This is a genomic window from Kribbella sp. NPDC056861 (genome assembly GCF_040687575.1).
Classification (GTDB): domain Bacteria; phylum Actinomycetota; class Actinomycetes; order Propionibacteriales; family Kribbellaceae; genus Kribbella.
In genome coordinates this window covers 409,210-466,239 of the sequence record NZ_JBFBNQ010000005.1, presented here as the reverse complement: position 1 = coordinate 466,239, position 57,030 = coordinate 409,210, and the positions used below count along the sequence as shown (strand labels likewise).

54 protein-coding genes (1 of these 54 only partly in view) are annotated in these 57,030 nt (G+C 68.9%); 37 read left to right on the top strand and 17 right to left on the bottom strand.

Annotated features, from left to right (window positions below; all coding sequences use genetic code 11):
* Both aroQ and fxlM read left to right on the top strand, forming a co-directional pair.
* Positions 1-419 carry the 3' portion of a type II 3-dehydroquinate dehydratase gene (aroQ, locus tag AB0P21_RS26430; RefSeq protein ID WP_363699872.1) on the top strand. It extends 28 nt beyond the left edge of the window, so 419 of the gene's 447 nt are visible here — the last part of the coding sequence; the start codon falls outside the window, past its left edge; the stop codon is at positions 417-419.
* 21 nt (positions 420-440) lie between these two features.
* A complete protein-coding gene (gene fxlM, locus AB0P21_RS26425) occupies positions 441-1,664 on the top strand; it encodes a methyltransferase, FxLD system (RefSeq protein ID WP_363699871.1) in 1,224 nt (407 codons plus the stop codon).
* On the opposite strand, the gene AB0P21_RS26420 is transcribed toward fxlM, so the two are convergent.
* On the bottom strand, positions 1,648-2,595 hold the full coding sequence (locus AB0P21_RS26420) for a hypothetical protein (protein ID WP_363699870.1): 948 nt from the start codon (positions 2,593-2,595) through the stop codon (positions 1,648-1,650). The two genes, fxlM and AB0P21_RS26420, sit on opposite strands and share 17 nt — an antisense overlap.
* A gap of 162 nt (positions 2,596-2,757) precedes the next feature.
* Here AB0P21_RS26420 and efp point away from each other — a divergent pair, with 162 nt between their 5' ends.
* Together efp and nusB are read left to right on the top strand one after the other, a co-directional pair.
* Positions 2,758-3,321 carry an elongation factor P gene (gene efp, locus AB0P21_RS26415; protein ID WP_363699869.1) on the top strand — a complete coding sequence of 188 codons (564 nt, stop codon included), beginning with the start codon at positions 2,758-2,760 and terminating at the stop codon, positions 3,319-3,321.
* A 25-nt stretch (positions 3,322-3,346) separates the two neighbouring features.
* Positions 3,347-3,757 (top strand): transcription antitermination factor NusB, encoded by a 411-nt coding sequence (gene nusB / locus AB0P21_RS26410; RefSeq protein WP_363699868.1) that lies wholly within the window; start codon positions 3,347-3,349, stop codon positions 3,755-3,757.
* A 268-nt stretch (positions 3,758-4,025) separates the two neighbouring features.
* Here nusB and AB0P21_RS26405 read toward each other — a convergent pair whose 3' ends face one another.
* Entirely contained in the window at positions 4,026-4,538 is a 513-nt protein-coding gene (locus AB0P21_RS26405) for a transcriptional regulator (protein ID WP_026163359.1), read from the bottom strand.
* A 229-nt stretch (positions 4,539-4,767) separates the two neighbouring features.
* Between AB0P21_RS26405 and pyrR the strand changes: the two genes are divergently transcribed.
* The 18 genes from pyrR to AB0P21_RS26315 all read left to right on the top strand — a co-directional run bounded on the left by pyrR (position 4,768) and on the right by AB0P21_RS26315 (position 26,193).
* Entirely contained in the window at positions 4,768-5,352 is a 585-nt protein-coding gene (gene pyrR, locus AB0P21_RS26400; protein ID WP_363699867.1) for a bifunctional pyr operon transcriptional regulator/uracil phosphoribosyltransferase PyrR, read from the top strand.
* On the top strand, positions 5,349-6,296 hold the full coding sequence (locus AB0P21_RS26395; RefSeq protein ID WP_363699866.1) for an aspartate carbamoyltransferase catalytic subunit: 948 nt from the start codon (positions 5,349-5,351) through the stop codon (positions 6,294-6,296). The genes pyrR and AB0P21_RS26395 overlap by 4 nt, the downstream gene beginning before the upstream one ends.
* Complete coding sequence (locus tag AB0P21_RS26390; protein WP_363699865.1) at positions 6,293-7,585, top strand: dihydroorotase; 1,293 nt, start codon at positions 6,293-6,295, stop codon at positions 7,583-7,585. The genes AB0P21_RS26395 and AB0P21_RS26390 overlap by 4 nt, the downstream gene beginning before the upstream one ends.
* Positions 7,582-8,070, top strand: a complete 489-nt coding sequence (locus AB0P21_RS26385; protein WP_363699864.1) for a hypothetical protein — start codon at positions 7,582-7,584, stop codon at positions 8,068-8,070. Before AB0P21_RS26390 ends, AB0P21_RS26385 begins: the two co-directional genes overlap by 4 nt.
* Positions 8,067-9,224: a glutamine-hydrolyzing carbamoyl-phosphate synthase small subunit gene (gene carA, locus AB0P21_RS26380; protein WP_363699863.1), complete on the top strand. Its 1,158-nt coding sequence runs from the start codon at positions 8,067-8,069 to the stop codon at positions 9,222-9,224. The genes AB0P21_RS26385 and carA overlap by 4 nt, the downstream gene beginning before the upstream one ends.
* On the top strand, positions 9,224-12,598 hold the full coding sequence (gene carB / locus AB0P21_RS26375) for a carbamoyl-phosphate synthase large subunit (RefSeq protein WP_363699862.1): 3,375 nt from the start codon (positions 9,224-9,226) through the stop codon (positions 12,596-12,598). Before carA ends, carB begins: the two co-directional genes overlap by 1 nt.
* The gene (locus AB0P21_RS26370; protein WP_363699861.1) at positions 12,598-13,650 is read left to right on the top strand and encodes a quinone-dependent dihydroorotate dehydrogenase; all 1,053 of its coding nucleotides are present in this window, start codon (positions 12,598-12,600) and stop codon (positions 13,648-13,650) included. Before carB ends, AB0P21_RS26370 begins: the two co-directional genes overlap by 1 nt.
* A gap of 17 nt (positions 13,651-13,667) precedes the next feature.
* Positions 13,668-14,504, top strand: coding sequence for an orotidine-5'-phosphate decarboxylase (pyrF, locus tag AB0P21_RS26365; RefSeq protein ID WP_363699860.1), 837 nt, complete (start codon positions 13,668-13,670; stop codon positions 14,502-14,504).
* A 171-nt stretch (positions 14,505-14,675) separates the two neighbouring features.
* The gene (locus tag AB0P21_RS26360) at positions 14,676-15,026 is read left to right on the top strand and encodes a hypothetical protein (RefSeq protein WP_363699859.1); all 351 of its coding nucleotides are present in this window, start codon (positions 14,676-14,678) and stop codon (positions 15,024-15,026) included.
* A gap of 82 nt (positions 15,027-15,108) precedes the next feature.
* Entirely contained in the window at positions 15,109-15,483 is a 375-nt protein-coding gene (locus AB0P21_RS26355) for a hypothetical protein (protein ID WP_363700227.1), read from the top strand.
* A gap of 167 nt (positions 15,484-15,650) precedes the next feature.
* A complete protein-coding gene (locus AB0P21_RS26350) occupies positions 15,651-18,656 on the top strand; it encodes a polysaccharide deacetylase family protein (RefSeq protein WP_363699858.1) in 3,006 nt (1,001 codons plus the stop codon).
* 186 nt (positions 18,657-18,842) lie between these two features.
* Positions 18,843-19,157, top strand: a complete 315-nt coding sequence (gene mihF / locus AB0P21_RS26345; protein ID WP_026163363.1) for an integration host factor, actinobacterial type — start codon at positions 18,843-18,845, stop codon at positions 19,155-19,157.
* Positions 19,158-19,291: 134 nt separating this feature from the next.
* The gene (gmk, locus tag AB0P21_RS26340) at positions 19,292-19,909 is read left to right on the top strand and encodes a guanylate kinase (protein ID WP_363700226.1); all 618 of its coding nucleotides are present in this window, start codon (positions 19,292-19,294) and stop codon (positions 19,907-19,909) included.
* A gap of 4 nt (positions 19,910-19,913) precedes the next feature.
* Entirely contained in the window at positions 19,914-20,219 is a 306-nt protein-coding gene (gene rpoZ, locus AB0P21_RS26335) for a DNA-directed RNA polymerase subunit omega (protein WP_164593232.1), read from the top strand.
* Positions 20,220-20,231: 12 nt separating this feature from the next.
* On the top strand, positions 20,232-21,476 hold the full coding sequence (coaBC, locus tag AB0P21_RS26330; RefSeq protein WP_363699857.1) for a bifunctional phosphopantothenoylcysteine decarboxylase/phosphopantothenate--cysteine ligase CoaBC: 1,245 nt from the start codon (positions 20,232-20,234) through the stop codon (positions 21,474-21,476).
* A gap of 37 nt (positions 21,477-21,513) precedes the next feature.
* Positions 21,514-22,650 (top strand): winged helix DNA-binding domain-containing protein, encoded by a 1,137-nt coding sequence (locus tag AB0P21_RS26325; RefSeq protein WP_363699856.1) that lies wholly within the window; start codon positions 21,514-21,516, stop codon positions 22,648-22,650.
* Between the two features lie 236 nt (positions 22,651-22,886).
* Positions 22,887-24,080: a methionine adenosyltransferase gene (gene metK, locus AB0P21_RS26320; RefSeq protein ID WP_363699855.1), complete on the top strand. Its 1,194-nt coding sequence runs from the start codon at positions 22,887-22,889 to the stop codon at positions 24,078-24,080.
* Positions 24,081-24,153: 73 nt separating this feature from the next.
* Complete coding sequence (locus AB0P21_RS26315) at positions 24,154-26,193, top strand: primosomal protein N' (protein ID WP_363699854.1); 2,040 nt, start codon at positions 24,154-24,156, stop codon at positions 26,191-26,193.
* Between the two features lies 1 nt (position 26,194).
* On the opposite strand, the gene AB0P21_RS26310 is transcribed toward AB0P21_RS26315, so the two are convergent.
* Complete coding sequence (locus AB0P21_RS26310) at positions 26,195-27,184, bottom strand: helix-turn-helix domain-containing protein (protein WP_363699853.1); 990 nt, start codon at positions 27,182-27,184, stop codon at positions 26,195-26,197.
* Positions 27,185-27,278: 94 nt separating this feature from the next.
* On the opposite strand from AB0P21_RS26310, the gene AB0P21_RS26305 reads away from it, so the two are divergent.
* Both AB0P21_RS26305 and AB0P21_RS26300 read left to right on the top strand, forming a co-directional pair.
* The gene (locus AB0P21_RS26305; RefSeq protein ID WP_363699852.1) at positions 27,279-28,487 is read left to right on the top strand and encodes an MFS transporter; all 1,209 of its coding nucleotides are present in this window, start codon (positions 27,279-27,281) and stop codon (positions 28,485-28,487) included.
* A 10-nt stretch (positions 28,488-28,497) separates the two neighbouring features.
* Positions 28,498-29,115: an HAD family phosphatase gene (locus AB0P21_RS26300; RefSeq protein WP_363699851.1), complete on the top strand. Its 618-nt coding sequence runs from the start codon at positions 28,498-28,500 to the stop codon at positions 29,113-29,115.
* Here AB0P21_RS26300 and AB0P21_RS26295 read toward each other — a convergent pair.
* Positions 29,112-30,284 carry a hypothetical protein gene (locus AB0P21_RS26295; protein ID WP_363699850.1) on the bottom strand — a complete coding sequence of 391 codons (1,173 nt, stop codon included), beginning with the start codon at positions 30,282-30,284 and terminating at the stop codon, positions 29,112-29,114. The genes AB0P21_RS26300 and AB0P21_RS26295 overlap by 4 nt on opposite strands.
* Before the next feature lie 4 nt (positions 30,285-30,288).
* A complete protein-coding gene (locus AB0P21_RS26290; RefSeq protein WP_363699849.1) occupies positions 30,289-31,755 on the bottom strand; it encodes a hypothetical protein in 1,467 nt (488 codons plus the stop codon).
* Positions 31,756-31,940: 185 nt separating this feature from the next.
* On the opposite strand from AB0P21_RS26290, the gene def reads away from it, so the two are divergent.
* From def to AB0P21_RS26270, 4 genes are read left to right on the top strand one after another with little or no spacing between them, the layout of a single operon-like run.
* Positions 31,941-32,489 (top strand): peptide deformylase, encoded by a 549-nt coding sequence (def, locus tag AB0P21_RS26285; protein ID WP_363699848.1) that lies wholly within the window; start codon positions 31,941-31,943, stop codon positions 32,487-32,489.
* Positions 32,486-33,427, top strand: coding sequence for a methionyl-tRNA formyltransferase (gene fmt, locus AB0P21_RS26280; RefSeq protein ID WP_363699847.1), 942 nt, complete (start codon positions 32,486-32,488; stop codon positions 33,425-33,427). The genes def and fmt overlap by 4 nt, the downstream gene beginning before the upstream one ends.
* Positions 33,424-34,809 carry a transcription antitermination factor NusB gene (locus AB0P21_RS26275; RefSeq protein ID WP_363699846.1) on the top strand — a complete coding sequence of 462 codons (1,386 nt, stop codon included), beginning with the start codon at positions 33,424-33,426 and terminating at the stop codon, positions 34,807-34,809. Before fmt ends, AB0P21_RS26275 begins: the two co-directional genes overlap by 4 nt.
* Before the next feature lie 37 nt (positions 34,810-34,846).
* Positions 34,847-35,839, top strand: coding sequence for a DMT family transporter (locus AB0P21_RS26270; protein ID WP_363699845.1), 993 nt, complete (start codon positions 34,847-34,849; stop codon positions 35,837-35,839).
* On the opposite strand, the gene AB0P21_RS26265 is transcribed toward AB0P21_RS26270, so the two are convergent.
* Positions 35,836-36,492: a hemerythrin domain-containing protein gene (locus tag AB0P21_RS26265; protein WP_363699844.1), complete on the bottom strand. Its 657-nt coding sequence runs from the start codon at positions 36,490-36,492 to the stop codon at positions 35,836-35,838. The two genes, AB0P21_RS26270 and AB0P21_RS26265, sit on opposite strands and share 4 nt — an antisense overlap.
* 66 nt (positions 36,493-36,558) lie before the next feature.
* A complete protein-coding gene (locus AB0P21_RS26260) occupies positions 36,559-37,533 on the bottom strand; it encodes a DMT family transporter (protein WP_363699843.1) in 975 nt (324 codons plus the stop codon).
* 246 nt (positions 37,534-37,779) lie between these two features.
* On the opposite strand from AB0P21_RS26260, the gene AB0P21_RS26255 reads away from it, so the two are divergent.
* Genes AB0P21_RS26255 through AB0P21_RS26235 form a run of 5 tightly spaced genes read left to right on the top strand, consistent with a single transcriptional unit; the run spans position 37,780 to position 44,329 of the window.
* Positions 37,780-38,967 carry a cysteine desulfurase-like protein gene (locus AB0P21_RS26255; protein ID WP_363699842.1) on the top strand — a complete coding sequence of 396 codons (1,188 nt, stop codon included), beginning with the start codon at positions 37,780-37,782 and terminating at the stop codon, positions 38,965-38,967.
* 1 nt (position 38,968) lies between these two features.
* Positions 38,969-40,003: a hypothetical protein gene (locus AB0P21_RS26250; protein ID WP_363699841.1), complete on the top strand. Its 1,035-nt coding sequence runs from the start codon at positions 38,969-38,971 to the stop codon at positions 40,001-40,003.
* A gap of 38 nt (positions 40,004-40,041) precedes the next feature.
* Complete coding sequence (locus tag AB0P21_RS26245; RefSeq protein ID WP_363699840.1) at positions 40,042-41,706, top strand: hypothetical protein; 1,665 nt, start codon at positions 40,042-40,044, stop codon at positions 41,704-41,706.
* Between the two features lie 33 nt (positions 41,707-41,739).
* On the top strand, positions 41,740-43,041 hold the full coding sequence (locus tag AB0P21_RS26240; RefSeq protein WP_363699839.1) for an ROK family transcriptional regulator: 1,302 nt from the start codon (positions 41,740-41,742) through the stop codon (positions 43,039-43,041).
* Positions 43,042-43,048: 7 nt separating this feature from the next.
* Positions 43,049-44,329 (top strand): glycoside hydrolase family 125 protein, encoded by a 1,281-nt coding sequence (locus AB0P21_RS26235; protein WP_363699838.1) that lies wholly within the window; start codon positions 43,049-43,051, stop codon positions 44,327-44,329.
* Here AB0P21_RS26235 and AB0P21_RS26230 read toward each other — a convergent pair.
* The 5 genes from AB0P21_RS26230 to AB0P21_RS26210 form a co-directional block, all read right to left on the bottom strand.
* The gene (locus AB0P21_RS26230; RefSeq protein WP_363699837.1) at positions 44,322-45,167 is read right to left on the bottom strand and encodes an ABC transporter permease subunit; all 846 of its coding nucleotides are present in this window, start codon (positions 45,165-45,167) and stop codon (positions 44,322-44,324) included. The genes AB0P21_RS26235 and AB0P21_RS26230 overlap by 8 nt on opposite strands.
* Positions 45,157-46,077: an ABC transporter ATP-binding protein gene (locus AB0P21_RS26225; protein ID WP_363699836.1), complete on the bottom strand. Its 921-nt coding sequence runs from the start codon at positions 46,075-46,077 to the stop codon at positions 45,157-45,159. The genes AB0P21_RS26230 and AB0P21_RS26225 overlap by 11 nt, the downstream gene beginning before the upstream one ends.
* Positions 46,078-46,154: 77 nt before the next feature.
* Complete coding sequence (locus tag AB0P21_RS26220) at positions 46,155-46,820, bottom strand: response regulator transcription factor (protein WP_363699835.1); 666 nt, start codon at positions 46,818-46,820, stop codon at positions 46,155-46,157.
* 25 nt (positions 46,821-46,845) lie between these two features.
* Entirely contained in the window at positions 46,846-47,499 is a 654-nt protein-coding gene (locus AB0P21_RS26215) for a response regulator transcription factor (protein WP_363699834.1), read from the bottom strand.
* The gene (locus AB0P21_RS26210) at positions 47,496-48,662 is read right to left on the bottom strand and encodes a histidine kinase (protein ID WP_363699833.1); all 1,167 of its coding nucleotides are present in this window, start codon (positions 48,660-48,662) and stop codon (positions 47,496-47,498) included. Before AB0P21_RS26210 ends, AB0P21_RS26215 begins: the two co-directional genes overlap by 4 nt.
* A 129-nt stretch (positions 48,663-48,791) precedes the next feature.
* On the opposite strand from AB0P21_RS26210, the gene AB0P21_RS26205 reads away from it, so the two are divergent.
* Together AB0P21_RS26205 and AB0P21_RS26200 are read left to right on the top strand one after the other, a co-directional pair.
* Positions 48,792-49,178: a DUF6069 family protein gene (locus AB0P21_RS26205; RefSeq protein ID WP_363699832.1), complete on the top strand. Its 387-nt coding sequence runs from the start codon at positions 48,792-48,794 to the stop codon at positions 49,176-49,178.
* Positions 49,178-49,735: a class I SAM-dependent methyltransferase gene (locus AB0P21_RS26200; protein ID WP_363699831.1), complete on the top strand. Its 558-nt coding sequence runs from the start codon at positions 49,178-49,180 to the stop codon at positions 49,733-49,735. Before AB0P21_RS26205 ends, AB0P21_RS26200 begins: the two co-directional genes overlap by 1 nt.
* Here AB0P21_RS26200 and AB0P21_RS26195 read toward each other — a convergent pair.
* On the bottom strand, positions 49,732-50,514 hold the full coding sequence (locus tag AB0P21_RS26195) for an FCD domain-containing protein (protein WP_363699830.1): 783 nt from the start codon (positions 50,512-50,514) through the stop codon (positions 49,732-49,734). The two genes, AB0P21_RS26200 and AB0P21_RS26195, sit on opposite strands and share 4 nt — an antisense overlap.
* A gap of 80 nt (positions 50,515-50,594) precedes the next feature.
* On the opposite strand from AB0P21_RS26195, the gene AB0P21_RS26190 reads away from it, so the two are divergent.
* Positions 50,595-51,812 (top strand): alpha-hydroxy acid oxidase, encoded by a 1,218-nt coding sequence (locus AB0P21_RS26190; RefSeq protein WP_363699828.1) that lies wholly within the window; start codon positions 50,595-50,597, stop codon positions 51,810-51,812.
* Here AB0P21_RS26190 and AB0P21_RS26185 read toward each other — a convergent pair.
* The 3 genes from AB0P21_RS26185 to AB0P21_RS26175 all read right to left on the bottom strand — a co-directional run bounded on the left by AB0P21_RS26185 (position 51,809) and on the right by AB0P21_RS26175 (position 54,970).
* Positions 51,809-52,936 (bottom strand): sensor histidine kinase, encoded by a 1,128-nt coding sequence (locus AB0P21_RS26185; RefSeq protein ID WP_363699827.1) that lies wholly within the window; start codon positions 52,934-52,936, stop codon positions 51,809-51,811. The genes AB0P21_RS26190 and AB0P21_RS26185 overlap by 4 nt on opposite strands.
* A gap of 121 nt (positions 52,937-53,057) precedes the next feature.
* Complete coding sequence (locus tag AB0P21_RS26180; protein WP_363699826.1) at positions 53,058-53,696, bottom strand: pyridoxamine 5'-phosphate oxidase family protein; 639 nt, start codon at positions 53,694-53,696, stop codon at positions 53,058-53,060.
* On the bottom strand, positions 53,696-54,970 hold the full coding sequence (locus tag AB0P21_RS26175; RefSeq protein WP_363699825.1) for an MFS transporter: 1,275 nt from the start codon (positions 54,968-54,970) through the stop codon (positions 53,696-53,698). Before AB0P21_RS26175 ends, AB0P21_RS26180 begins: the two co-directional genes overlap by 1 nt.
* Positions 54,971-55,147: 177 nt before the next feature.
* On the opposite strand from AB0P21_RS26175, the gene AB0P21_RS26170 reads away from it, so the two are divergent.
* Positions 55,148-55,717, top strand: coding sequence for a hypothetical protein (locus AB0P21_RS26170; protein WP_363699824.1), 570 nt, complete (start codon positions 55,148-55,150; stop codon positions 55,715-55,717).
* 58 nt (positions 55,718-55,775) lie between these two features.
* Here AB0P21_RS26170 and AB0P21_RS26165 read toward each other — a convergent pair whose 3' ends face one another.
* A complete protein-coding gene (locus AB0P21_RS26165; RefSeq protein ID WP_363699823.1) occupies positions 55,776-55,901 on the bottom strand; it encodes a hypothetical protein in 126 nt (41 codons plus the stop codon).
* Positions 55,902-57,030: the final 1,129 nt, after the last annotated feature.

Genomic DNA, 57,030 nt, shown 5'->3' with positions numbered 1-57,030 from the left:
TGGTGCTGAACGGGCCGAATCTCGGCCGGCTCGGATCGCGGGAGCCCGACGTGTACGGCGCGACCACGTTCGCGGATCTGGTCGCCGACTGCGAGAAGACCGGCGCCGAGCTCGGCCTCGCGGTCGAGGTCCGGCAGACCGATGACGAGGCCGAGCTGGTCGGCTGGCTGCACGAGGCCGCCGACGCGAAGACGCCGGTGGTGCTCAACCCGGCGGCCTTCACGCACTACTCGTACGCGCTGCGCGACGCCTGCGCCCAGCGCACCGCGCCGCTGATCGAGATCCACATCAGCAACCCCGCGGCCCGCGAGGAGTTCCGGCACACCAGCGTGGTGGCCGCCGTCGCCACCGGCACCATCGCCGGCTTCGGCCTCGACTCGTACCGGCTGGCCCTGCGCGCTGTCACCACCCTGTCCTGACCCCGGCAGTAAACTCCGAAGATGGCGGATCATTCCGGCACCAGCGATTCGCCGTACGCCGGACTCCTGCGCGCGGCGCTGACCGACCTGCTGCTCACCCGGGGCGCGATCCAGGACCAACGGGTCGCCGATGCGTTCCGGACCGTCCCGCGGCATCTCTTCGTCCCGCAGGTTCCGGTGGAGCTCGCCTACACCGACGACGTCGTCCTGATGAAGCGTGACCAGTCGGGTGTCGCGATCAGCTCGGTCTCGCAGCCGACCGTCGTGGCGGTGATGCTGGAGCAGGCCGATATCCAGCCTGGCCATCGAGTGCTCGAGATCGGGTCGGGTGGCTACAACGCCGCCCTGCTGAGCGAGCTGGTCAGTCCGGCGGGCGCCGTCACCACGATCGACATCGACGAGGACGTCACGGCTCGTGCCTGGAGAGGCCTGGACGCCGCCGGGTATCCGAATGTCCGGGTGCAGCGTGCCGACGGCGAGTTCGGCTGGCCGGGCGGCGCTCCCTACGACCGCATCATCGTTACGGTCACCGCCTGGGACATCGCACCCGCGTGGCTGGAGCAGCTTGCGCCGGGTGGGCGCATCGTCGTACCGCTGCGGATGCGGTCGCAGACCCGGTCGACCGCCTTCGATCTGTGCGACGGGTTCTTGGAGAGCCGGTCGATGGCGGTTTGTGGATTCGTCGCCATGCAGGGCGCGGGAGCGGGGTACGAGCGGTCGGTGCCGCTGCGCGGCGAGCTGGTGAGCTTGACCTTCGACGAGGACCAGGGCGATCAGCCGGTACCGCCCGCGCGGGTGCTGGAGCAGAAGATCGCGACGGCCTGGTCCGGGGTGCTGATGAATCGCGAGGAGCCGCTGTGCGACCTCGACCTGTGGCTCGCCTCGACGCTGCCCGGGTTCTGCCTGTTGGTGGCTGAGCCGCGGGCGGTCAAGAAGAAGCTGGTCTCACCGGCGCCGCGATGGGGTGCCTCGGCGATCGCTTCTGACACCTCGCTGGGCTATCTCACTGCTCGTGCCGCGGCGGATCCGGACTTCGTCGAGCTCGGCGCCATCGCGCATGGTCCGGACGCGCCGCGCTTGGCTCGGTCGCTCGTCGATCAGGTGTGCAAGTGGGACCAGAAGCACCGAGGCGGCTCTGGTCCGCAACTACGGATCTACCCGGCCGACCTCCCGAAAGCCGAACTGCCAGTGGGCTTCCAGCTCAGGAAGCGCCACCACCAACTCGTGCTCAGCTGGCCGGAGTAGGCGGCCGGCCGCCGGCGTTGCGGACGGTCTGCCACAGCTCGTCGATGTCGGTGCGGTCCTCGGGTTCGGCCTTGTCGACCCAGCCGCTGGCCCAGACGTTCTCGTCACGATCCAGATCGAAGACCGACTCGGCGAACGCGGCGGAACCGACGTACCGGTTCTCGTCGTCGGTCGCATCGGAGCGCGAGCCGGCCGAGTCGGTGCTCGCGCCGGCCTTGCCGGCCGGGGCGACCAGACCGCGGGCGTACTCCTGGGCCTCGATGATGCCGAGATCCTGTTCGTCGCAGAGCAGCCGGATCGCCGACACCTCGTGTCCGGTCGACATCAGCTCGCGGATGCGGCGCTCCAGCGGGCTGTTGGCGGCCGGGAAGTTGTGCGCCGGCTGCCGGCCGTGCTGAGTCCGGTTGGCCTGCGGTGCGTACTGCGGCACCTGCGGCATCTGCTGAGCCTGCGGGTACTGCGGTGCCGGGTACTGCGGCGCCGCCTGGTACTGCGGCGCCCAGTTCGTCTGCTGCTGCGGCGCCTGCTGGTACTGCGGTGGCCAGTTGGTCGGCTGAGGTCCCTGCTGCTGTGGCGCCGGCTGGTACTGACCGGGCTGGGAGTAGCCGTTCTGCTGACCTGCCTGAAGCAGCGACTGCAGCAGCCCCGCCAGCTGCGCACTGCTCTGCGCCCGCCCGGACTGCCGGACCTGAGTCGGGGGAGCGGCCGGGAACGTCTGCCCCTGCAACTGCCCGGGCAACGGCTGACCCGAGGTCGGCTGAGTGAACTGCCCGAGCACCGGCGGCTGCAGACCACCCTGCTGGGCCTGCATCCGCTCCAGCAGCTTCTGCACCCGGGGGCTCAGGTTCGACGGATCGACCTTGGACTTGGCCGCTTTGCGGCCGAACCCGAAGATGACAAGGAAGACGGCGACGATGATGAAACCCGTCATCTGATACCTCCGGGGCGCGGTCGGGGAACTGCCTGGAGGCCAGCGTAGAGGGGCCGGAGACCAGGAATCGGGAGAACTGCCCGGGACCGCTACAATCTGGCGTACCGCTGATCACTTCTACCGTGACCTCTGTCCGGTCACTTTCCTAAGGGGATTTCCCGCGTGGCATCGACGAACGACCTCAAGAACGGCATGGTGCTCAACCTGGATGGGCAGCTGTGGTCTGTCGTCTGGTTCCAGCACCACAAGCCCGGCAAGGGCGGCGCCGTGATGCGCACCAAGCTGAAGAACGTGCTGAGCGGCAAGGTGGTCGACAAGACCTTCAACGCCGACGTCAAGGTCGAGGTGGCCAACGTCGACAAGCGCGACATGACGTACCTGTACAACGACGGCGGCTCCTACGTCTTCATGGACAGCGCCACCTACGAGCAGGTGAGCATCACCCCCGAGGTGGTCGGCGACGCCTCGCACTTCCTGCTCGAGAACCAGCAGGCCATCGTCGCGGTGCACGAAGAGCTGCCGCTGTACGTCGAGCTCCCGGCCTCGGTCGAGCTCACCGTGGAGTACACCGAGCCCGGCCTGCAGGGCGACCGCTCGACCGGTGGCACCAAGCCGGCCAAGCTGGAGACCGGCTACACGATCAACGTCCCGCTGTTCCTGACCACCGGTGAAAAGGTCAAGGTGGACACCCGGACCGGGGACTACCTCGGCCGCGTCACCTCCTGACACCCGAGAGTCTGGACAACAGAACATGTCTGCCCGCAGCAAGGCCCGCAAGCGCGCCCTGGACGTGCTCTACGAGTCGGAGCTCCGGGGGCTGCCCGTCGGTGGCACCCTGGCCGACCGGGTGGCCGACAACGACCCGCCGGTGAACGAGTTCACCGTGGCGCTGGTCGGAGGTGTCGCCGAGCACATCGAGGCGATCGACGAGCTGCTCAGCGCCCACTCGGTGGGCTGGACACTGGACCGGATGCCGGCCGTGGACCGCAACATCCTGCGGATCGGCGCCTACGAGCTGCTGTTCGACGAGCAGGTGCCTGACGTGGTGGCGGTCAGCGAGGCCGTCTCGATGGCGCGCGACCTGTCCACCGACGAGTCGCCGGCCTTCGTCAACGGGCTGCTGGCCCGGTTGCTGCAGCTCAAGCCCACCCTGGGCGTCTAGAGCTCCGCAGCGGCTGCTGTTCCTCGAAGTACGGCCTTGCTTGCCCAAAGGGCCCGGTACCGCCACGGTGCGGTGCCGGGCCTTCTCAGCGTCCCCGTTCGTCGGCTCGGGGGGAACGGCCCCGGCCTGGTACTGCGATAGTGCCTACTGAAAAAGCCGGTACTTCTTACTGTTGGCCCGTCTCCGTGTGGAGAGGCGGGCAGGCGGCCGTGGGCAAGCTGCTACGAGCCCAGACCGTCTTGTCACGCCGTCGCGAGTCGGACGCCGGTCAGGCGCCGGCTGCCTCGGACTCCTCGACGTCACCCTTCGCCTCCGGGTTGAGCACACCCCAGGAGATGAAACGCTCGGTCAGAGTCGTCGGCGACTCGTCGTAGATCACGGCCAGGGTGCGCATGTCGTCCTGACGGATCGACAGCACCTTGCCGTTGTAGTCCCCGCGCTGAGCCTGGATCGTGGCCGCGTACCGCGTCAGCGGCCCGGCCTCGCTCGCGTCGAGGTGCTGCAGGGCCTCCAGGTCCAGGATCAACCGGGGCGGAGCAGCAGCCGCTGCAGCCGCACTGGCGGATCCAGGAAGCAGCTCACGGATCGGCACGCCGTAGAAATCGGCGAGCTCCGCAAGCTTCTGGACGGTGACGGCCCGATCGCCACGCTCGTACGAGCCGACGACGACCGCCTTCCAGCGACCCTTGGACTTCTCTTCCACGCCGTGCAGCGACAGACCTTGCTGCTGGCGGATGGCGCGCAACTTGCCGCCCAGTGTCTTCGCGTATTCGCTAGGCACGCTGGTTCTTCCCTCCGACTTTTGGTCGTTACTCCGGTGGTTCGCTGGGTTGTTCAGCCGAACCTTTGTGGGGGCCCATTTGATCAAACCGCCCACGGTTACACAGAGTAACAATATTCTGGGCCGGAGGCCAGCGTCAAGACGGCGTGTCACTTCCGATACCATGTCAAGCGGTCCGAACGTCCTTTAAAGACCCGTCCAGAGAGGCGGGAAAGGAGGAACGGTAGCGATGAGCCCTGCCTCGGTACCCGAGCCTGCAGTCAAGGCCGTGCCCCGCACAGTGCTGGATGCTTCCGATATTTCCCGGGCACTGACCCGGATCGCGCACGAGATCCTCGAGCGCAACCGCGGTGCCGACCCGGTGGTCCTGCTCGGCATCCCCACCCGTGGCGTGGGTCTGGCGACCCGCATCTCGGAGCGGATCGCGGCGGTCGAAGGGCAGAGCGTGCCCACAGGGTCACTCGACGTGACGATGTACCGCGACGACATCGGCCTCAAACCGGCCCGCGCGCTGGAGCACACCGACATCCCGCCCGGCGGGATCGACGGCAAGGTGGTCGTCCTGATCGACGACGTGCTGTTCTCCGGCCGCACCATCCGGGCCGCGCTGGACGCGATCGGCGACATCGGCCGGCCGAAGGCGGTCCAGCTGGCCGTCCTGGTCGACCGCGGCCACCGCGAGCTGCCGATCCGCGCCGACTACGTCGGGAAGAACCTGCCCACCTCCCTGGTCGAGCGGGTCACCGTCCACCTGACCGAGTACGACGGCGCCGATGCGGTACTCATCGCCGACAAGACGGGAGCTTCGGCGTGAGGCATTTGCTGAGTGCAGGTGATCTGTCCAGGGACGAGGCGAACCTGATCCTCGACACCGCCGAGGAGATGCGCTCGCTGGCGGACCGGCCGATCAAGAAGCTGCCCGCGCTGCGCGGCCGCACGGTGGTCAACCTCTTCTTCGAGGACTCCACCCGGACCAGGATCTCCTTCGAGGCGGCCGCCAAGCGGCTCTCCGCCGACGTGATCAACTTCTCCGCCAAGGGCTCCAGCGTGAGCAAGGGCGAGAGTCTCAAGGACACCGCGCTGACCCTGCAGGCGATGGGCGCCGACGGGGTGGTCTGCCGGCACGGCTCGTCCGGCGCGCCGCACCTGCTGGCCACCTCGGGCTGGCTGAACGGTTCGGTGGTCAACGCCGGCGACGGCACCCACGAGCACCCCACCCAGGCGCTGCTGGACGCGTTCACCATGCGCCGCCACCTCGGTTCGCTCGACGGCCGCCGGATCACCATCGTCGGCGACGTGCTGCACAGCCGGGTGGCCCGGTCGAACGTGCTGCTGCTCTCGACACTCGGCGCCGAGGTCACCGTGGTCGCGCCGCCGACGCTGCTGCCGGTCGACATGACCAACTGGCCGTGCGCCACGTCGTACGACCTGGACGGCTCGCTGGCCAAGAGCGACGCGGTGATGATGCTGCGGGTCCAGCGCGAGCGGATGAACGACGCGTTCTTCCCCAGCGCCCGCGAGTACACCCGGCGCTACGGCCTGGACGTGCACCGGATGGCCCAGCTGCCCGACGAGGCGATCGTGCTGCACCCCGGCCCGATGAACCGCGGGATGGAGATCAGCGCCGAGGTCGCCGACTCGACCCGCTCGGTGATCGTCGAACAGGTCACGAACGGCGTGGCGATCCGGATGGCCGTGCTTTACCTGCTGCTCTCAGGCAGTACCGATACCAACCCGACAGAGGAGCCCAAGGCATGACCGCGTATGTGATCACCGGCGCAAGCATCATCGGTGGTGAGGTGGCGGACCTGCTGATCGACAACGGCGAGATCGTGGCCATTGGCAACGACGTACCGCGGCCGGAAGGCGTCGAGGTGATCGACGCGACCGGCCAGATCGCGCTCCCCGGCCTGGTCGACCTGCACACCCACCTGCGCGAGCCCGGCCGCGAGGACGCCGAGACGGTGCTGACCGGCACCCGCTCGGCCGCGCTGGGCGGCTTCACCGCCGTCTTCGCGATGGCCAACACCGACCCGGTGGCCGACACGGCCGGCGTCGTCGAGCAGGTCTGGCGGCTCGGCCGCGAGGGCGGGTACGCCGACGTCTACCCGATCGGCGCCGTCACGGTCGGCCGGCAGGGCACCCAGCTCGCCGAGCTCGGCGCGATGGCCGACTCGGCCGCCCGGGTCCGGGTCTTCTCCGACGACGGCGACTGTGTCTGGGACGCCGCGCTGATGCGCCGCGCGCTGGAGTACGTGAAGGCCTTCGGCGGCACGATCGCCCAGCACGCGCAGGAGCCGCGGCTGACCCAGGGCGCGCAGATGAACGAGGGAGCGCTCTCCGGCGTGCTCGGGCTGACCGGCTGGCCGAGTGTGGCCGAGGAGTCCATCATCGCCCGCGACATCCTGCTGAACGCGCACGTCGGCTCGAAGCTGCACATCTGCCACCTGTCCACCAAGGGCTCGGTCGAGATCGTCCGGGCGGCCAAGCGGCGCGGGCTCGAGGTCACCGCCGAGGTGACGCCGCACCACCTGCTGCTGACCGAGGACCTGGCGGCGTCGTACAACCCGGTCTACAAGGTGAACCCGCCGCTGCGCACCAAGGCCGACGTCGAGGCGGTCCGCGAGGGCCTGGCCGACGGCACCATCGACATCGTCGCCACCGACCACGCGCCGCACCCGGTCGAGGACAAGGACTGCGAGTGGAGCGCGGCGGCGTTCGGGATGACCGGGCTGGAGACCGCTCTCTCAGTGGTCCAGCACGCGATGATCGACACCAAGCTGCTGACCTGGGCCGATCTGGCCGACCGGATGAGCTACCGGCCGGCCGCGATCGGCCAGATCACCGAGCACGGGCAGCCGCTGACAGTCGGTGCGCCGGCCAACCTGGTCCTGGTCGACCCGGCGGCCGAGCGCACCGTCGTACCGGCCGAGACCGCTTCGCTGTCGCGGAACACGCCGTTCGTCGGGATGAAGCTGCCCGGCAAGGTGATGGCGACCTTCCTCCGCGGCGAGCCGACCGTGCTGGACGGGAAGCTCACCAAGTGAAAACTGTTCTCGGCATCGCCGGCACGCTGCTGATCATCGGCCTGGCGTGGTTCGGCATGTACCGCGGCTGGCGCAACCGCCAGTCCCGGCAGGCCGATCTCGCGCCGCTGCCGGCCGTGCCCGAGGGCAAGGCGTCGGGCATCGAAGGCGTGTACGTCGCGACCACCACCGCCGGCGACTGGATGGACCGGATCGCCGTGCACGAACTCGGAGTCCGCAGTACCGCGGACCTGGCCGTCAGTGAGGCCGGCCTGATCTTCCATCGGCAGGGCGCGGCGGACGTCTTCATCCCCGTCGACCACCTGACCGGCGTCCGGACCGACCGCGGTATCGCGGGCAAGGTCACCGCCGAGGCCTCCGGCCTGGTGGTGGTCACCTGGACCCACGACGGCCGGGAGCTGGACACCGGCTTCCGCCCGCGCCGCAAGGCCGACACCGCCCCGCTGACCGCATCCATCTCGACCCTGATCGGAGCCGAGCAATGAGCCAGGCTGCCCTGCAACCGACGCTGAACCACGCGCCGCAACCCGCGCTGCTGGTCCTCGAGGACGGCCGCGCCTTCGCCGGTACGTCGTACGGGGCGACCGGTGAGACCTTCGGCGAGGCGGTGTTCACCACCGGGATGACCGGTTACCAGGAGACGCTGACCGATCCGTCGTACCACCGCCAGATCGTCACCCAGACCGCGCCGCACATCGGCAACACCGGCGTCAACGACGAGGACGACGAGTCGTCGCGGATCTGGGTCGCCGGGTACGTCGTCCGCGATCCCGCCCGGGTCTCGTCGAACTGGCGGGCCACCCGCTCGCTCGACGAGCAGCTCAAGGGCCAGGGCATCGTCGGCATCTCCGGGATCGACACCCGCGCGCTGACCCGTCACCTGCGCGAGCTCGGCGCGATGCGGGCCGGGATCTCCACCGAGATCCTCGACCCCGAGGTGCTGCTACGGAAGGTGCTGGAGCAGCCCTCGATGGCCGGCGCCGACCTGGCCGAACAGGTCACCACGGCGGAGGCGTACGTCGTACCGGCCGAGGGGGAGAAGCGGTTCACCGTGGTCGCCCTCGACCTCGGGATCAAGACGATGACGCCGAAGCGGATGGCCGAGCGCGGTATCGAGGTGCACGTGCTGCCCGCCACCGCGACGCTCGACGAGGTGCTCGCGGTCGACCCCGACGGCATCTTCATGAGCAACGGCCCGGGCGACCCGGAGACCACCGAGCACCCGACCACGCTGCTGAAGGAACTGCTGCAGCGCGGCAAGCCGTACTTCGGGATCTGCTTCGGCAACCAGGTCTTCGGCCGCGCGCTGGGGCTGGGCACGTTCAAGCTGAAGTACGGCCACCGGGGGATCAACCAGCCGGTGCTGGACAAGGCCACCGGCAAGGTCGAGATCACCTCGCAGAACCACGGCTTCGCGGTCGACGCCCCGCTGGACGGGCCGATCGAGACGCCGTACGGCGTGGCCGAGGTGAGCCACGTGTCGCTCAACGACAATGTCGTCGAGGGACTCAAGCTGACCGGGAAGGACGGGAAGGCGCTGGCCTTTTCGGTCCAGTACCACCCGGAGGCCGCGGCGGGTCCACACGACTCCGCCTACTTGTTCGATCGTTTCGTAGCGCTGATGGAAGGTCGCAACTGATGCCCCGCCGTACGGATATCGACTCGGTGCTGGTGATCGGCTCCGGCCCGATCGTGATCGGTCAGGCCTGTGAGTTCGACTACTCCGGCACCCAGGCCTGCCGGGTGCTGAAGGAGGAGGGCTTCCGGGTCATCCTGGTGAACTCCAACCCGGCCACGATCATGACGGACCCGGAGTTCGCCGACGCGACCTACGTCGAGCCGATCACGCCGGAGTACGTCGAGAAGGTGATCGAGAAGGAGCGCCCGAACGTCCTGCTCGCCACCCTGGGCGGCCAGACCGCGCTGAACGCGGCGATCTCGCTGCACGAGAACGGCGTCCTGGAGAAGTACGGCGTCGAGCTGATCGGCGCCTCCGTGGACGCCATCCAGCGCGGTGAGAACCGGGAGTCGTTCAAGCAGATCGTCGAGAAGCTCGGCGCCTCCACCGCCACCTCGCGGATCTGCCACTCGATCGACGACGTGCTCGGCGCGGCCGACGAGCTGGGCTACCCGCTGGTCGTCCGGCCGTCCTTCACGATGGGCGGCGTCGGCTCCGGGATGGCGTACGACGAGGCCGACCTGCGCCGGATCGCCGGCGCCGGCCTGTCCGCCAGCCCGACCACCGAGGTGCTGATCGAGGAGTCGATCGTCGGCTGGAAGGAGTACGAGCTGGAGGTGATGCGCGACAAGGCCGACAACGTGGTGATCATCTGCTCGATCGAGAACGTCGACCCGATGGGCGTGCACACCGGCGACTCGGTCACCGTGGCACCGGCCATGACGCTGACCGACCGCGAGTACCAGACCATGCGGACCCTTGCCATCGGCATCATCCGCGAGGTCGGCGTGGACACCGGCGGCTGCAACATCCAGTTCGCGGTGAACCCGGCCGACGGCCGGCTGATCGTGATCGAGATGAACCCGCGGGTCTCCCGGTCGTCGGCGCTGGCCTCCAAGGCGACCGGCTTCCCGATCGCCAAGATCGCCGCCAAGGTGGCCATCGGCTACACCCTGGACGAGATCCCGAACGACATCACCCAGCAGACTCCGGCCAGCTTCGAGCCGACCCTGGACTACGTCGTGGTGAAGGTGCCGCGGTTCGCGTTCGAGAAGTTCCCGGCCGCCGACGCGACGCTGACCACGCACATGAAGAGCGTCGGCGAGGCGATGGCGATCGGCCGCAACTACACCGAGGCGCTGCAGAAGGCGCTCCGGTCGCTGGAGAAGCCGGAGGCCCGGTTCTCCTGGCTCGGCGCTCCGTCGACCGACCTGGAGTCGTTGCTGGAGGCAATCAAGACGCCGCACGACGGCCGGCTGCGGACCGTGATGGACGCGATCCGGGCCGGGGCGACGCCGGAGCAGATCTTCGACGCCACCAAGATCGACCCGTGGTTCGTCGACCAGCTGTACCTGATCCACGAGACCGCTCTCCAGGTCGCGGCCGCGCCGCGGCTCACCCCCGAGATCATCAAGCTGGCCAAGCGGCACGGGTTCTCCGACCTGCAGCTGGCCGAGATCCGCGATCTGACCGAGGACGTCGTCCGCGGTGTCCGGCAGGCGCTGGGGATCCGGCCGGTCTTCAAGACGGTGGACACCTGCGCGGCCGAGTTCGCCGCCGCGACGCCGTACCACTACTCCTCGTACGACGAGGAGACCGAGGTCGCGCCGCGGACCGAGCCGGCCGTGCTGATCCTGGGCTCCGGCCCGAACCGGATCGGCCAGGGCATCGAGTTCGACTACTCCTGTGTGCACGCGTCGATGGCGCTGCGCGAGGCCGGCTACTGCACCATCATGGTCAACTGCAACCCGGAGACGGTCTCCACCGACTACGACACCTCCGACCGGCTGTACTTCGAGCCGCTCACCTGCGAGGACGTGCTCGAGATCGTGTACGCCGAACTGCAGGCCGGCCCGATCGCCGGAGTGATCGTCCAGCTCGGTGGCCAGACGCCGCTAGGCCTGGCCCAGCGGCTCGCTGACGCCGGCGTACCGATCGTCGGTACTTCGCCCGAGGCGATCCACCTGGCCGAGGAGCGGGGCGCCTTCGGCAAGGTGTTGTCCGACGCCAACCTGCCGGCTCCCAAGCACGGCACGGCGATGTCGTTCGACCAGGCGCAGGAGATCGCCGCCGAGATCGGCTTCCCGGTGCTGGTCCGGCCGTCGTACGTGCTCGGCGGCCGCGGCATGGAGATCGTGTACTCCGATGCCGAGCTGACCGCCGCGCTCGAGCGGCTCAGCGGCGGCGCCCTGACCGCGAACTGGGAGCACCCGGTGCTGATCGACCGGTTCCTGGACGACGCGGTGGAGATCGACGTCGACGGGCTGTTCGACGGCAACGAGCTGTTCCTGGGTGGCGTGATGGAGCACATCGAGGAGGCCGGGGTGCACTCGGGCGACTCGTCCTGCGCGCTGCCGCCGATCACGCTGGGCAGTGCGGACATCCAGAAGATCCGGGAGTCGACCGAGGCGATCGCCCGCGGCATCGGCGTCCAGGGTCTGCTGAACATCCAGTACGCGCTGGCCGGTGACGTCCTCTACGTGCTGGAGGCGAACCCGCGGGCCTCCCGGACCGTCCCGTTCGTCTCGAAGGCGACCGCGACCCCGCTGGCCAAGGCGGCTGCCCGGGTGATGCTCGGGGCAACGATCGCGGAGCTGCGGGCCGAGGGCATGCTGCCGGCCACGGGTGACGGTGGCACGCTGCCGCCGTCGGCGCCGATCGCGGTCAAGGAAGCGGTGATGCCGTTCAACCGGTTCCGGACCATCGACGGATCGTCGGTCGACACCGTGCTCGGGCCGGAGATGCGCTCGACCGGTGAGGTGATGGGCATCGACGACACCTTCGGTACTGCGTTCGCCAAGTCGCAGGCCGGTGCCTCGCAGCCGCTGCCTGCCTCGGGCAAGGTGTTCGTGTCGGTCGCCAACCGGGACAAGCGGCACATGATCTTCCCGGTCAAGCGGCTGGCCGATCTGGGCTTCCAGATCTACGCGACCGAGGGGACCGCCGACGTACTGCGGCGCAACGGCGTCCAGGCCGTCACGGTGCGCAAGAGCAGCCAGGGCCCCGGCCCGAACGGTGAGCCGACGATCGTCCAGATGGTCCAGGACGGCGAGCTGAACCTGATCGTCAACACCCCGATCGGGATCACCAAGGACGGCTCACCGCGTCTCGACGGGTACGAGATCCGCAGTGCGGCTGTTGCCCGCAACATTCCTTGCATCACCACGGTGCAGGGTCTGGGCGCCGCGGTACAGGGCATCGAGGCGCAGCAGGCCGGCGACATCGGAGTCCGGTCGCTGCAGGACTGGGCGAGCCGCATCCGCGGCGAAGCCGACGCGCCCGCCGGCGCCTCGCCGACGGCGCCTTCCGCCTCGTCGCCGCAGGCGGCCAACTGATGTACCGAAAGGTCATCAGGCCCGTCCTCTACCGCTTGGGTCAAGGCGACGCCGAGGTGGCGCACGAGCAGACGCTCCACGGGCTGCGGCGACTCAGCCGCATCCCGGGAGCGGTGCCCGCGCTCACCAAGTCCTACGGCGCCCTCCCGGCCGGCCTGGAGCGCACCGTCTTCGGTGTCCGCTTCCCCAGCCCGGTCGGCCTGGCCGCCGGGATGGACAAGAACGGCCTGGCGCTACCAGCCTGGCGGGCACTCGGCTTCGGTTTCGTCGAGGTCGGCACGGTCACCGCGCATCCTCAGCCGGGCAACGAGAAGCCACGACTGTTCCGGCTGGTCGAGAGCGAAGCCGTGATCAACCGGATGGGCTTCAACAACGAGGGCTCGGCAGCCCTGGCGGCCCGGCTGGCGGAGTACGGGGATCTCGGCTACCCGCTGGGCATCAGCATCGGGAAGTCGAAGGTGACGCCACTGGAGGACGCGGTGGGGGACTACGTCACCTCACTGCAGCGCCTCTACCGGTACGGCGACTACTTCGCCGTCAACGTGAGCTCACCCAACACCCCGGGATTGCGCTCTCTGCAGGACTCGGGTCACCTCCGTGAGCTGCTGACCGCGTTGCACGACGAGGCGAGAGCGCTCACCAGCGGCGGCCGCGAGCCGAAGCCGATCCTGGTGAAGATCGCCCCCGACCTGACCGAGTCGGCGATCGACGAGCTGCTCGGCGTCTGCACCGAGGTCGGCGTGGCCGGCATCATCGCCACCAACACGACGATCGGCCGCAACGGTCTCGCGCCGGTCGACGAGTGGCAGGCCGAGGAGACCGGTGGACTGTCCGGCCGCCCGCTGACCGAGATCTCCGCCAAAACCGTTGCCCACATCAACAGTGAGACCAACGGCGAGCTGCCGGTCATCGGCGTCGGCGGCATCCTCGACCCCGACGACGCGGCCCGGTTGTTCGACGCCGGCGCCAGCCTCGTCCAGCTGTACTCCGGCCTGATCTACCGCGGCCCCGGTCTGGTCCGCCGCATCAACAGAAAGCTGGCCTCCCGATGAGAGAGCGTGATCTCCCCATGCAGAACAAGCCTTTCGGGCCCCGTCTCCGGGCGACGATGGACCAGCGTGGTCCGCTGTGCGTCGGCATCGACCCGCACTCCCACCTGCTCGACCAGTGGGGGCTGCCCGACACCGCCGAGGGCCTGGCCTCCTTCACCTACGGCGTGGTCGACGCGCTGGCCGAGCACGTCGCGGTGTTCAAGCCGCAGTCGGCCTTCTTCGAGCGGTTCGGCTCGGCCGGGATCGCCGTGCTGGAGCAGGCGACGATCCGGCTGCGCGAAGCCGGCGCCCTGGTGATCATCGACGCCAAGCGCGGCGACATCGGCTCGACCATGGCCGGCTACGCCTCGGCGTACCTGGCAGAGAAGGGACCGCTGGCCTGCGACGCGCTGACGGTCAGCCCGTACCTGGGCTTCGGCTCGCTGCAGCCGGCCATCGACGAGGCCCGCGAGGCCGGGGCCGGCCTGTTCGTCCTGGCCCTGACGTCCAACCCGGAAGGCCCGCAGTTCCAGTCCGCCCGGACGGCCGACGGCTCGACCGTCGCCGGTGCGGTGCTCGACGGTCTGCGTGAGCTCAACGCCGGTGCCGATGATCTCGGGTCGTTCGGCGCTGTCGTCGGCGCGACCATCAAGTCGACGGGGGAGGACCTCGACATTCGTGGCCCGCTGCTCGCCCCCGGCCTCGGCGCCCAGGGCGGGACCGCCGCCGGACTCACCGAGGTCTTCGGATCGGCAGTGCGCAACGTCGTACCGTCGAGCTCCCGTGAGATTCTCGGCGCCGGCCCCGACGCGACCTCGCTGCGCGACGCCGCCGACCGCGCCAACGAAGCGTTCCGCACGGTCCTGGGTTACTGACAACGCAGCGACGCGGTAGGTCGCGGGCCGGTTCCAGCCAGGTCGTGGGAGGTTCCTCACGGCGTGGCTGGTGGTCCGGTGACCCCGTGGTTCGCCAGGGTTGCCGGGACGGAAAGAGCAAGTCTTCCCGCGGCAACAGATAGGACTGGAATGCGTAAGGTTGCGGCCCTCGTGGCGGTAGTGACATTGAGCGTCGGCACCTTGACGGCCTGCTCGGGCGGCGACTACTGCAGCGAGTTGCAGAACTACGCCGAGGCGACCAAGAACATGAAGGACCTGAAGGACAAAGAGGCCGTCGAGAAGCTGACCAGCGAGGCGAAGAAGCTGTCGAAGTCCGCGCCGGACGACCTCAAGGACGACTGGAAGGTGATGAACGACTACCTGGCCAAGGCCAAGGAGGTCGATGGCGACGAGGCGAAGCTGGCGGAGCTGGCCAAGGACGCCGGGCCGAAGCTGGCGGCCGCCGGCGAGGCGATCGCCAAGCAGGCCAAGGAGACCTGCAAGGTCACCCTCGGCTCCTGACACCAGAGTTACTGCACCGGCCGGTCTCCCTCGGGGGCCGGCCGGTAGCGTTGACCACACCGACTCGAAGGATGACACCGTGATGCGCCGTACTGCTGGGCTGGCCGCGACGATCGTGATCGCGGCGGCCGGACTGACCGCCTGTACCGAAGAGCAGGCGTACTGCGTCGACCTGGCCGGGTTCGCGGCCGCGGCGACCAATGTCGATCCGCAGGTGCCGGCCGACTACGCCAAGCTGCTGGAGGACGCGAAGAAGCTGCAGGACAGCGCGCCGGCCGAGGTGAAGGACGACTGGAAGGTCGTTGCGGCCTTCGCCGAAAAGGCCCAGAAGGCCGGGAAGAACGAGGTCGAGCTGGCCCGGCTGAGCAAGCAGCTCGGCGCTGTTACGACGGCCTACAAGGCGATCGCGACCCAGGCCAAGGACTCCTGCAAGGTGGACATCCCCAAGTTCAACTGAGCTGTACCGGACACCCTGCGCAGTCGTGCACACGCGCATCGTCGTGTCGTATCCGAAACGGTTCCCGAGTGCTAGCCTCGTTCGCGGGGGGACGGCTGCGCATCCTGCGCCCGTCCTGGGTTGGATTCGTTGCGGATGCCAGGGGGGCCTCGGTGTCATTTTCAGGTGTGCTCAAATCACGGGCTTTACGAATAGGTGCTGCGTTAGCGATCACCGTTTCGTTCGGCCAGTTCACGTTCGTCACGCAGGCGCAAGCCGCGGGGGAGACGGTTGTTTCCCTGACGTTCAACGACGGACTGATGTCGCAGTACCAGTACGCGGCGCCGGTTCTGAAGTCCCACAACGTCAACGGCACGTTCTACGTCTCGAGCCGGATCATCCAGGCCAACGCGCCGGGGTACTTCGCCACGTGGCACGCCGACGAGCTGTACCGGGACGGCAACGAGATCGGTGGTCTGAGCAAGGACCACATCGACCTCACCGATCCGAGTACCACGCAGGCCTACAAGCAGGACCAGGTCTGCAGCGACAAGGAAAGACTGGCGGGTCTCGGATACGACCCGCAGAGCTTCAGTTACCCGTACGCCGCGGTCGACGCGAACGCGGGCACCATCGTCCAGGGCTGTGGCTACCTGTCCGGCCGGACCGTGGGCGGCCTGGCGCCGACCAGCGCGCCGTACGCCGAGAGCCGGCCGCCGGCCAACCCGTTCTGGCTGAGCACGGCGAACTTCCCGAGCGGCCCGCTCACCCTGGCCGATCTGCAGAACTCGGTCAACGTTGCCTCTAGCAACGGTGGCGGCTGGGTGCCGATCGCCTTCAACTACGTCTGCAAGCCCGGTACGCCGGAGTACAACGACTGCATGGGCACCTACCAGGCGCTCGACTCCACCGTGCTGGACCAGTTCATCGAGTGGCTGCAGAGCGGCGCCCCGGCCGGCACCACGATCGAGAAGGTCCGCGACGTGATGGGCGCCGGCCCGCAGCCGGTGCTGGCCGCGCGGCCGACGCAGATCTCGCTGACCTTCGACGACGGCCTGGTCAGCCACTACGGGATCCGTTCGATGCTCTCGTCGCACGGCGTGCACGGCACCTTCTACATCAACAGCGGTGCGGTGGACGACCCCGAGGAGGACAACGCGATGACGTGGGCCGAGATCAACAATCTCAAGGCCGACGGCAACGACATCGGCGGTCACACCAAGGACCACATGGTGATCACCGATCCGGCGACCACCTTCGACTACAAGTGGCACCAGGTCTGTGACGACCGGGCCCGGCTGCAGGCGCAGGGCTTCTCGCCGTCCGGTTTCGCCTACCCGGAGGCCGCCTTCAACGCCGAGGCGATCAGCATCGTCCAGGGCTGTGGCTACCAGACCGGTCGTAGTGGCGGCAGCATCCTGGTGGGTGGGCCGATCTACACCGAGTCGACGCCGCCGCGCGATCCGTTCGCGCTGTACGCCCTCGGTACTACGTACGACGGTCCGGTCACGCTGCAGTCGCTGATCGACGCGGCCAATGGTGCCGCCGATCACGCCGGTGGCTGGGTGCCGATGATCTTCCACGAGATCTGCTACCAGGGCACCGCGAAGTACGCCGCCTGTATGGCCGACTACCGGCCGATCGACTCCGTGGTGATCGACCAGTTCCTGGACTGGGCGGTCGCTCCGGCCAACGCGAGCCGGGGCATCTCGATCAAGAGCGTCGCCGAGGTGATGGGCAGCGGACAGGCGATTCCGAACCCGGTCATCACGTCGCCGACGGCCAACCAGACGGTCAACGTGGTGCCGACCGTCACCGGTACCGGGATGGCGACCGGCAGCGACGTGACCGTGGCGCTCTACTCGGGTCTCTACAGCATCGGCAACCCGATCCTGACCGCCAACGCGACCAACAACGCCGGCACCTGGTCCGTGGCACTGCCCGGCCCGCTCGCCAACGGCATCTACACCGTGCAGGCGAAGCAGAACGGCAACAGCCAGACGGGGGCCAGCGCGCCGAAGACCTTCGTGGTCAACGACGCGGCCGACGTGACCGCTCCGGTGGTCCAGATCACCGCGCCGGTGAACGGTTCCAGCCGGAACACCACCCAGCCGGTGATCAGCGGAACCGGTGGCAAGCTGACCGGCGATGCCGCAACGACGACGGTCAGCATCTACAACGGCGCCACCGCGACCGGTACGCCGAGGTCGACTACCGCGGTGACGATCTCCGCCACCGGCACCTGGACGCTCACTCCGGCAGTGCTCCCGCAAGGGACCTACACGGCCCAGGCGACCCAGTCCGACGCGGCCGGCAACGTCGGGACCAGCACGTCGACCTTCACGGTCGACACGGTCAAGCCGATCGTCTCGATCACCAGTCCGGTCAACAACGCGATCGTGACCACGACCTCGATCAACGTCGTCGGCAAGACCGGCGTACTGCCGGGCGACAGCGCGACGGTGACGCTGAAGGTCCATGCCGGCAGCAACACCTCGGGCGCGGTGGTCAGCACCTTGACCAGTACCGCGGCCGCGGGCAACTGGACGGCAGCTGTCTCGGGCCTGGCGGCCGGGACCTACACGTTGAGCGCTTCGTCCACCGATGCGGCCGGCAACATCGGCCTCAGCGCGAACGTGATCGTCCAGCTCCGCAGTGGGATGACGGTGACGTCGATCTCACCGAACGCGTTCTCGCAGGGCCTGACCGGCCGGGCGGTGGCGATCAACGGCACCGGGTTCACCGCGGCCTCGGTGCCGTCGTTCCCGGGCGCCGGGATCACGATGACGTCGTACACCTTCGTCAGCGCGACCCGGATCAACGCGGTGGTCAACACCGCGGCGAACGCGACGGTGGCCAGGAGCAACGTCGTGGTCAGCCGGGCCGGCACGGTCGACGCGGTCTGCGCGAACTGCTTCACCCTGAACGCGGCCCCGAAGGTGACCGGCGCCTCGCCGAGCACCGTCGCCAGGGGACTGTTCAAGTCGTTCGCGATCACCGGGAGCGGCTTCACGGCGGCCAGTCAGGTGACCTTCTCGGGTACCGGGATCAACGTGCTGCTGCTGAGCCGGTCGGCGAACTCGATCAACGTCACCACCTCGTCGATCTCCGGTACGCCGGGACCGCGCAACATCACGGTGACGAACCCTGACGGCGGGGTCAGCACCTGTGTGGGGTGCCTGACCATCTCCTAACGCTCCATCCAGTACCACCCGGCACTACAGAGCATCACGCAGGGCCACGGCTTCGGCCGAATCGGCGACGGCGGCACCCGGTCAGCGAACTGGGTGCCGCCGTCGCCGCATGGTGTGTTGTTTGCTGTCGGAGGGCGTGTTTGGCTAGGTTCACCTGCGAAGACACACAACGGGACAGGTGAGACGGTGCCACTTCCTTCTTTGACCCCGGAGCAACGCGCGGCTGCTCTGGACAAGGCCGCTGCCGCACGCCGTGAGCGTGCGGAGATCAAGAACCGGATCAGGCACTCGGGGGCGTCTCCTACGGAGGTGCTGCACGAGGGGCAGACCAACGACGTGATCGGCAAGATGCGGGTCAGCGCGCTGCTGCAGTGCGTCCCGGGGGTCGGCAAGGTCCGGGCGCAGCAGATCATGGAGCGGGCCGGCATCTCCGAGACCCGGCGGGTGCGCGGGCTGGGCACCAACCAGATCGCGGCCCTGATGCGGGAGTTCGCCGAGTGACACCGATGATGCAGACTGAGCTGACCTCGACCGAGTTGCCGTCGAGCACGCTGGAGCCGACTGAGCTGGAGACAGACGTGGCCACGGGGAACGGTTCCACCGACGCAGTCCGGGACGGTGCCCAGGACGGTGTGCTGCGCGGTCCGGAGGGTGGCAGCCCGGAGGGGGACCAGGACAGCGGTGGAGCCCGGCTGACCGTGCTGGCCGGACCGACGGCGGTCGGCAAGGGCACGGTGGCGGCCGACATCCGCGAGCGCTTCCCGGAGATCTGGATCTCGGTCTCGGCCACCACTCGCAAGGCGCGGCCGGGCGAGGTGCACGGTGTGCACTACCTGTTCGTCTCCGACGAGGAGTTCGACCGGATGATCGCCGCCGACGAGCTGCTGGAGTGGGCCGTCGTGCACAAGGCGGCCCGCTACGGGACGCCCCGGCAGCCGGTGCTGGACAAGCTGGCCGACGGCCGGCCCGCGCTGCTGGAGATCGACCTGCAGGGCGCCCGGCAGGTTCGCGAGACGATGCCGGAGGCGCATTTCGTCTTCCTGGCGCCGCCGAGCTGGGACGAGCTGGTCCGCCGGCTGGTCGGCCGGGGCACCGAGACGGCCGAGGAGCGGGAGCGCCGGCTGGAGACCGCGACCCTCGAACTGGCCTCCGAGAAGGAGTTCGACGTGACGATCGTGAACGCGTCGGTTCGGGAAGCGGCCGATCACTTGGTAAAGTTGATTCGATCACCCAACATCTCTGGAAAGAGCTGACATTTTGTCTGGCAACCAGCCCGTCGCCATCGGCATCACTTCGCCGCCGATCGACGACCTGCTCACCCACACCGACTCGAAGTACAAGCTGGTGCTGTACTCGGCCAAGCGGGCACGGCAGATCAACGCCTACTACTCGCAGCTGGGCGAAGGCCTGCTCGAGTACGTCGGACCGCTGGTCGAGACCCACGTCCAGGAGAAGCCGCTGTCGATCGCGATGCGCGAGATCAACGACGGCGTGCTGACCTGCACGGACATCGATCCCGAGGCCGAGGCGGAAGCCGCTGCTGCCGCCGCGGAGAAGTCCTAGTACTTTCGCTCCATGACGACAACGGGGCAGCGGCCGTCGGTGGTTCTCGGCGTCGGCGGCGGGATCGCGGCGTACAAGGTCTGTGATCTGCTCCGCCGGCTGACCGAGTCCGGACACAGCGTCCGGGTGGTGCCGACCGCGGCCGCCCTGGAGTTCGTCGGCGCCGCCACCTGGGCGGCGCTGTCGGGTCAGCCGGTGACGGCCGACCCGTTCGACGACGTTCACGAGGTTCCGCACGTCCGGATCGGCAAGGGCGCGGACCTCGTCGTCGTCGCGCCCGCGACCGCCAACCTGATCGCCAAGGCCGCCCATGGGCTGGCCGACGATCTGCTCACCAACACTCTGCTGACCGCCCGCTGCCCGATCTTGTTCGCGGCCGCGATGCACACCGAGATGTGGGAGCACCCGGCCACCCAGGCCAACGTGGAGACCCTGCGCTCGCGCGGGATCACCGTGCTCGACCCCGCGGTCGGCCGGTTGACCGGCGCCGACACCGGCCGTGGCCGGTTGCCCGAGCCGTCGGAGATCTTCGCGATCAGCCAGTTGATGCTGGCCGACCACGCCGCCCGATCCGCGGGCCAGGCGGTCGCCGATCTGACCGGCAAGAACGTCCTGATCAGCGCGGGTGGCACCCGCGAGCACCTCGACCCGGTGCGCTACCTGGGCAACTCCTCGTCCGGCAAGCAGGGCTACGCGTTGGCCCGGATCGCCGCTGCCCGGGGCGCCAAGGTGACCCTGGTCGCCGCCAACTCCGAGCTGGGTGACCCGGCCGGCGTCCAGGTCGTCCAGGTGACCAGCACCCGCGAGCTGTACGACGAGATCACCGGCCGCGCCGCCGACGCCGACGCCGTCGTGATGGCCGCCGCTCCGGCCGACTTCCGGCCGGCCGATGTCGCCGAGCACAAGATCAAGAAGACCGGCGACGGCGCCGTCCCCAGCGTCAGCCTGATCGAGAACCCCGACATCCTCGCCACCATCTCGCACGACCGCCGCCGCGCCGACCAGGTGATCGTCGGCTTCGCCGCCGAGACCGGCGACGCCGAACACACTGTGCTCGACCTCGGCCGCGCCAAGCTGAAGCGCAAGGGCTGCGACCTGCTGGTCGTCAACGACGTCTCCGGCGGCAAGGTCTTCGGCAGCGACATGAACGAGGCAGTCATCCTGGACCGCGACGGCGGCGCTGTCCCGGTCCCTTCCGGCAGCAAGGACGCCCTCGCCGGCGTCATCTGGAACCTGGTCGCCACCCACTGGCATTAGGTCAGTTCCTGACCGCACCTGCTTCTAGCCTGGTGCCATGAAGACGGTGAGTTGGCGGGACGTGGTGGCGCGGCGGATGGTGCGGCATCACCTCAGCGTTCCTGCGGCGGGGAGCCCGGTGGACATCGTACGGGCTATGGCTGGGGCGCATGCGCAGGTGTTGTCGGCGGCTGAGATCTCTGTCGCGCTCCGGTTGGAGAAGGCGACGCGGGAGGATGTTCAGCGGGCTCTGTGGGAGGACCGGAGTTTGATGAAGACGTTCGGGCCGCGGGGGACTGTGCATCTGTTGCCGACGGATGAGCTCGCGAGTTGGGTGAGTGGGCTGGCTGGTCTGCAGCAGCCGAGGTCTGTTCCGTTGACGATGCGGATGAGTGCGGAGCAGACCGATCAGGTGATCGCGGCGATCGGGGAGGCGCTGGCCGAGGACGATCTGACCGTGGACGAGCTCGGTGACGAAGTGGTCGCCCGAGCAGGTGCGTGGGCCGGCGATCTGGTGATGCCGGCCTTCCAGACCTACTGGCCGCGGTGGCGGCAGGCGATTTCGGATGCCGCGAACGCCGGAGTCCTCTGCTACGGCCCGAACCGGGGGCGCAACACCACCTACTCCAACCCGCAGCGGTTCGCGCCGTTCGAGCCCGTGGTCGATGCCGTTCCCCAGTTGGTACGACGTTTCCTCTGGTCCTACGGTCCGGCGACTCCGCAGCACTTCGCGAAGTGGCTCAGCATCTCGCCGGCCAAGACCGCGAAGCTGTTCGCCTCCCTTGCCGACCAGCTGGAAGAGGTGCTGCTCGACGGCCAGCCGGCTTGGCTCAACCGCGGCGACACGGACTTCACCGCCGAGCCGGCTCGCGGCGTCCAACTCCTTCCGTACTTCGACGCGTACGGCGTCGGCAGTCATCCGCGCGAGCTGCTCTTCCCCGGCAAGGCGTGGGAACGCGCGACCGCCAGGGGACAGGCCGGCAACTATCCGCTGCTGCTGGTCGACGGGATCGTGGCCGGTGTCTGGCACCAGCGCCGCAGCGGGAGCAAGCTGCAGCTGACCGTTGAGCCTCTCCGCGAGCTCAAGTCGTCCCAACGCAAAGCTCTCGACGCTGCAGCCGAGCGGCTCGGCGCGATCGTCGGCGCGCAGCCAGTGCTGACGATCGGCGAGGTGACCGTCGGTGCTCACGCCTGACGCAGAGCTTAGGCAAGGCTTGCCTAGCCTGATGTGGCGAGAATTACGTCGGTTGTTTCACGCGGGACCGTCCAGGATGTGGTGAGACAGTCTCGCCAGGCGGACAAAATGGCCCGGCGTCCGGGTTCCTGAACAGAACTGCTGGCATACTTCCCCACAGCATCGCGTGAGGCGGTGCGCGGGCGGGGGACGATCTTCCCTGCCGAGTCGCAGACGAGGAATTCCAAGGAGAATCCGTGGCACGGCGCCTTTTCACGTCCGAGTCGGTGACCGAGGGTCATCCGGACAAGATCGCTGACCAGATCAGCGACTCGATCCTCGACGCACTGCTGACCGAGGACCCGAAGAGCCGCGTCGCGGTGGAGACGCTGGTGACCACCGGGCTGGTGGTGGTGGCCGGTGAGGTCACCACGACGGCGTACGTGGACATCCCCGGGATCGTCCGGCAGCGCATCCTCGACATCGGCTACGACTCCTCGCTGAAGGGTTTCGACGGCGCCTCCTGTGGCGTCACCGTTGCCATCGGCAGCCAGTCGGCCGACATCGCGCAGGGCGTCGACACGGCGTACGAGAACCGGTCGGAGTCGTCCTCGGACGCGCTCGACCTGCAGGGCGCCGGCGACCAGGGACTGATGTTCGGCTACGCGTCGGACGAGACGCCCGAGCTGATGCCGCTGCCGATCACCATCGCGCACCGGCTGTCCGCGCGGCTGTCGGAGGTCCGCAGGGACGGCACGATGGCCTACCTGCGCCCGGACGGCAAGACCCAGGTCACGGTCGAGTACGAAGGTGACAAGGCGGTCCGGATCCACACCGTCGTGGTGTCGAGCCAGCACGCCGCCGACATCAGCCTGGACTCGATGCTGACGCCGGACGTGAAGAAGCACGTCGTCGACCCGATCCTCGAGCAGTTCGACATCGACTCGACCGACTACCGGCTGCTGGTCAACCCGACCGGCCGGTTCGAGATCGGCGGCCCGATGGGTGACGCCGGGCTGACCGGCCGCAAGATCATCATCGACACCTACGGCGGGATGGCCCGGCACGGTGGCGGCGCGTTCTCCGGCAAGGACCCGTCCAAGGTCGACCGCTCGGCGGCGTACGCGATGCGCTGGGTGGCCAAGAACATCGTCGCCGCCGGTCTCGCCTCGCGGGCCGAGTGCCAGGTCGCGTACGCGATCGGCAAGGCGGCGCCGGTCGGCTTCTACGTCGACACCTTCGGCACCGAGACGGTCCCGGTGGACAAGATCAGCGACGCGGTGCTCGAGGTCTTCGACCTGCGCCCGGCCGCGATCATCCGCGACCTGGACCTGCTCCGGCCGATCTACGCGCAGACCGCGCGCAACGGCCACTTCGGCCGCACCGACGTCGACTTCACCTGGGAGCGCACCGACCGGGTCGAGGCGCTGAAGGCTGCCGTCAACAAGTAGTTCTCGATACAACCGCCCGTGACCTGTGGATGGTCACGGGCGGTTTGTCGTTCCACCGGACTAGAGTTCCGGGGTGGCACAGAACGGAGACTCACCCGAGCAGCTGACGCTGCTCCGCGAGACCGTTCGGCGATCGCGGACGAAGGAGCCGGCCGGGGTCAGCTCGGCGTTGCCGGTGGCCCGCATCGCGGTCGACATGCCGCTGCCGCATCTGGACCGGCCGTTCGACTACCTGGTGCCCGACGACCTGGCCGACGCGGCCCAGCCCGGGGCGCGGGTCAAGGTGCGGTTCGCGGGCAAGGACCTGGACGGGTTCGTGCTGGAGCGGCTGGCGTCGTCCGAGCACGAGGGCAAGCTGGCCAGGATCCGCAAGGTCGTCTCGCCCGAGCAGGTACTCACGCCCGAGGTCGCCGATCTCTGCCGAGCCGTCGCCGACCGGTACGCCGGAGTCTTCGCCGACGTGACCCGCCTCGCGGTGCCGCCGCGCCAGGCGAAGGTCGAAGGCGAGGCATTGAAGTGCACCCAACCGGTCCGTCCGGCGGCATCCGCGTCGCGTTCAGAGTGGGCGCCGTATCCATTGGCGGGCGGCTTCCTCGACGCATTGATCCGTTCCGAGGCGCCGCGCGCGATCTGGACCGCAGTACCGGGGGCTGATTGGGCGCTGGCCCTCGCCCAGGCCGCCGCTGTCTGCGCGTCGGCAGGTCGCGGCGCACTGCTGCTCGCACCGGACGCGCGCGATCTGGAGCGCCTGGCAGCAGCCTGTACTGCGGTGCTCGGCAAAGACGGCTTTGTCACCCTCTCCGCCGACCTCGGCCCGACAGCGCGGTACCGAGCCTTCCTGTCCGCCCTGCGTGGCTGCACGCGCGTCGTGATCGGCACCCGCGCCGCGGCCTTCGCGCCGGTCGCGGATCTCGGGCTCGTCGCGCTCTGGGACGACGGCGACGACTCGTACGCCGAGCCGCGGGCGCCCTATTCGCATGCGCGCGAGGTGTTGCTGCTGCGCGCCCATCGGCAGAAGTGCGCCGCGATCATGGGCGGATTCGCGCGGTCGGCCGAGACCGCCGCGTTGATCGAGTCCGGCTGGGCCGGCGAACTGATCGCGGATCGTGCGGCGATTCGGGCCGCCTCGCCGTCGGTGCACATTTCGGGGGAGTCCGACATCGACATCGCGCGGGACCCGGCGGCCCGGGCAGCGCGGCTTCCACACCGGGCTTTCGAGGTGGCCCGGGAGGGGTTGAAGACCGGGCCGGTGCTGGTCCAGGTGCCGCGAGCCGGTTATCTGCCGAGCCTGGTGTGCCAGACCTGCCGCGCGCCTTCACGCTGTTCCACCTGCGGCGGTTCGCTTCGCCGTACGGGGCAGGCGGGACCGCCGAGTTGCAGCGTGTGTGGCAGGCCGGCTGCGGATCACCGCTGCCCTGAGTGCCATGACACGCGCATGCGCGCAGCCGTTGTCGGAGCCCGGCGTACTGCGGAGGAGCTCGGCCGCGCGTTCCCAGGTGTGGTGGTCCGTACTTCGGGTGGCGACCACATGCTCGACACCGTCTCGGACCAGCCGGCCCTGATCGTCACCACGCCAGGTGCTGAGCCGGTCGCCGATGGCGGCTACAGCGCGGCTTTGTTGCTGGACACCTGGTTGTTGCTCGCGCGACCGGATCTGCGCGCCCCGGAGGAGGCGGTCCGGCGGTGGTTCAACGCTGCATCGCTGGTTCGCTCCGCGCGCGATGGCGGCGCGGTGATCATGGTGGGGGAGCCGTCGGCAACACCGTTGCAGGCGGTGGTCAGGTGGAGCCCGGAGGGGTTCGCGACGCGGGAGCTGGAGGAGCGGCGTACTGCGCGGCTTCCACCGGCCGCGAAGTTGGCTGAGCTGACCGGACCGACCGAGGCGGTGGCCGATCTCGTCGCGCGGTTGCGGCAGTTGGTGGATCCCCAAGCGGGGTTGGACGTTCTCGGGCCGGTGGCGATCGACGACGAGACCTCGCGAGCTGTCGTGCGGACTCCGCGGGCGGCGGGGGCGAGTCTTGCCCGGGCGCTCAAGGAGGGGCAGGCGGCGCGTAGTACGAAGAAGTTGGTGGGGTCTGTGCGGGTGCAGATCGATCCGGCGTCGTTCGGGTGAGTCAGGAAGCCAGCGCTGCGGGGCGGGAGGCGGCGAGGAGTTGGTTGCCGAGCGAGGTGCGTGAGTAGAGGACCGTGCGGCCGTCCCGGCGGGAGTCGACGATGCCGGAGTTGCGCAGGATGCTCAGGTGCACGCTCAGGGTCGGTGCCGAGACGCTGAGCTGGTGGGCCAGGTGGGTGGTCGACATCGGCAGGTCGAGGTGGCCGACGATCGCCGCTCGGGTCTTGCCGACGAGCTCGGCCAGCGGCGACTCGCTGACGTCTTCCTGGCTCTCCCACAGGCGGCCGAGACCACGCGGCGGGTAGGTGATCGTCGGGACGTGCGGTGCACCCGTCACCGGCAGCGCGGCCGGCCAGGTGAAGACGCAGGGCACGAGCAGCAGCCCTTGGCCGGGTAGTGGTTCGCCGTCGCAGCAGTACGGGCGGTCGATCTCGATCCGGTCGCCGCAGAAGCGCACCGAGGGGTGGAGATTCCGCAGTACGCGACCCATGCCGCCGCCGGCCAGCTCCTCCAGCCGGAAGGCGAGATCGTCCTGCAGCAGGGCCCGCATCCGGCGCCAGTCGGGCTCGATGGCCAACCGCCAGTACGCGTCGAGTGCCGAGGTGATGCGGTCGAGTGCCTTGGCAGGGTCGGCGATCAGCTCGGGCAGCAGCGGGTTCGGTGTGCTCTCGTGCAACTGGGTCAGCTCGGCGGCGACCAGAGACAGGGGAGTGGCGGCGATCGCGGCCAGACCCGACTCGAAGCTGGTCGAGCGACGCGGTGGCGCCGGGGTGATGAAGTCGGGGATGTAGCTGGTCGGCGGGATGAGGGCCTTCAGCAACGACAGGTCGTGGGTCGCGAGCAGCGGCCGGACCTTGCGCAGCCACGGCCCGTGCACGCTGCTCGGCGCACTGTTGCTGAGGGCCCGGACACTCGTCACCGTCTCCCAGACCGGCGAGAACGCGAACCTGATCCGGCTCACGTCGTCGCTGCGCAGCCTGAGAGTGATCACCTCTCGAACTCTAATGGCGACAGTGACGACACGGAAGGATTAGTTCTGGGCCTAATGTTCGACAGTGCCCCCTGGCGCGGCGACAGTAGAGGACATGAACGACGCACCGCGCATGCCACGGGCCTTCTGGGCCTTGTGGGTCTGTCAGCTGGTCAACCGACTCGGCAGTTTCGTCCAGCCCTTCCTGGTCCTCTACCTGACCCAGGACCGCCACCTGTCCGCCGGTACTGCGGGTGCGGTGGCTGCTGCGGTCGGTGCCGGATCGGTGGTCTCGCAGATCGTCGGCGGCTGGTTGTCCGACCGGTTCGGCCGCCGCAGGACCATGCTGATCGGCTTCCTCGGTACTGCGGCCGCCCTGATCCTGCTCGGCTCGGCGCGCTCGATGGTGACGATCTGGGCGGCCGCGTTCGTGGTCGGCCTGATGGGCGACCTGTTCCGGCCCGCCGTGCAGGCGACGGTCGCCGACCTGCTCCAGCCGAGAGAGCGCGTTCGCGCGTACGGGCTGCTGTTCTGGGCGATCAACCTCGGCTTCTCCGTCTCCACGGTCAGCGCCGGCGTGCTCGCGAGCCTCGGCTACAACTGGCTGTTCTGGATCAACGCCGGTACGTCGGTCGCCGCCGCGCTGGTGATCTGGTCGATGGTGCCCGAGACCCGGCCGGTGCTCGACGACGGGCCACGCCGGCCGCTGCTGCCGGTCGCGTTGCGGGACACCACGTTCCTGCTGATGATCCTGCTCCAGGTCGGCTACGCGACGATCTACTTCCAGGGCTACTCGACGCTGCCGCTGGCGATGGCCGGTGACGGATTGCCTTCGTCGACCTACGGCCTGGTGATCGCGTTGAACGGGGTGGTGATCGTGCTGGTCCAGCCGTTCGTGAACCGGCGGCTGGCGGCGCTCGACCGGCCGAAGTTGCTGGCCGCCTCGATGCTGGTCGTCGGAGTGGGCTTCGGGATCGGCGCGGTGGTGGACAACTGGTGGGGCTATGCGCTGTCGGTCGTGGTCTGGACGGTCGGAGAGATCGGTTTCGCGGCCGTGATCGGCGCGGTGATGGCCGATCTCGCTCCTATCGACCTGCGCGGCGGCTACATGGGACTGGCGGGCAGCATGTCCTTCGGCCTGGGCAGCGTGATCGGGCCACTCCTCGGCACGAACACGCTCGAACACGCGGGCCCGGTCACCGTCTGGCTCGGGTGCGCGGCGCTCGGCGGGCTCTTGTTCGCCGGTCAGTTGGCGCTCGCTCCGGCGCTGCACGCGCGTGCCGAGGCGAACAGCGCAGTACAGGACGCCCTTCCGGCCGCCTAGGGTTGTCGGCATGACTGAGCGGAGCGTTGACGATGTGGTGTTCGATATCGGTGGGGTGCTGCTGGACTGGAGCCCCGACTACCTCTACGACGAGCTGATCCCGGACGCCGGGCTGCGCGAGCACTTCCTCACCAACATCGCCACGCCGGACTGGAACGCGCAGCAGGACGCCGGCCGGACCTGGGCCGAGGCGGTCAGCGAGCTGACCTCGCTGCACCCGGAGCACGCCGAGTGGATCGAGGCTTACGACACCGGCTGGCTCAAGATGGCGCGCGGTCTGATCGAGGGCACCGCCGAGCTGATCACCGAGCTGCGCGAGCAGGGCATCCCGACGTACGCGCTGACGAACTTCTCGGCGGAGAAGTGGGAGGTCGCGAAGGAGGCGTTCCCGATCCTGACCGGCTTCACCGGCGAGGTCGTGTCCGGCACCGAGCAGACCGTCAAGCCCGGCGAGAAGATCTACCAGATCCTGATCGAGCGCTACCAGCTCGACCCGGCGCGGAGTTTCTACACCGACGACAAGGACTACAACGTCGTCGCCGCCCGCGAGGTCGGCCTGGACGCGGAGACCTTCGTCGACGCCGCCACGCTGCGTACCCAGCTCAGAGAGCGCGGTCTCCCCGTCTAGGAAGTACTGACAGCCATAGCCTCGGTGTACTTCGCACCCGCGCCGAGGTGGGCCGCCTCGAAGATCAGCGTCCCGTCCTGGCAGGTGGCGGGCGTGATGGCCGTGTCCGGGGGAGTGGCGTACACCCGCTGGGGTCGGGCGAGACCGGGTTGCCAGCGCTGCAGCTGGAAGCGTTCGACCCCTTCGGTCATCGTCCGCACCTCCCAGTGGATCCAGTTGCCACAAGCAACGATGGTGTCGGTGACGATCGGCCCGATCGAGTGCACCGTTGCGCCGGGCTTCTCCCGGACGTACCCGGTGCTCTGGTACTGGTCGGGATCCGACGCGCCGACCTCTGACCAGACCGATGCCCCGCGCAACGAAGCGCCGCTCCACTGGATGCAGTTCTTCGCCGCCACCACCGGACTGGCCGCGCCACCGGCCAGCGGAGCGGTCAGCAGCCGCTTGCACCGCCGCGTGGTCTGCGGCGCGGTGATCTCGCTGAAGGTCACCGAATCGCTCGAGACGACCGGGTCCGCGATGTAGCCGGGATCGGCCACGCAGCTCACCGTGCGCGCCTTCAGCGTGGCCAGCTCGGCGATCACCAGGCACGACCGGCGCTTGGCGTCCGTGCTGCTGTAGGCGAAGGTGCCGTCGGACGCGCCGATCTCCGGCTCGGAGATCCGCGGGAGCTTGGTGCCCAGTTCGACGGCCTTGCCGGAGGCAAGGTCATAGCGGAAGGCCCGGATCTGCGGGCTCGGCCCGTCGTCGCGGATGTCCTCGATCAGCGCCCAGTGGTCGTCGATCACCACCGGCGACTGGGCCACGAACCCGGCCGCCGGCACGTGCTTGACGACGACCCCCTTGCTGGCCCGATCGGTCACCGTGGTGGTGCCGGCCTCGTCGCTGCCGCGGGTGACCAGGTACTTGCGCTGCTGCGTGACGACGTGCTGACCATCGACCGGCTGCTTCAGGATCTTGGTGAAGCTCGGCGGGCCGGCCGGCGTCGGCGGGATGCTCGGCGACACCGGCGTACTGCCCGGGCCTGCTGGGCTCTGGCTGGTGCTCGGCGTACCGGTCGGAGCCGTGGTCGGGGGAGCGCTCTCCGGCTGGTCGGAGGAGCAGGCGCTGGCGAGCAGGGCCAGCCCGGCCACCAAAGCGGCCGGGCCGAGCAGCTGTGAACGACGCATTCCCCTACAGACCGATGTTCTTGAACGAGTTGGCCAGGGTCGCGTTGAACATCGCCGAGGCCGGGATGTTCTTCGGCCCGTCGGTGACGTTGCCGCGGCTGTTGAAGCGACGCTCGTTGAACACCTCGAAGATGCCGATGGTGCCCTTCTTCGCGTCGTAGCCGCGGCCGACCTGGTAGTGCCCGCTGTGGTTGAAGGCGAGGTACGGGAAGTACCGCTTCAGCAGCTGCACGTGCTCGATCACCGGGGCCGGCTTGCTGCCGCCGAGGTGCTTCTTGTGCGCGGCGAAGAACTTCTGGGTGTTCCAGTGCCCGACGCTCTGGATGATGTAGGTGCCCGCCGCCAGGTCCCAGTCGGTCTTCAGGTTGGTCTGCTTGACCATCGACGAGATCGCGGTGCCGGAACTGGTCGCGCCGAGGTCCTTGGCCCAGGACGTCTGGGTGTCCTTCTGCTGGTCGTCGGCCCAGTCGATCGCCTGGAAGGTCGCCGGGCCACACCAGTAACCCTTGTCCTGCGAGGTCTGGAAGCCCTTCATGATGTACGCCGACGAGGCCAGCTTCACCGGCGGCACCGAGGTCGACGGCTTCGGCTTCGGCACCGGGGTGGTGGCCGGGGTGGACACGTCGGGGCCTCTGGGAGTCACGCTCGGCGTCGCCGGTGGAGGCGTGGTCGCCGTCGCGGAGGGAGCCGTGCTCGGCGCAGTAGAAGGCGTTGCAGAAGGGGCCGTGGTCGCGTCCGCCGACGGGGTGGTGGTCGTGTTCGTCGGGTCGAGCACCTGCTCGGGGTCGACCGCGTCCGAAGTACCGGCGGGAACAGTGAGCTCACGCAGCGCGCGGGCCTTGTCGCGTCCGTCCCAAGCGGCCTGCATCTCGTCCAGCTCCGCATTGAGCCGAGCGCTGTCGGACAGCTCCGACCGCTCCGCAACAAACGCGGCCGGGCTCAGCGCGCCGGTGGCGATGTCCTGCTCGGAGGTGGCGCGCTCGGTGCCGGCGGCAAGATCTGGGTCATCGGTCATCGCGCTGACCTGCGCACCGCTGGGCAGTTGGTCGACGAAGCCGAGGCCGAGGCAGTAGTGCTCCGTCTCGAGCTTGAAGCACCGCATCACCTGCTTGCTCTGGTCGGCGAGCGTGGTGGCGCGCAGCATCGAGGAGTTCGGCGCCGTACGGATCACTTCCTGTACGACGTCCGTCCACGAGGTCGCCGCCGGCAGCTCGGGCACCGGCTCGCCGGTCTGCCACTTGTCGTCCGGCGCGGTCGGGTCGGGCTCCGGCGCGATCGTCGGCGTACCGGTCGGCTCGCCGGACGGCACTGCTGCCGGTGTGGTCGTCGGGGTAGCGGTCGCGCTCGGCACCGGTGAGTCCGATCCGGAGTACGAGGGCTCCGAGGGCACGCGGGCGGCGGCCAGTGGGGCTTGGGCGAGCAGGGCGCCGATCAGGATCAGGCCGGCTGCCCCCCGTGTCGCTGTGGGCATTTGTGTCTCCCGTTGGCCGTGTGACGGTAGTGACTGTAGGTACGGCTGAGACCACAGTACGTGCTTGAGGCAACATTGTGGAGTGGGGTGGTCGCTGTCAGCGACCAGAGCCGGTCGGCTCGGGGCCTACGCGCCGACCACTAGACTTGCCCGGTCCCCCCGTCGGTGAGTGCTGTGGAGTTTGCGTGTCGGTCCAACCCATCCGCCTGTTCGGCGATCCCGTTCTGCTCACCAAGGCCGACCCGGTCGTCGACTTCGACGCCGAGCTGCGCCGGCTGGTGGCGAACCTGACCGACACCATGCAGGCCGCGCCCGGCTCGGGCCTGGCGGCGCCGCAGATCGGGGTCGGGCTGCGCGTCTTCACGTACTTCGTGGACGGCGAACTCGGCCACCTGGTCAACCCCGAGCTGAGCCTGTCGGCCGACGAGCAGTTCGGTCCCGAGGGCTGCCTGTCGATCCCGGGCCTGACCTTCGACTGCCGCCGGGCGATGAGCGTGATCGCCAGCGGCTTCAACATGTACGGCGACCCGGTGGTGATCGAGGGCTCGGACCTGCTGGCACGCTGCATCCAGCACGAGACCGATCACCTGGACGGCGTGCTGTTCGTCGACCGGCTGGACACCGCCACCCGCAAGACCGCGATGAAGGCGATCCGTGAGGCCGACTGGTCCGGGTTGTCCGGCCCGCCGCAGGTCAAGGTCTCGCCGCACCCCACGAACGGATTCGGACTGTGAGAGTAGTTTTCGCCGGCACCCCCGAGGTGTCCGTCACCGCACTGCGCGCGATCGTTGCCAGCGGCCATGACCTGGTCGCCGTCGTGACCCGTCCCGACGCGCCGGCCGGTCGCGGCCGCAAGCTGGTCGCCTCCACGGTCGCGCAGTACGCCGAAGAGCTCGGCATCGAGGTGCTCAAGCCGGTCAAGCCGAGCGATCCCGACTTCCTCGCCCGGCTGACCGAGATCGCGCCGGACTGCTGCCCGGTCGTCGCGTACGGCGGACTGCTGCCGCAGGCCGCGCTCGACATCCCGCCGCACGGCTGGATCAACCTGCACTTCTCCGTCCTGCCGGCCTGGCGGGGCGCGGCGCCGGTGCAGCACTCGATCATCTCCGGTGACGACGTGACCGGCGCGAGCACGTTCCGGATCGTCAAGGCCCTCGACGCAGGACCCGTGTACGGCGTACTGACGGAACGGATCGGCCCGAAGGACACCTCCGGCGACCTGCTCACCAGGCTGTCGGAGTCCGGCGCCAAGCTGCTGGTCGACACCCTCAACGGGATCGAGGCCGGTGCCTTGGTCGCCGTCGAGCAGCCGGCCGACGGCGTCACGCTGGCCCCCAAGATCAACGTCGAGGACGCCGAGCTCGATCTCGCCGCTCCCGCGCTACGCGTCGACCGGCTGGTCCGCGGCTGCAACCCGGCGCCGGGCGCGTGGACCACCTTCCGCGGCGAGCGGCTCAAGGTGCTCGACGTCGACGTGACGGAAGAAGAAGACCTCAAGTCGGGCGAGCTGCGCGCCACCAAGTCCAGTGTCGAGGTCGGCACCGGCAGCAAGGCGCTGAAACTCGTCACCGTGCAACCGCAAGGCAAGAAACCGATGGCCGCCGCCGACTGGGCGCGCGGTGTCCGCATCTCCACTGACGACCTTCTCGGTCCGGAATCGACAACAGCGTGAGCGATCGCACTCCCCGCAACCGGGCGCCGCAGCGGCGGCCCGACCAGGTTCGGCTGGTCGCCTACAAGGTGATCCGGCAGGTCTCCTCCGAGGACGGCTACGCGAACCTCGCGCTCAACAAGGCGCTGCGCGAACACAAGCTGAGTGGTCGCGACGCCGCGTTCTGCACGGAGCTGGTGCACGGCACGCTGCGCTGGCAGGGCACGTACGACGCGATCCTCGCGCGCAGCGTGTCCCGGCCGCTGGCCGATCTGGACCCGGAGCTGCTCGACCTGCTCCGGCTCGGCGCGCACCAGTTGCTCCGGATGCGGGTCGACTCCTATGCCGCCGTCGACGAGATGGTCACGCTGACCCGCGCCCAGGTCGGCCAGAGCCGCAGCGGTCTGGTCAACGCCGTACTGCGCAAGGTCAGTCAGCGCGACTTCGACCAGTGGATCGTCGATGTCGCGCCGCACTCCGACGACGACCTGTTCGGCTTCCTGTCGATCGCGAAGGCGCACCCGCGCTGGATCGTCGAGGCGTTCGCCGACGCGCTGCACACCGACGGCTACGAGCTGGACAACCTGCTGGACGCCGACAACGAGCCGCCGCGGGTGACCTTGGTGGCCCGGCCGGGTCTGGCCGAGGTGGATGACCTGGTCGAGGCCGGTGCGACCAGGGGGCGCTTCTCGCCGTACGCGGCTGTCCTGCAGAGCGGTGGGGATCCTGGCCGGATCTCGGCCGTCTCGTCCGGGCGGGCCGGAGTACAGGACGAGGGGTCGCAGTTGGTCGCCACTGCGCTCGCCATGGCTCCACTGGAGGGCAGGGACGCCAAGTGGCTTGACCTGTGCGCCGGGCCGGGTGGCAAGGCCGCTCTGCTCGCGTCGATCGGTCGCCAGCGGGGTGTAGCCATCACGGCGATCGAGCCGCTGCCGCACCGCGCGGAGCTGGTACGCAGCAACCTGCGGGCCGTGCCCGGGAACCACCAGGTGCTCGTCGGCGACGGCACCAAGCCGACTTGGCCGGCGGGCTCGTACGACCGAGTGCTGGCCGACGTGCCGTGCAGCGGGCTGGGCGCGCTGCGGCGGCGTCCGGAAGCGCGCTGGCGGCGTACTGCGGAGGACGTGGCCGAGCTGCGACCGCTGCAGGAGAAGCTGCTCGACTCGGCGATCAACTCCGTCCGCAAGGGCGGGGTGGTGGCCTACGTGACCTGTACTCCGCACCTGATGGAGACCCGCGCCGTAGTGGACGCAGTACTGGCGCAGCGGTCTGACGCAGTACTCGAGGACGCTCGCGGGCTGCTGCCTGACGTGCCGTCGCTGGGGGACGGGCCGGACCTGCAGCTGTGGCCGCACGTGCACGGCACCGACGCGATGTACCTGGCGCTCATCAGGCGGACCTGATGTCAGGGGTCTGAGGCCGAACGGTCATGATGGAGGAGTGACAGCCACCGACCTCCGTCCGGCCCGAAGCACTCAGCACCTGCAGCTCATCGGGCTGGCAGCGGCGTTCGGCATCGGCATGCTGGTCGCGATCCAGTCCCGGCTGAACGGGGAGCTCGGGCACGAACTCGGCGACGGCGTACCGGCGGCGCTGATCTCGTTCGGTACCGGGCTGGTCGTGCTGCTGATCGGCTGCGCAGTGATCCCGCCGATCCGCAGGTCGGTCGGCAGGGTCTGGCGGACCATCAGGACGCCGTCCGACGGCAGTGGGCTGCTCAGGTGGTGGCAGTGCATCGGTGGAGTCGCCGGTGCCTTCCTGGTCGCCACCCAGTCGATCACTGTGTCCGTGATCGGCGTAGCGGTCTTCACTGTCGCGGTAGTCGCTGGGCAAGCCGTCAGCAGCTTGGTGGTCGACCGCCTCGGCTTTGGGCCGGCAGGGCCGCAGCCGTACACGCCGCTGCGGGTAGTGGGCGCGGTCCTGGCGCTGGTGGCCGTAGTACTGGCTGTGTCGGATCGCCTGGACCACCCGTCCGGCCTGCTGCTCGCAGTACTCCCTGCGCTGGCTGGGATCGGTACTGCGGTGCAGCAGGCCATCAATGGCCGGGTAGCTCAGACTGCGGCGATCGACGCGTCCGGTGCCGTGGCAGCCGGAGTCATCAACTTCCTCGTCGGCTTCACCGCATTGCTGGTCGTCTTCCTGGTGGACCTGATCGTCCGTGGCGCTCCGAACAGCCTGCCGACCAACCCCTGGCTGTACTTCGGCGGCATGTGCGGCGTGATCTTCATCAGCGCCGCCGCCTCCGTCGTCCGCGTGGTGGGGGTGTTCGTCCTCGGCCTCGGCACGATCGCAGGGCAGCTGATCGCCAGCCTGGTCATCGACCTCTTCATCCCGGCCACCGACCAGGCCGTCACCTTCGCGGTCGTCGCGGGCACCTTGCTCGCCCTGGTCGCCGTGGTGATCGCCGCGATCCCGAACCTCCGGAAGAACTAGCCCTCCCGGACGGTCCGCAGGTAGCCGTCGTACATTCGGCGCCCGACGAGCTTCCAGAGCAGCCGCACCGGTGCGGGCATCCTGGCCAGGAAGGCCTGGGCTTCGTCCGCGGAGCAGTCCTCGAGGATCATCCCCAGGAACAGCAGCCGCTTGCGCTTGTCGTCGATCGACTTGGCGCCTCGCTCGCCGAGTTTGCCCCACTGCTCGACCGTCAGGTGTTCGCGGACCAGCGGCAGGATCTCCCGCTCCTCCTCGACCAGGTGCAGCTCGAGGGTCGCGGCCGTCTGCCTGACCGCGGCTGCCAGCGCGTCGCGATCGGCCTGGTTCGCCGTGGCGGCCCAGGCCGGTGACAGCTTGTCGATCTGGTCGAGTGTGGCCGACAGCGAGTGGTGCTGGGCCTCCATCCGGTGGATCAGTTCCGCCTCCAGCGTGGCCTGCTGCAGCAGCGGCGGCCAGAGCAGGTCGTCCTCGCCCTCGTGGTGGTGATGCAGTGATGCGACCACGTCACCGAGGTGCTCGGTCAGCAGGGCCGCGCGGGCGGTGTCGCCGACGGTGACCTGCTCGATCAGGTCCGGCAGCAGCCGGAACTCGCGCCGGAACACCCGGTGGATGATCACCATCTCGTGGGTATCGGGTACTGCGGTCGTGCTCATCTGGTCCTCCCCAAGACTGGGCCGTCAACGCCGGAAGGTTCCCCCCGACCGGCGCGGGCCGCGTCCTCACGGTACCGGGGAGGGCTCCTTCCGTGCCGGGATTTTCCGGTCGCCGCCGGACCGGAAAGTCCGGATCACGCCTTGTGACACAGCGACTCCGGTCAGCACGATCGCGGCGCCGACCGGCTGGTACCAGGTCAGGTGCTCGTGCAGCACGATCACGCCGACGGCGATCGAGAAGATCGGCATGATGTAGGTGACCATCGAGCTCATGCTGGCGCCGATCAGCCGGATCATCCGCACGTTCAGCACGAACGCGATCCCACTGCCGAGCGCGCCCAGGGCGATCACGCTGACGATCACCTCGGCCGACAGCGACCACGGCCGCGGCGGCGCCTGACCGGAGATGAGCGGCGCCAGGATCGCCAGCTGGAACGTTGCGCAGATCAGCAAGGTGGCCGACAACGCGGTACCCGACAGGTTGCTGCCGGCAATGAATCGCTTCTGGTAGGGGATGGCGATCCCGTACGACAGGGCGGCGCCCATGCAGAACAGCTGGCCGACCAGATCCGCGCCGCCGTGCAACTGCCAGGCGCCGAGCACCACCATCATGCCGCCGAACCCGATCACCAGGCCGAGCACGCGCTGCGCGGTGAACTTCTCGGTCCGGAACACCAGTACGGCCACCGGCAGCACCACCAGCGGGGTGATCCCGTTCCAGATCCCCGCGAGCAACGAGGGGACCCGCTGTTCGCCGTACCCGAACAGGGTCCACGGCACCGCCGAGCCGATCAGCCCGGCGACGAAGTTGTGCCCCCAGATCCGCGGCGACCGCGGCAACGCCTCCCGCTTGACCAGCAGGATCACCACCAACACCAGCGCGCCGGCCAGCACCCGCCCGAGCGCGAGGTACGCCGGATGCAGCTCACGCACGCCGATCGAGATGAACAGGAAGCTGCAGCCCCAGATCGCGGCCAGCGTCAGCATCGTGGGAAGCCACGACCGCACCGGCGGCTTGTCAGGAGTCGTAAGGGTGCTCACTCCTGACATCCTGCAGCATGCTGGGGACAATTTCCCCTTTCTGCCCGCAATTGGGCAGCCATGAGCCTCCCTGTGCAGGAACGCGACAATTTGCCGGTCGCCGCTGACCCGCGGGTCCAGCGCTGGCGGGCAAGGTGGCGATGGTCGGCGCGATCAGCGCGGCGCGGCGCCCACCCGAACTCGGGGCTCGGCTCCCGCGACACACGGGCGTCGGCCTCAGGTCGGTGCGGCGGGCAGGATGGCGGCATGAGCTTTGATGTGGAGGCCGTGCGCAAGCAGTTCCCGGCGTTGACCGAGGGGGCGGCGCACTTCGACGGGCCGGGTGGGTCGCAGACGCCGCAGGTGGTGGCTGATGCGGTTGCGGCGACGATGGTGGCGGCGTTGGCCAATCGTGGTCAGCTGACGGCGGCCGAGCGGCGCGCGGACGAGGTGGTCGTCGGTGCCCGGCAGGCGATGGCTGATCTGCTCGGCACGGATCCGGGCGGCATCGTCTTCGGGCGGAGCATGACGCAGTTGACCTACGACTTCGCCCGGATGCTTGCCAAGGACTGGGGGCCGGGGGACGAGGTGATCGTGACCCGGCTGGATCACGACGCGAACATCCGGCCGTGGGTGCAGGCGGCCGAGGCGGCCGGGGCGACGGTTCGGTGGCTGGAGTTCGATCCGGCGGCCTCGGAGCTCGACGACATCGCGCCGCTGCTCTCGGAGCGGACTCGGCTGGCTGCGGTGACCGGAGCTTCGAACCTGCTCGGTACTCGGCCGGAGCTGCCGGCGCTGGCTTCGCTCGTCCACGAGGCAGGTGCACTGGTGTACGTCGACGGCGTGCATCTGACCCCGCATGCGCCAGTGGATGCCGCGTACGCGGATTTCTACGCTTGCTCGCCGTACAAGTTCTTCGGGCCGCACTGCGGGGTGCTGTCGGCCTCGCCCGAGCTGCTGGAGGGGCTACACCCGGACAAGTTGCTCCCGGCAACGAATGTGGTGCCGGAGCGGTTCGAGTTCGGCACGCTGCCCTATGAGTTGCTGGCCGGGACGACGGCCGCGGTGGACTTCCTGGCCGGCCTCGGGGGAGCGGGGGACGGCCGGAGAGAGCGGTTGCTCAGCTCGCTGGCGCTGCTGGAGACGCACGAAGACGATCTGCGTGCTGACCTGGAGACCCGGCTGGCGGCGATCGACGGGATCACGCTGCACGGCCACGCGGAGCGGCGTACGCCGACGTTGTTGTTCTCCGTCGCCGGATGGGAGCCGCGAGCCGTCGCCGCCAAGCTGGCTGAGTCGGGGGTCAACGCTCCAGGTGGCTCCTTCTACGCGCTGGAGGCGTCCCGGCATCTTGGGCTGGGGGACGCGGGCGCGGTCCGAGCTGGGCTGGCGCCGTACACGAATCAATCCGATGTCGACCGACTGGTTGAAGCGGTCAAGACCCTGGAGGACTGACATGCGCCCCGCCCGGCTGCTGCTCGTCGCATTCGCAGTAAGCGCTCTCTCCTTACCTGCGCTCTCCGCCACGGCCGGATCCACCGGTCCCGTCGGTCCCACTGCGGTCTCCGACCCGGCTCGAGCTGAGCTGCGTGGAATCGTCGAGGACGTGGTCGGCGCGACCGGCAAGCGCTACAACACCAAGGACGACGCCGGCCATGTGATGGACACGGTCAAGACCATCCAGGACACCACCGGCGGCTATCTCGCGGTCTCCCATCACCTGGCGAGCGACGGCCACTTCCGGGTCAACCTGGCCACCTCGACCGACCTGCTCAACTGGCACTGGGTCCGCGAACTCGCAGGCAGCAACACCGGCCCCGCCTCGCAACCGACCATCGCACAGGCATCCAACGGCGGCTTCGTCCTTGCCTGGGAGCAGGAGCAGCCCGGCGGTGGCAACAACCACCTCGCCTTCCGGTACTTCGCCAACCGCGCCGACCTCCTCGCCGGCCGCGTGACGCGCTCCTTCGACGCGCCCCGGCGACTCTCGTCCTGCGCCGAGGGCACGCCGAACATCTACGGGATCACGCTCTCTCCGGACATCGAGCACTCGACGATCGAGATCGGCGGCCACTACTGGTGGAACTGCGACCGCGACCGTCAGCAGCGCGGCCGGCTGACCAACTTCAACTCCTGGACCACCGCCGCGCAGCCGACCTTCGACAACGCCCTGCTGCACTGGGGAGTGGGCGGCAACATCGGCGACCGGGACCAGGTCGGTTTCCGCGGCTACAGCTTCGGGCTGATCGAGGGGCAGTACACGAAGGGCGACTTCGGGTCGTGGCGGACTTTCGTCTACGACTACCAGACCGGCAACGCCGACCGGACCACGATCCGCACCAACAGCGGCAGCACAGCGTTCGCCAACCCGACCGTCACCGCACTGCGCGCCCCGAACGGGCAACCGGCTGTGCTGGTCACCCTCTTCATCCCCAGCGAAGGTGCCGGACCGGGTGAAGCGGGAGTGCTGATCTATTACAAGACGTACTAAATCAACTCTGTGGGGTAAATCCGGATAAACTCGACGGTGTGAGAGAGCCCAACCAGGTCTTCGTCCAGGTTTCGCCCACTAGCGCCCTCCAGCCCGCCGCTGCGGGCGGCGCCGGCTCTAGTGCCGTGGGCGGCGACCGCTGGACCGCCGCAGGCGTCGAAGTTCGCTGGTCAACCGCTGCCGGTGCTCAGATCTCCGCGTCCAGCCCGCAGCTCGCCTCACAGCCCAACATCGGCGGGAGCGCAGTTCTCGTCTCCGCCGCAGGCGGCGTCTCGCGGGTTGCTCTCCGCTGGGACGAACCCGTTCCGGCGAAAGCTCTCATCCTCGGCGACGCCTGGGAGCGCTCCTACGGCGATCTCCAATGGCGCCACCTCCAACCCGACCGCTTCCTCCCGTGGTACTGGCTCGGCCACGACGAGAAGACCGGCAACACCTTCGGCGCCGGCGTCGACGTCCACCCCGGCGCGTTCTGCTCCTGGACCGTCGACCAGACCGGCTTCACCCTCTGGCTCGACCTCCGCAACGGCGGCGGCCCGACCCAACTGGCCGGCCGCGAGCTGACAGCGGCCGTAGTACGGACCTTCGAAGACGCCGGTACTCCGTGGCTCACCCTGCACGCCGCCGTCGAGGCGATGAGCCGGCGCGTGACGCTCAAGGACATCGGCCCGATCGTCGGCGCCAACAACTGGTACTACGCCTACGGCGAAGGCTTCGACAACAAAGCCGTTCTGCAGGACGCCGCGACCGTGGTTGAGCTGGCCGACGGTCATCCCGTGAAGCCGTTCAGCGTCGTGGACGACGGCTGGAATCCCGGCGGCAACGCCTCCGGCGGCCCGTGGGAGAGCGGTATCTCAGGCCTCTTCGACGACATGGCCGGAACCGCCGCCGCGATCAAGGAGATCGGCGCCCGGCCAGGGCTCTGGTTCCGCCCGCTGCTGTCCCGCGAGCAAGGCCCTTGGGGCCGCACCGGCCAGTCCGACGGCTTCGGCCGCTCCCTCGACCCGACCCACCCCGAGGTCATCGACCTCGTCACGGCAGACCTGCGGCGCTTCAAGGACTGGGGCTTCGAGCTGGTCAAGCACGACTTCAGCAGCTACGACCTGTTCGGCCGCTTCGGCCCGGCGATGGGCGCCCATCTGACCAACGCCGGCTGGCAGTTCCACGACACCAGTCGCACGACCGCCGAGATCGTCCTCGACCTGTACCGCGCACTGCGGGCGGCCACCGACGACGTCGTACTGATCGGCTGCAACACCGTTGGCCACCTCGCCGCCGGCCTGGTCGACGTTCAGCGCACCGGAGACGACACTTCAGGTCGCGACTGGGAGCGGACCCGCAAGATGGGCATCAACTCTCTCGCCTTCCGCCTGCCGCAGCACAACCGCTTCTTCACCGTCGACGCAGACTGTGTGCCCTGTACGCCGCAGACGCCGTGGGAGCTGAACCGGCAGTTCCTCGAGCTGGTCGCCCGGTCGGGAACCGCTCTCTTCGTCTCCGTCGATCCCGCCGCGCGGACCGCGCAGACCGATCGTGATCTTGGCGACGGTATACGGTTGGCGCTCAGTGGCGGGAACGCCGCCGAGGGCGGGATCGAGCCGCTCGACTGGCTGGTCACCACGACGCCCGTCGACTGGCGCACCGGTACCGGCACGGCTCGCTACGCCTGGTCGCGGCCGTGGGGCGCGGACCCGGCCGTGGACTGAGGGGGACGCATCCGTGCGGAGGATGGGGGAGTGGTGAGCAGCGACCAGCCGCCGGCCGTAGTACGCCGGGGTACCAATCTCGATCGCGTGGGCGGATTCAACGACACGGTGGTGCTGGACGCGATCCGGCGGGCCGACGAACGGCTGAGCCGGGTCGAGATCGCGGCCGCCACCGGACTGTCCGGGCAGGCCATCTCCAACATCACCCGCCGGCTGCTCGACGCCGGTCTGGTCCGTGAAGCCGGCCGGCAGAAGGGCGCCGGCCTCGGCAAACCACGCACCCTGCTGGAGTTGGAGCCCACCGGCCAGTACGCCGTCGGTGTGCACCTCGACCCCGCGGTGGTCACCACGGTGGTGCTCGATCTGACCGGGCAGGTGGTGGTGCGGGACCGCACCGAGACACCGGCCACGGACAACCCTGACGTTCTCATCGCGGGAATCGCTGCCACAGTCGAGCAGGTCATCGCCGAGGCGGGCGCGCCGCGCGACCGGGTGGTCGGAGTCGGCATCGCCGCGCCGGGACCGATCGACGTGGAGCGCGGGGTGGTGATCGATCCGCCGAACCTGTCCGCCTGGCACCTGGTTCCGCTGCGGGATGCTCTGCGCGAGCGGACCGGCCTGCCGGTCCTGCTGGACAAGGACGTCACCGCTGCCGCATCGGCCGAGAAGTGGGCCGGGGGCCCCAACGGTCGCGGCAGCTTCCTCTTCTTCTACCTCGGCACCGGGGTCGGCGCCGGCCTGGTGATCGGCGACGAGGTCGTCCGTGGCTCGAGCAGCAACGTCGGCGAGATCGGTCACGTGATCGTCGATCCCGACGGCCCGCTCTGCTACTGCGGCCGGCGTGGTTGCGTCGGCGAGACCAGCCAACCGCGCTACCTGGTCCAGCAGGCCGTCGACGCCGGAGTGCTTGCCAAGGGCATCGATCTGGACGACCGGCACGCCGTCGACCTGGCCTTCGCCGGGCTCTGCGAGCAGGCGGCCGCCGGCGCCGGGGTGGCCCGTGAGCTGATCGCCGCGCTGGCGGCCCGGATCGCCAAGGTGGTCGAGGACATCGCGAACCTGCTCGACCTGGAACGGGTGGTGTTCGGCGGCCCGCACTGGGACCAGCTCGCCCCCTTCTTCGAAGAGGTGGTCCGGACGGCGCTGGAAGAGCGCTTTCTGGTCCGCTCCGTGCACCCGTTCGTCGTCACCGGTACCGCGCTCGGCGCGGACGTCGGCGCGGTGGGCGCGGCCAGCCTGGTGCTGGACCACACCTTCTCTCCCAACCCCTCAGTGCTCCTGCTCGGACCCGCAGAGAGCGCTCCACCTGTCGTAGTCGGGTCCGCTGAAAGGTGATGTCCTGATGACCGGTATCGATCCCGAGGTTCTGGCCCGCGCGACCGAGGAGGTACGCCAGGCCACCGGCGACCAGGTGATCGCGGACATGTTCCACCGGTCGATGGCGGAGAACCTGCCCGCCGTCGCGGAGCGGCTGCCGGACGGTACGACGTTCGTGCTGACCGGTGACATCCCGGCGATGTGGCTACGTGACTCCGCTGCCCAGTTGCGGCCCTACCTGGTGCTGTGTGCCGACGACCCGGCCTTGCAGGACGTGCTGATCGGTGTCCTGCACCGGCAGCTCGAGTACATCGCGATCGACCCGTACGCGAACGCCTTCAACCGGGAGGCGAACGGCGCGGGGCACACCACCGACCTGACCGAGATGTCGCCGTGGGTGTGGGAGCGCAAGTACGAGATCGACTCGCTGTGCTACCCGATCGAGCTGGCCTACCGGTTGTGGCGGATCACCGGTCGCGACGACGTGATCGACGACCGCTTCCGGGTGGCGGCGGCCGCGGCGCTCGACGTGCTGGAGACCGAGGTCGACCACGAGGCCAATTCGCCGTACCGGTTCGTGCGGCCCGACGACCGGCCGAGTGACTCGCTGATCCGCGACGGGCTCGGGCAGCCGACCCGGCCGACCGGCATGTCGTGGAGCGCTTTCCGGCCCAGCGACGACGCCACCGAGCACGGGTTCAACGTGCCCGGCAACATGTTCGCCTCGGTGGTGCTCGGCTATCTGGAGGCGATCGCGAGCGAGGTGCTCGGTGACCCGGCCCTCGGTGAGCGGGCCAAGACGCTGAAAGTCGGGATCGACGAGGGCATCGCCCGCTTCGGGACGGTCGACCACCCGTCGCTCGGCCGGGTCTACGCCTACGAGGTGGACGGCGCAGGGGAGCGGTTGCTGATGGACGACGCGAACATGCCGAGCCTGCTGTCAGCGCCGATGACCGGGTTCGCGTCGCCCGACGACCCGACGTACCTGGCCACTCGTTCGCTCCTGCTCAGCCCCGAGAACCCGTACTACTACAGCGGAAGCCACGGCGCGGGGATCGGCAGCCCGCACACGCCGCCGGACCACATCTGGCCGATCGCGCTGGCTGTGCAGGGGCTGACCAGTACCTCGGCGGACGAGCGGCAGCAGCTGCTGGAACTGCTGCGCGACACCACCGGCGGTACCGGGCAGATGCACGAGTCGTTCCACACCGACGATCCGGCGAACTACACCCGGGAGTGGTTCTCCTGGGCCAACGCGATGTTCTGCGAGCTGTGCCTCAGGCACGCCGGCCGCAGCCTCAGCTGACGTCGCGCCGGCGGGTTGTCGCCACCGCGACGATGACGAAGACGGCGGCGTAGCCGAGCAGGGTCAGGAGAGCGCGATCTCCTGACACCGCGTCCCGTACGCCGGGAGGCGCGTCCGCCGTACTCATCCCGGTCACGCTGAACACCAGCGCGCCCGCGTTGGCGCCCGGCATCGCGTCGGACAGGAACTCGAGATCGGGGAGCAGGCTGCCGACCACCCCGGCCAGCAGCGCCTCGATCCCGAGGATCCAGACCACACCGAGCCCGATCGGCAGCGCAACGTTGCGGAAGGCAACAGCCAGGGCCGCGCCGGCCAGACACCACAGGGTCAGGACGAGCCAGCCGCCCGCGAGCCCTTCCAGCAGCTTGAGCGGACCCGGCCAGTCCATCGGAGCGCCTTCGGCTGCAGCGATTCCGATGCTGCAGAGGGCGCAGGCCGCGAAGATGCCGAGCACCCAGACGGCCAGCAGCGTGAGCAGACCGAGCAGCTGACCGCCGAGCAGGGCGCCGCGGCCAGGACGCTGGGTGAGGATCGTCTTCAGCGTTCCCCAGGTGTACTCGCCGCCGACCACGATCGCGCCGAGCACCAGAGCGAGCGCTCCCGCGAAGACCGGGAAGCCGCCGATCGTGTTGTCCAGCACACGTTCGGGCAGGACGCCACGCAGTACCTCGGAGCGGGGGATGCCGTCGGTCTGCTGGCTGCCGTCGCCGGTCACGTAGCCCAGGTAGGGCAACAGGTAGCCGAAGGTCAGGCTCAGCACGAGTCCGGCGCCGAACAGCACCCAGACGGCGGAGCGTTTGCGGAGCTTGAGCAGCTCCGCGCGGTAGCTACCCGACATCGGTCTTCTCCTTGCTGGTGGTGAGTTCGAAGAACACGTCCTCCAGGGCGCGTTCGGTGCCGTGCAGCTCGGAGACCGCGATCCCGGACTCGACCAGCAGCCGGTTCACCTCGGCGGCCCGGTCGGGCGCGACCTTGACCCGCAGCGTGTCGTCGTACAGGTGGACGGCGGTGGCGCCGAGCAGGTCGGTGAGGACCGAGCGAGCGCTCTCTCGGGGCGCCGCGCGGATCACGAGCTCCTGCTCGGTGCGCAGCTCGTCGACGGTGTGCTCGGCGACCATCCTGCCCTCGCTGATGATGCCGACCCGGTCGCAGATCTGCTGCACCTCACCGAGCAGATGACTGGACAGCAAGACGGTGCGGCCGTCGGCGCCGAGCTCGCGGATGAGGCGCCGCATGTCGCGCATCCCGGCCGGGTCGAGCCCGTTCGTGGGTTCGTCCAGGATCACCAGCTCGGGATCCTTGAGCAGCGCCGCCGCGACCCCGAGTCGCTGCTTCATGCCCAACGAGTACGTCGAGAATCGGTCGCGCGCCCGGTCGGCGAGATCCACCAGGGCGAGTACCTCGTGGATGCGCGTGCGCGGCACTTCGGCGTACTCGGCCAGTAGGCGCAGGTTGTCGAGGCCGGACAGGTACGGGTAGAAGGCGGGCGACTCGATCATCGACCCGATCCTGGCCAGCACCCGCGACTGGCCCGGCGTACCGCCGAGGACGCGGACCGTGCCGCTGGTCGGCCGGATCAGACCGGTCAGGATGCGCAGCGTGGTGGTCTTGCCGGCGCCGTTCGGCCCGAGGAAGCCGTACACCTCCCCGGGCAGCACGGTCAGATCGACACCGTCGACTGCCAAGGTGTCGCCGTAGCGTTTGGTCAGGCCCGAAACCTCGACCAGCGGAGCAGCGGTTGAGTTCATACCTCGACAGTGCCGGTCGTGACCCGGTCAGCGCGTCGCCCACCGGGAGTGACCCCGACTACCGCCGGGGGAGTAGATCAGCCGAGCCAGCCCGGCCGGACGAGACCGGTTTGGTACGCGAGCACAACTAACTGAGCGCGATCGCGAACGCCGAGCTTCACCATCGCGCGGCTGACATGCGTCTTCGCCGTGGCCGGGCTCAGCACGAGCCGTTGGGCGATCTCGTCGTTGGACAGGCCTTCGCCGACCAGAGCGACGATCTCGCGTTCGCGCTCGGTCAGCACGTCGAGCTCCCTGCTGGCGTGTGGTTGCCGGCTCCTGCTCGCGAACTCGGCCACCAGCCGCCGGGTGACGCCGGGGGAGAGCAGCGCGTCGCCGCGAGCGACCACCCGAACCGCCTGCAGCAGCTCGACCGGCTCGGTGTCCTTGACCAGGAACCCGCTCGCGCCGACCCGCAGTGCTTCGAAGACGTACTCGTCCAGGTCGAAGGTCGTCAGGATCACCACGTGCACGTCGGAGAGCGCTTCATCGGCGCCGATCAACTTGGTTGCCTCGAGCCCGTCCATCCCCGGCATCCGGATGTCCATCAGCACGACGTCCGGCTTCTCGGCGCGCGCCAGCTCCAGCGCCGCGGCCCCGTCGGCGACCTCGCCGATCACGGTGATGTCGTCCTCGGCGTTCAGCAGGGAGCGGAACCCGGCGCGTACCAGCGCCTGGTCGTCGGCCAGCAGTACCCGGATCATGCGGCCACGCTAGAGCATCGCCCGGTCAGGCAAGGCCTGCGTCATGCGCGAGGAGCGCGATCTGGGTGCGGTTGCCGAGCTCCAACTTGCTCAAGATGTGCGAGATGTGCGCCTTCACCGTCGCCACGCTCATGAACAGCTCGGCCGCGATCTCCGCGTTCGCCTTGCCGCCCGCGACCGCGATCATCACGTCGTACTCCCGCGGTGACAAGCGCGAGAGCGCTTCCTGGGCTTGGGTATGGGCGTCGGCCTGCGTCGCCGCTTGGTCCATCAGGCGACGGGTGATCGCGGGCGACAGGATCGGGTCACCCGCCGCGACCCGGCGTACGGCCTCGACGATCTGCGCGGGCGGAGTGTCCTTCAGCAGGAAGCCACTCGCCCCGGCGCGCAACGCGTGCAGCACGTTCTCATCGGTGTCGAAGGTGGTGAGCACGACCACCTCAGGCGGGTTCTTCCGCGCCCGCAGCCGTCGGGTCGCGACGATCCCGTCGACGCGCGGCATCCGCAGATCCATCAGCACCAGATCGGGGAAGTGCGCGTCGATCGCCGCCGGTACCTCGTCACCATCAGCCGCTTGAGCCACCACCGCGATGCCGTTCGCGCCGTCCAGCATCATCTCCAGACTCGCCCGCACCAACGCGTCGTCGTCCACCACCAGCACCCGGATCGTCTCGCTCATGCAGGCCACGGTAGCGAGGCTTGCAGCCGGAACCGCCCATCGGCCGCCCGTCCGTGGTCGAGTGTGCCGCCGGCCAGGTGGACGCGCTCGGTCAGTCCGACCAGTCCGGTCCCGCTGCCGGGCGTCAGCGGTACGCCTGTGCGCTGAGCTTCGTCTGTGCTGGGGTTGGTCAGTTCGATCCGCAGTGAATCGCCTGGTTTGCCGTCGACGACCAGGGTCACGGGAAGCCCGGCGGCGTGCTTGCGAGCGTTGGTGAGACCTTCCTGCACGACCCGGTACGCCGTCCGCCCGGTTGCTGGAGGCAACGACTCTGGCGCGGCGACGGATTCTGTGTACCGGATCTCGGTGCCGGCGTCGCGCGATTCGGCAACGAGTCCGGCCAGGTCGCCGAAGGTGGGTTGCGGTCGGCCGCCGGGGAGTTCGTCGATCTCGGTGTCGCGCAGCACGCTGATCACCTCGCGCAACTCCTCCAGCGCCTGATGGACGCCGGTCCGGATCACGCCGGCCGCCTGGGCGAGCTTCTCCGGCGAGGAATCCGGCCGGTACTCGAGCGCACCGGCGTACGTCGCGAGCAGGGACAACCGGTGCGCCAGTACGTCGTGCATCTCGCGTGCCATCTTGGTGCGCTCGAGTGTGCGGGCCTCGGCGACTCGGCGGCCTTGCTCGTTCTCGGCTCGGAGAGCGCGTTCTCGCAGCGAGCTGAGCAGTTGCTGGCGTGCTTGGACCCACTGACCCCAGCCGAGCAGCGCGGCGTGCACCGCGACGTCGAGCACGAAGTACCAGAGCAGGTCGAGGCCTTGGATCGGTCGCCAGAGGCCCTGGATGAGATGCCCGGCCACTCCCGCCAAGGCGACGAGAGCGGCTGTCTTGAGTGGCCAACGCTGAGCGACGGTCAGGGTGCCAACTGTTGACGGTGGGGTGGCGGCGGGGGAGAGCGCTGTCAGTGCGGCTTGCGCCAGCGCGCCGATGACCGGATGGCGGGACAGTACCGGGATGAGGCCGCAGGCAACGATCGCGACGGCGATGTCGAGCAGCAGCCAGCCGGTCTGGAGACCGTTCGAGTGCCGGCCGAAGATCGTCAGGGCCGAGAGTGCTCCGACGGCGCACACAGCGATCACGTTCGCCGAGCGGCTCGGCCGCGACCTGCTGCAGATCTCTTCCATGCCGCTGAGACTAGGCCGGGCGGCCAGTCACCACCACCGACCAAAGTCTGTACCGCGCAGACTTGCGGCCAGGGCAGCCCAGCCACCCGGCCGATGCGCCGAGATCGCGCTCTCTCCGAGTCTTGCCCCATGACCCGCAACCGACTCGCAGTCGCAGCCCTCACCACCGTCGCGGCCCTGATCTGGTGGACCGTCCTCACCCAGGCCTTCGACGTCGACCTGACAGCCGAACAAGGCGGCACGATCCACATCGGAGCCGTCTCGGTCCTGATCGCCTCCCTGGCCATGTCCCTGGGCGGTTGGGCCCTCCTAGCCATCCTCGAACGCAACACCACCGCCGCCCGCAAGGCCTGGACCATCACCGCCCTGATCTGCTGCACTCTCTCCCTAGGCAGCCCACTAACCAGCGGCATCGGCACCGGCGCGAAACTCGGCCTGGCCTCCTTGCACCTCCTGGTCGGTACCGTCGTGATCCTCGGTCTCCGCCGCACCACCGCCTCACCAAGGAGGCCCTAGTGAATGAATGGCCCGGCTACCAAGCCTGCAAACGCACGCTGATCTCCACTCTGTCCGGCAAGGTCCTGGAGATCGGCGCCGGCAAAGGCGCCAATCTCGCTCTGCTCCCGGCCGACGTAGCCTGGACCGGCCTCGAGCCCCACGCCCGAACCCGCCGCGCTCTCACCCGCGCCGCCGCAGCCGGGCGCGAACATCAGGTCGTCGCCGGCCGGGCCGAAGCAATTCCGTTGCCTTCAGCAAGTTTCGACGCCGTGTTGTCCACAGCCGTCCTCTGCTCCGTCGACGACCTCACCGAAGCACTGGCCGAGATCCGCCGCGTCCTGAAACCCGGCGGCCGCCTCGTCTTCCTCGAACACGTAGCAGCACCACCGGGGAGCGCTCTCCTCCGTATGCAACGCCTGATCGCCCCGATCAACCGCATCGTCGACCGCGGCTGCGACCCCAGCCGCGACATCGCCCCCGCGATCCACGCAGCCTTCAGCGACGTCGCCCTCGACCGCTATACCGCCCCAGGCCTGCTCAAGATCCCCTTCATCGGCGGAACAGCCCGCCCCTAACGCAGCTGAGCCGCCCGATAGAACCCCTCGATATGAGCGGTGATCAACGCCGCCGCGTCATCACCCGCACCCGCCCGAATCGCCCCCACGATCGCCCGATGCTCGGCCCGCAACCCCACCGCCGTCGCATCCCAATCCGCCAGATTCGGTACTGCGGCCAGCACATACCCGTGAATCGCAGTACGCAGCGAGGACATCACCGCCGCGATGAGCACATTCCCCGCCAATGCCGATAGCGCGACATGGAACTCCGCATCCAGCAGATGAAACTCCTCCGGGGTAAGCCCCGGATCATCCATCCGGTCAAGCAGCTCATCAGCCACCACCAAGTCGCCACCAGGCACTCCACCAGCGCCGTCCGCGGCATCAGTGCCGCCCGCGCCGTGCCCCGAACCCCCGGCGGCACCACCCCCGCCGCCCACCTGGCGCGCAGCCTCCCGCGCCGTCCACGACTCCAGCAGCACCCGCGTCTGCACGATGTCACCCATCGGCAGATGATCAGTAGCCAGATGCAACCGCAGCAACGCCGTCAACGGCGCCGCCGGCTCGGCAACGATCACCGCGCCCGCCTCCGGCCCCGACCCGGTCGACGTCCGGACGATCCCCATCGCCTCCAGCACCCGCACGGCTTCCCGCACCGACGGCCTGCTGATCCCGAGCTGCTCCGCCAGTGAGCGCTCTCCCGGCAATCGCCCGCCGAGCCGCAACCGCCCGGCCGCGAGCTCCGCCTCGACCCAGCTCAAAACCAGCTCGTAGTTCTTCACAGGCCTGTTCGTCACAGACGCGAGTGTAGCCCTGTGGTCGGACCACAGACTATGCTGTGGTCCGACCACACAGTTCACCTGCCGAGGGACGCCCGATGACGGAACGCCAGATACCCCGCTGGTCCGAGCTCAAGCCCCTGCTGCGGCCCAAGCCGGTCACCCTGAACTCGACCGACCGCCGGCTGGAGAAGGCGCTCACGATCGCCGACCTGCGCGCGATCGCCAAGCGCCGTACGCCGCGTTCGGTCTTCGACTACACCGACGGCGCCGCGGAGTCCGAGATCAGCCTGGGCCGGGCCCGGCAGCTGTTCGCCGAGATGGAGCTGCAGCCGTCGATCCTGCGCAACGTCTCCGACATCGACCTCGGTACGACGATCCTCGGCAAGCGCTCGGAGCTGCCGTTCGCGTTCGCGCCGACCGGCTTCACCCGGATGATGAACCACGAGGGTGAGAGCGCCGTGGTCAAGGTCGCGCAGGACGTCGGCATCCCGTACGCGCTCTCCACGATGGGCACCACGTCCATCGAGGACGTCGCCGCCGCGGCGCCGGACGCGCGCAAGTGGTTCCAGCTCTACGTCTGGAAGGACCGCGAAGCAGGCGAGGACCTGGTCAAGCGCTCGGCCGCCGCCGGGTACGAAGCGCTGATGCTGACCGTCGACGTACCGGTTGCCGGCGCGCGCCTGCGTGACGTCCGCAACGGCTTCACGATCCCGCCGTCGCTGACGGTCAAGACAGTCCTCGACGCCTCCATGCACCCGGCTTGGTGGGCCAACCTGCTCACCACCCGCCCCCTGACCTTCGCGTCGCTGTCCAGCTGGCAGGGCACGGTCGCCGACCTGCTGAACCAGCTGTTCGACCCGACGATGACCATCGACGACCTCACCTGGCTCCGCTCGATCTGGGACGGCCCGCTCATCATCAAGGGCATCCAAACCGTCGACGACGCCCGCCGGGTGGTCGACGCCGGCGCCGACGCGATCGTCCTGTCCAACCACGGCGGCCGCCAACTCGACCGGGCGCCCACCCCGCTCCGCATCCTCCCCGAGGTCCGCAAGGCGATCGGCACCGACGCCGAGATCTACCTGGACACAGGCATCATGAGCGGTGCCGACATCGTCGCCGCCCTGGCTCTGGGCGCCGACGCCTGCCTGGTGGGCCGCGCCTACCTCTACGGCCTGATGGCCGGCGGCCAACGCGGCGTCACCCGCGCCACCGAGATCCTCACCGCAGAAGTCCGCCGCACCATGGCCCTCCTAGGCGTAGCCACAGTCGCCGAGCTGAACCCGGGCCACGTCCGTCTACCGGGTAACTAAAGAGGAAGAGTTGCGGTAACTCTGAGGCTTCCGGCAGGAGTGCGGGTAGCGGTCAACGTCCCACCCAAAGACGTCGCCCGCTCCCGCATGCCAACAATTCCGTTCCCCTCAACAGGTGCCCCCGCCAGCGAGGTCCCGTCGTCATCCACCTGCACCACCAGCGACTCCTCGCCGTACTGGATCCGCACAGTCGCTGACGAAGCCGACGCATGCCGTACGACGTTGGTCAGCGACTCCTGGACGATCCGGAAGGCCGCCCGATCCAACCCGGTCGGCAGCGCCCGCGGCTCACCATGCACGACCGCATGCACCTCCAGCCCGGCCATCGACGTCCGGCTGATCAACTGGTCCAGCCGCTCCAGCCCAGCGATCGGCTGCCGAGGCGCCGACTCGTCCGACTGACGCAGTACGCCGACAATGGAGCGCAGCTCGACCAGTGCCTCCTTGCTGGCGTCCTTGATCGCAGCCAGCGCCGGGCCGGCCTGCTCCGGTTGCCTGTCGACCAGATGCAGGGCAGTAGACGCCTGCACATTGATCAGCGAGATGTGGTGCGCCACTACGTCGTGCAACTCCTGCGCAATCCGCAGCCGCTCCTCGCCGGCCTGCCGCAGCTCCGCCTCCTGCCGGGTCTTGGCGGCCGCCATCACCCGCTCCCTGTGCCCCCGGAACAGCTCGGCCGTGAAACCCAGTACTACGAAGCAGGTGCCGACCAGCAGCACCTGGTAGACGCCCTGCTCGTTGATGCCGAGCACTAGCCTCCCCAGCACGTGCCCGGCGTACAGGGCAACAATGCCGGCCCACCCAGCCAGTCGATGCCCGGTCCGGATCACTGTGAAGACAGCGATGATGAAGCTGAAGATCACCGGCCCATAGCCGTACAGCATCAGCATGTACACGAGCGTCGAGCCGACTGTTGCCCACAGCACCGGGATCGGGTGGCTGCGCAACCAGTAGAGCGCTACCGAGCCGATCAGCACCAGCACGACCATCAACCAGTCGCCGTGCCGCCGCCCCTCCTGGTTGTTGGACGAGCCGAACGACCCGAACACGGCGATCACCGAGATGACAGCGGGCAACGCCAACCGCCTCAAGCGGGTGCCGGCCGTCGGCTCACTGGTAGTCACCCTACGAACCGTAGAGGCCCGGACGGCCAGGTGTCATCGTCGCCACGGAGTACGTCGTACTGCTCCCTGCGCGGTACGGCGATCACCCGGCGCACGCAGTACAGGCGATCGCCCGGCGGGCTCAGTACTTGACGTTGTAGATGCCTTCTTCGTAGCTGGTCCCGTAGTACTTCTCCAGCTCGGCCAGGTCGGCATCCCGGCGATCGAGCGCCTTGGCGATCTGAGCCCGGCTCGGCATCGCCTCCGGGTTCCAGGTCTCCGGCTTCCAGATCTGCGAACGCAGGAACGCCTTCGAGCAGTGGTGGAAGATCTCGTCGATCTCGACCAGCAACGCCAGCTGCGGCCGGTTGCCCTTCACGATCATGTCGTCGAAGAACGGCGCTTCCTTGATGATCCGGGCCCGGCCGTTGATCCGGAGCGTCTCGCCGCGGCCCGGGATCAGGTAGATCAGGCCGACCTGCGGGTTGCTGACGATGTTCAGGAAGCCGTCGATGCGCCGGTTGCCGGCCCGCTCGGGGATCGCGATCGTGTTGTCGTCCAGCACCTTGGTGAATCCGGCCGGGTCGCCCTTGGGGGAGACGTCGCAGCTGCCGTCAGCGGCGGAGGTGGCGACCAGGCAGAACTGGGACTGGGCGAGCCATTCCTTGTCGAGCTCGTGGAGGTCCTTGCGCACCTTGTCGACGACGGTCTGGTTCGGCGCCGGAACCACTTCGCGCAGCTCTTCTTCGGAGGTGATCTCGACCAGTCCGGTGATGTCCATCAGGCGGCGCGCTCCTCTGCCAGCGACGGCTCGATCGCCAGGCCGGTGGACCGAGTCCGTGCTGCCCATCGTACGGCGGGACCAGTCACCACACTGGTCCCCAGGAACAGCGCTCCGACGATCATCCAGCCAACCGGGCCCCAGCCCAGTACCAGCGTGGTCAGCAGCGCCGGGCCGAGCATCCGGGCCACTGCCGGACCGGTACCGAAGAAGCCCTGGTACTGCCCCTGCTTGTCCGCAGGCGCCAGGCCGAAGCTGATCTCCCAGGCACCGGAGGCCAGCTTCATCTCGCCGAAGGTCAGCAGCGCCGCAGCGACAGCCAGTACTCCGGCCGCGACGGCGGGCGTCATCCCGATGGCGGAGAGGGCGAAGACTCCGCAGGCCGCCAGCATCGCGACGCCGGCGAAGCGGACCGAGCGAGTCGCCGTGCGGAGGTTGGTGACGCCGCGAGCGATCCGCACCTGGAACAGCGTGACGCCGATGGTGTTGATGATCAGCAGCGAGGCGACGACCCAGCCCGGTGCGTTGGTGCGCTCGACGATCCACAGCGGCGCGACCAGGCTCAGCAGCGGCATGAACATCAGCATGATCGCGTTGAGCAGCGCGAGTACGGCGTACGGGCGATCGTGCAGTACGGCCAACCGCGGCTCACCGGCGACCCGGAGCGTCACTGCCTTGACCGTGGGGACCCGGTGGATCAGCGCTGCGGCGACGAGGAAGCTGGCCGCGTCGATCGCGAAGACCGTCAGGTACGCCGGTGCCGTGTCGAACTTGAGGGCGAGTCCGCCCAACGCGGCGCCGACGGCGAGACCAGCGTTGACCGTTGCCTGGAGAAAGGCGCGAATGCGAGTGCGCTCGGCCGGCTGCACCAGCCCGGCAAGCAGAGCCTGCCTCGCGGCGGTGAGCCCGGTCTGGCTACTCGCGTAGGCGATCGCGGCGATCAGGAAGAGCGGGAAGCTGCGAACAAAGAGAAACGAACCGACCGACACCGCGGTGGCGATCGCCAGCAGAATGGCGACTCCACGCGGCCCCTTGCGATCGGCCAGGTTGCCCAGCGGAACCCCGGTCAGGAAGCCGACCAGCCAAGCGATCGTGAGCCCCAGCCCGACCTGCGCGGTGGAGAGCCCGACCACCCGAGTGAAGAAGAGCGCGGAGGTGACGATGAACGCGCCATCACCCACCGAGTTGGCCAGCTGCGCGAACGCCAGATTGCGAGCAGTACCCGCCGGCGGCAGGAACTTCGCGGTGCTGGTGGTGGTGTTGGTGGTGGTCATCTCAGTCTCCCTTGGCTCTCGATACGTAGAGCCTATGAGCCCACCGGCCCACCAGTCAGATCCACTTCCGCCTCAATCATCTGGGCCAATTATCCAGCTGTCCGGCTTCGTGGCCCAACTCCAAACTGCCCTGTGGACAACCTCAAATAGCCCGTCTGGCAACGGCACATTCTAGGTATGACCTTCACCGACCTCCCCCCGAACTGGCTCCAGCTCCCACTCACCGACCCCACCCTCGCCACCAACGTCGTAGACCTCTACGTCTCGGTAGGCGACCGCCGCCACGGCGTCCTCTCAGCCCTACTCTGCGACGCCCAAGCCCGCTTCCTGGCCGCCATCCACCTCGACCTCCCCGAAAACGCCCCCCTCACCTCACCCAAGTCGTGCGCCAAAGCCCTCGCCCCACTCATCCCAGCCCTACAACTCCGCCCCGACGGCGCCCTACTCCTAGCCCTGGGCCGCCCCACCCACGACCCAACCTCCGACCAAGCCTGGCTCCAGGCTGCCCAGCACACCTGCCAAACAGCGGGGATCCATCTGCTGGCGTTCTACATAGCCACGCCGACGCATCTCTACAGACCAGCCCTGCCAGATCCGCGTCCCGTCACCAGTCCAACGAACCCCGGCTCGCCGTCGGAAACTGTCGGCTCCGTCGCCTCCGTCGCCCCAGCGGCCCCCGCTGCGTCCGCCGCATCCACCTCCACCACACGACGGCCTACCGCGTCGACTTCCGCTCCGGCCACCTAACGGCCATACCGCCGCCACCCACCCTGCCGGGCTGCGGCGGCGGGAGCTCATGCGGGGATCAGGCATGCAGTACCGCGCCACTGTCCACCACGCAGCCGTCTACCCAGCCGCTCAAGCCAAACGAACGCCGTACTGCGTCGCGATCCTCCCACGCCGAGCTACGCAGTACCGCGTCGTCATCCACCTCTGCCACCTAGCCGCGTACCCCGCCCAGCCACGCATTCCATACGAGGTTGTAGTGCGCCCACTACCCACGTCCACCGAACAACGCCGTACTGCGCCACCACGCTTGCCACGCAACGGCAGTACTACGCCATCGCACTCGCCACGCAACGGCTGTACTGCGCCTTCGCGCCTGCCAACTGCTCGCGGCCAGCCCACCGCCCGGATCGCACCCGGCCGTTCCGCACCTAAGTCCGCCACACCTGCGTCTGGGCTTGGTGACACCTGCAACCCGCGCTACCCCCCGCCCGACGCCGCACGCACTTCATCGGCACCTATCACCTGGGCGTGCGCGGCCTGCCCCCTTCCGCGCTCACCACAACGCCATACCGCGACATCCACGCCGGCAAGTTAGCCAATTGCTCGAGCTCCATCCACGTAGATCACTCAACGCCGTACTGCGCAGACCACGCCGTACTGCGCGCCATCGGCATCGACCGACCGGTCGACTGCTGCACGACCCACTTGCGCTGACCACGTGACGCCGTAAGGCGGCCGATACGTGTTCCTGTGCCGTCGTACTGCGGATGCATCTGCGCCTGCGTGGCGACGCAGTACTGCGTCGCCACTTCGCAATCGCCACCCAGCCGTGTGATCTCCGCTCCGTCTTGAGCGCATCGCCGTACTACGCCGAGATCTGAGCCGGCCGCACAACGCCGTACCGCTGCCCGTCTATCGGTTGAATACTGCCGTGTCACCCGCGAGTACTGCGTTGCCATCCACGCCTGCCACCCATCGCAGTGCTGCGGCGCAGCCTGTACGTATCTTGTATCGCCGTACTGCGAGCCACAGCCAGGATGACTAGCCATGCGTCGCCTGCCTCGGATGCGCCCGCTGTGCATCGCAGTACGGGGGCAGATTTCCCGGAACCCGGTCGGCCGCGCCAGGCGGTACTGCGGTTGCTCCTCCACGTTTCGCGTACGGCTCTGCCATCCACACATCTCCGTACTGCGATGTGTCCGCAGCCAACTGACGAGCGACGCGGCGCTACCTTTGCCCGTCAGCCCGTCAGCCCGTCAGCCCGTCAGCCCGTCAGCCCGTCAGCCCGTCAGCCCGTCAGCCCGTCAGCCCGTCAGCCCGTCAGCCCGTCT

Excerpts from the sequence above, each read along its gene's own strand:
- carA (WP_363699863.1), top strand. The coding sequence starts at position 8,067 with ATGAGCCAGGCTGCCCTGCAACCGACGCTGAACCACGCGCCGCAACCC.
- AB0P21_RS26205 (WP_363699832.1), top strand. The coding sequence starts at position 48,792 with ATGACCCGCAACCGACTCGCAGTCGCAGCCCTCACCACCGTCGCGGCC.
- AB0P21_RS26370 (WP_363699861.1), top strand. The coding sequence starts at position 12,598 with ATGTACCGAAAGGTCATCAGGCCCGTCCTCTACCGCTTGGGTCAAGGC.
- AB0P21_RS26225 (WP_363699836.1), bottom strand. The coding sequence starts at position 46,077 with ATGAACTCAACCGCTGCTCCGCTGGTCGAGGTTTCGGGCCTGACCAAA.
- AB0P21_RS26295 (WP_363699850.1), bottom strand. The coding sequence starts at position 30,284 with ATGCGTCGTTCACAGCTGCTCGGCCCGGCCGCTTTGGTGGCCGGGCTG.
- AB0P21_RS26215 (WP_363699834.1), bottom strand. The coding sequence starts at position 47,499 with ATGAGCGAGACGATCCGGGTGCTGGTGGTGGACGACGACGCGTTGGTG.
- AB0P21_RS26250 (WP_363699841.1), top strand. The coding sequence starts at position 38,969 with ATGCGCCCCGCCCGGCTGCTGCTCGTCGCATTCGCAGTAAGCGCTCTC.
- AB0P21_RS26170 (WP_363699824.1), top strand. The coding sequence starts at position 55,148 with ATGACCTTCACCGACCTCCCCCCGAACTGGCTCCAGCTCCCACTCACC.
- AB0P21_RS26290 (WP_363699849.1), bottom strand. The coding sequence starts at position 31,755 with ATGCCCACAGCGACACGGGGGGCAGCCGGCCTGATCCTGATCGGCGCC.
- AB0P21_RS26220 (WP_363699835.1), bottom strand. The coding sequence starts at position 46,820 with ATGATCCGGGTACTGCTGGCCGACGACCAGGCGCTGGTACGCGCCGGG.
- AB0P21_RS26300 (WP_363699851.1), top strand. The coding sequence starts at position 28,498 with ATGACTGAGCGGAGCGTTGACGATGTGGTGTTCGATATCGGTGGGGTG.
- AB0P21_RS26355 (WP_363700227.1), top strand. The coding sequence starts at position 15,109 with ATGCGCCGTACTGCTGGGCTGGCCGCGACGATCGTGATCGCGGCGGCC.
- AB0P21_RS26230 (WP_363699837.1), bottom strand. The coding sequence starts at position 45,167 with ATGTCGGGTAGCTACCGCGCGGAGCTGCTCAAGCTCCGCAAACGCTCC.
- pyrF (WP_363699860.1), top strand. The coding sequence starts at position 13,668 with ATGCAGAACAAGCCTTTCGGGCCCCGTCTCCGGGCGACGATGGACCAG.
- AB0P21_RS26190 (WP_363699828.1), top strand. The coding sequence starts at position 50,595 with ATGACGGAACGCCAGATACCCCGCTGGTCCGAGCTCAAGCCCCTGCTG.
- AB0P21_RS26265 (WP_363699844.1), bottom strand. The coding sequence starts at position 36,492 with ATGAGCACGACCGCAGTACCCGATACCCACGAGATGGTGATCATCCAC.
- AB0P21_RS26180 (WP_363699826.1), bottom strand. The coding sequence starts at position 53,696 with ATGGACATCACCGGACTGGTCGAGATCACCTCCGAAGAAGAGCTGCGC.
- carB (WP_363699862.1), top strand. The coding sequence starts at position 9,224 with ATGCCCCGCCGTACGGATATCGACTCGGTGCTGGTGATCGGCTCCGGC.
- AB0P21_RS26235 (WP_363699838.1), top strand. The coding sequence starts at position 43,049 with ATGACCGGTATCGATCCCGAGGTTCTGGCCCGCGCGACCGAGGAGGTA.
- pyrR (WP_363699867.1), top strand. The coding sequence starts at position 4,768 with ATGAGCCCTGCCTCGGTACCCGAGCCTGCAGTCAAGGCCGTGCCCCGC.
- fxlM (WP_363699871.1), top strand. The coding sequence starts at position 441 with ATGGCGGATCATTCCGGCACCAGCGATTCGCCGTACGCCGGACTCCTG.
- AB0P21_RS26210 (WP_363699833.1), bottom strand. The coding sequence starts at position 48,662 with ATGGAAGAGATCTGCAGCAGGTCGCGGCCGAGCCGCTCGGCGAACGTG.
- AB0P21_RS26175 (WP_363699825.1), bottom strand. The coding sequence starts at position 54,970 with ATGACCACCACCAACACCACCACCAGCACCGCGAAGTTCCTGCCGCCG.
- AB0P21_RS26305 (WP_363699852.1), top strand. The coding sequence starts at position 27,279 with ATGAACGACGCACCGCGCATGCCACGGGCCTTCTGGGCCTTGTGGGTC.
- AB0P21_RS26325 (WP_363699856.1), top strand. The coding sequence starts at position 21,514 with ATGAAGACGGTGAGTTGGCGGGACGTGGTGGCGCGGCGGATGGTGCGG.
- AB0P21_RS26420 (WP_363699870.1), bottom strand. The coding sequence starts at position 2,595 with ATGACGGGTTTCATCATCGTCGCCGTCTTCCTTGTCATCTTCGGGTTC.
- coaBC (WP_363699857.1), top strand. The coding sequence starts at position 20,232 with ATGACGACAACGGGGCAGCGGCCGTCGGTGGTTCTCGGCGTCGGCGGC.
- nusB (WP_363699868.1), top strand. The coding sequence starts at position 3,347 with ATGTCTGCCCGCAGCAAGGCCCGCAAGCGCGCCCTGGACGTGCTCTAC.
- AB0P21_RS26390 (WP_363699865.1), top strand. The coding sequence starts at position 6,293 with ATGACCGCGTATGTGATCACCGGCGCAAGCATCATCGGTGGTGAGGTG.
- AB0P21_RS26255 (WP_363699842.1), top strand. The coding sequence starts at position 37,780 with ATGAGCTTTGATGTGGAGGCCGTGCGCAAGCAGTTCCCGGCGTTGACC.